The 57,671-nt window shown below is 58.6% G+C and carries 49 protein-coding genes, 2 tRNA genes and 1 riboswitch (1 of these 52 running past the window's edge); of the genes, 29 read left to right on the forward strand and 22 right to left on the reverse strand.

The annotated features are described in order from the left end of the window. The first annotated feature begins 42 nt into the window (after positions 1–42). Both OXR61_RS21410 and OXR61_RS21415 read left to right on the forward strand, forming a co-directional pair. A tRNA-Asp gene (locus OXR61_RS21410) sits at positions 43–119 on the forward strand. A gap of 8 nt (positions 120–127) precedes the next feature. Then, a tRNA-Trp gene (locus OXR61_RS21415) sits at positions 128–203 on the forward strand. Positions 204–306: 103 nt separating this feature from the next. Here OXR61_RS21415 and hdfR read toward each other — a convergent pair. Further along, a complete protein-coding gene (gene hdfR / locus OXR61_RS21420) occupies positions 307–1,128 on the reverse strand; it encodes an HTH-type transcriptional regulator HdfR (protein ID WP_031279770.1) in 822 nt (273 codons plus the stop codon). Positions 1,129–1,249: 121 nt separating this feature from the next. Here hdfR and OXR61_RS21425 point away from each other — a divergent pair, with 121 nt between their 5' ends. Next, the gene (locus OXR61_RS21425; protein ID WP_021507919.1) at positions 1,250–1,588 is read left to right on the forward strand and encodes a DUF413 domain-containing protein; all 339 of its coding nucleotides are present in this window, start codon (positions 1,250–1,252) and stop codon (positions 1,586–1,588) included. Between the two features lie 28 nt (positions 1,589–1,616). Here the strand turns inward: OXR61_RS21425 and OXR61_RS21430 are convergent, their stop codons facing one another. Then, the gene (locus OXR61_RS21430; protein WP_021507918.1) at positions 1,617–3,137 is read right to left on the reverse strand and encodes a YifB family Mg chelatase-like AAA ATPase; all 1,521 of its coding nucleotides are present in this window, start codon (positions 3,135–3,137) and stop codon (positions 1,617–1,619) included. Positions 3,138–3,465: 328 nt separating this feature from the next. Between OXR61_RS21430 and ilvL the strand changes: the two genes are divergently transcribed. The 6 genes from ilvL to ilvA all read left to right on the forward strand — a co-directional run bounded on the left by ilvL (position 3,466) and on the right by ilvA (position 10,025). Then, complete coding sequence (gene ilvL / locus OXR61_RS21435) at positions 3,466–3,564, forward strand: ilv operon leader peptide (protein ID WP_071813600.1); 99 nt, start codon at positions 3,466–3,468, stop codon at positions 3,562–3,564. Between the two features lie 149 nt (positions 3,565–3,713). Continuing rightward, positions 3,714–5,360, forward strand: a complete 1,647-nt coding sequence (gene ilvG / locus OXR61_RS21440; RefSeq protein ID WP_021507917.1) for an acetolactate synthase 2 catalytic subunit — start codon at positions 3,714–3,716, stop codon at positions 5,358–5,360. After that, positions 5,357–5,614, forward strand: a complete 258-nt coding sequence (gene ilvM, locus OXR61_RS21445; RefSeq protein ID WP_008106624.1) for an acetolactate synthase 2 small subunit — start codon at positions 5,357–5,359, stop codon at positions 5,612–5,614. The genes ilvG and ilvM overlap by 4 nt, the downstream gene beginning before the upstream one ends. Before the next feature lie 18 nt (positions 5,615–5,632). Next, positions 5,633–6,562, forward strand: a complete 930-nt coding sequence (locus tag OXR61_RS21450) for a branched-chain amino acid transaminase (protein ID WP_021507916.1) — start codon at positions 5,633–5,635, stop codon at positions 6,560–6,562. Positions 6,563–6,623: 61 nt separating this feature from the next. Beyond that, positions 6,624–8,474: a dihydroxy-acid dehydratase gene (gene ilvD / locus OXR61_RS21455; RefSeq protein ID WP_021507915.1), complete on the forward strand. Its 1,851-nt coding sequence runs from the start codon at positions 6,624–6,626 to the stop codon at positions 8,472–8,474. Positions 8,475–8,480: 6 nt separating this feature from the next. Continuing rightward, positions 8,481–10,025, forward strand: a complete 1,545-nt coding sequence (ilvA, locus tag OXR61_RS21460) for a threonine ammonia-lyase, biosynthetic (RefSeq protein WP_021507914.1) — start codon at positions 8,481–8,483, stop codon at positions 10,023–10,025. A gap of 1 nt (position 10,026) precedes the next feature. On the opposite strand, the gene ilvY is transcribed toward ilvA, so the two are convergent. Next, positions 10,027–10,908, reverse strand: a complete 882-nt coding sequence (gene ilvY / locus OXR61_RS21465; protein WP_021507913.1) for an HTH-type transcriptional activator IlvY — start codon at positions 10,906–10,908, stop codon at positions 10,027–10,029. 162 nt (positions 10,909–11,070) lie between these two features. Between ilvY and ilvC the strand changes: the two genes are divergently transcribed. Further along, entirely contained in the window at positions 11,071–12,546 is a 1,476-nt protein-coding gene (ilvC, locus tag OXR61_RS21470) for a ketol-acid reductoisomerase (protein ID WP_021507912.1), read from the forward strand. Positions 12,547–12,861: 315 nt separating this feature from the next. Here ilvC and OXR61_RS21475 read toward each other — a convergent pair whose 3' ends face one another. The 3 genes from OXR61_RS21475 to OXR61_RS21485 form a co-directional block, all read right to left on the reverse strand. After that, on the reverse strand, positions 12,862–14,196 hold the full coding sequence (locus OXR61_RS21475) for an MFS transporter (RefSeq protein ID WP_021507911.1): 1,335 nt from the start codon (positions 14,194–14,196) through the stop codon (positions 12,862–12,864). A 289-nt stretch (positions 14,197–14,485) separates the two neighbouring features. After that, on the reverse strand, positions 14,486–15,487 hold the full coding sequence (yhjD, locus tag OXR61_RS21480; RefSeq protein WP_021507910.1) for an inner membrane protein YhjD: 1,002 nt from the start codon (positions 15,485–15,487) through the stop codon (positions 14,486–14,488). Between the two features lie 50 nt (positions 15,488–15,537). After that, on the reverse strand, positions 15,538–16,437 hold the full coding sequence (locus OXR61_RS21485; protein WP_031279769.1) for a LysR family transcriptional regulator: 900 nt from the start codon (positions 16,435–16,437) through the stop codon (positions 15,538–15,540). Positions 16,438–16,552: 115 nt separating this feature from the next. On the opposite strand from OXR61_RS21485, the gene OXR61_RS21490 reads away from it, so the two are divergent. Further along, the gene (locus OXR61_RS21490; protein WP_021507908.1) at positions 16,553–17,311 is read left to right on the forward strand and encodes an SDR family oxidoreductase; all 759 of its coding nucleotides are present in this window, start codon (positions 16,553–16,555) and stop codon (positions 17,309–17,311) included. Positions 17,312–17,361: 50 nt separating this feature from the next. Here OXR61_RS21490 and OXR61_RS21495 read toward each other — a convergent pair whose 3' ends face one another. Continuing rightward, entirely contained in the window at positions 17,362–18,210 is an 849-nt protein-coding gene (locus OXR61_RS21495; RefSeq protein ID WP_021507907.1) for a PhzF family phenazine biosynthesis protein, read from the reverse strand. A 114-nt stretch (positions 18,211–18,324) separates the two neighbouring features. On the opposite strand from OXR61_RS21495, the gene OXR61_RS21500 reads away from it, so the two are divergent. Next, positions 18,325–18,948 (forward strand): glutathione S-transferase, encoded by a 624-nt coding sequence (locus tag OXR61_RS21500; protein ID WP_021507906.1) that lies wholly within the window; start codon positions 18,325–18,327, stop codon positions 18,946–18,948. On the opposite strand, the gene OXR61_RS21505 is transcribed toward OXR61_RS21500, so the two are convergent. Continuing rightward, positions 18,915–20,405, reverse strand: a complete 1,491-nt coding sequence (locus tag OXR61_RS21505; RefSeq protein WP_031279768.1) for a PLP-dependent aminotransferase family protein — start codon at positions 20,403–20,405, stop codon at positions 18,915–18,917. The genes OXR61_RS21500 and OXR61_RS21505 overlap by 34 nt on opposite strands. A gap of 135 nt (positions 20,406–20,540) precedes the next feature. Here OXR61_RS21505 and OXR61_RS21510 point away from each other — a divergent pair, with 135 nt between their 5' ends. Beyond that, complete coding sequence (locus tag OXR61_RS21510) at positions 20,541–21,128, forward strand: LysE family translocator (protein WP_021507904.1); 588 nt, start codon at positions 20,541–20,543, stop codon at positions 21,126–21,128. Positions 21,129–21,407: 279 nt separating this feature from the next. On the opposite strand, the gene mqo is transcribed toward OXR61_RS21510, so the two are convergent. Next, positions 21,408–23,018: a malate dehydrogenase (quinone) gene (mqo, locus tag OXR61_RS21515; protein WP_021507903.1), complete on the reverse strand. Its 1,611-nt coding sequence runs from the start codon at positions 23,016–23,018 to the stop codon at positions 21,408–21,410. A gap of 526 nt (positions 23,019–23,544) precedes the next feature. After that, a complete protein-coding gene (locus OXR61_RS21520) occupies positions 23,545–23,790 on the reverse strand; it encodes a DUF1158 domain-containing protein (RefSeq protein WP_010615729.1) in 246 nt (81 codons plus the stop codon). A 285-nt stretch (positions 23,791–24,075) separates the two neighbouring features. Between OXR61_RS21520 and mntP the strand changes: the two genes are divergently transcribed. The 4 genes from mntP (at position 24,076) to treC (ending at position 29,233) form a co-directional block, all read left to right on the forward strand. Then, the gene (mntP, locus tag OXR61_RS21525; protein WP_021507902.1) at positions 24,076–24,648 is read left to right on the forward strand and encodes a manganese efflux pump MntP; all 573 of its coding nucleotides are present in this window, start codon (positions 24,076–24,078) and stop codon (positions 24,646–24,648) included. 387 nt (positions 24,649–25,035) lie between these two features. Further along, the gene (locus OXR61_RS21530; RefSeq protein WP_021507901.1) at positions 25,036–25,872 is read left to right on the forward strand and encodes a fumarylacetoacetate hydrolase family protein; all 837 of its coding nucleotides are present in this window, start codon (positions 25,036–25,038) and stop codon (positions 25,870–25,872) included. 270 nt (positions 25,873–26,142) lie between these two features. Then, positions 26,143–27,585: a PTS trehalose transporter subunit IIBC gene (treB, locus tag OXR61_RS21535; RefSeq protein ID WP_021507900.1), complete on the forward strand. Its 1,443-nt coding sequence runs from the start codon at positions 26,143–26,145 to the stop codon at positions 27,583–27,585. Next, positions 27,569–29,233: an alpha,alpha-phosphotrehalase gene (treC, locus tag OXR61_RS21540; protein WP_021507899.1), complete on the forward strand. Its 1,665-nt coding sequence runs from the start codon at positions 27,569–27,571 to the stop codon at positions 29,231–29,233. Before treB ends, treC begins: the two co-directional genes overlap by 17 nt. 52 nt (positions 29,234–29,285) lie before the next feature. On the opposite strand, the gene OXR61_RS21545 is transcribed toward treC, so the two are convergent. The 6 genes from OXR61_RS21545 to OXR61_RS21570 form a co-directional block, all read right to left on the reverse strand. Next, positions 29,286–30,071, reverse strand: a complete 786-nt coding sequence (locus tag OXR61_RS21545; RefSeq protein WP_021507898.1) for a hypothetical protein — start codon at positions 30,069–30,071, stop codon at positions 29,286–29,288. Between the two features lie 48 nt (positions 30,072–30,119). After that, positions 30,120–31,526: a radical SAM protein gene (locus OXR61_RS21550; RefSeq protein ID WP_021507897.1), complete on the reverse strand. Its 1,407-nt coding sequence runs from the start codon at positions 31,524–31,526 to the stop codon at positions 30,120–30,122. Beyond that, positions 31,526–32,800, reverse strand: coding sequence for a glycosyltransferase (locus OXR61_RS21555; RefSeq protein ID WP_021507896.1), 1,275 nt, complete (start codon positions 32,798–32,800; stop codon positions 31,526–31,528). The genes OXR61_RS21550 and OXR61_RS21555 overlap by 1 nt, the downstream gene beginning before the upstream one ends. A gap of 13 nt (positions 32,801–32,813) precedes the next feature. After that, entirely contained in the window at positions 32,814–34,187 is a 1,374-nt protein-coding gene (locus tag OXR61_RS21560) for a hypothetical protein (RefSeq protein ID WP_021507895.1), read from the reverse strand. Positions 34,188–34,587: 400 nt separating this feature from the next. Continuing rightward, positions 34,588–35,940, reverse strand: coding sequence for an MFS transporter (locus tag OXR61_RS21565; protein ID WP_021507894.1), 1,353 nt, complete (start codon positions 35,938–35,940; stop codon positions 34,588–34,590). A 171-nt stretch (positions 35,941–36,111) separates the two neighbouring features. Further along, complete coding sequence (locus OXR61_RS21570; RefSeq protein ID WP_021507893.1) at positions 36,112–37,014, reverse strand: GntR family transcriptional regulator; 903 nt, start codon at positions 37,012–37,014, stop codon at positions 36,112–36,114. Positions 37,015–37,149: 135 nt separating this feature from the next. On the opposite strand from OXR61_RS21570, the gene OXR61_RS21575 reads away from it, so the two are divergent. Next, positions 37,150–38,178: a zinc-binding alcohol dehydrogenase family protein gene (locus tag OXR61_RS21575; protein WP_021507892.1), complete on the forward strand. Its 1,029-nt coding sequence runs from the start codon at positions 37,150–37,152 to the stop codon at positions 38,176–38,178. Between the two features lie 8 nt (positions 38,179–38,186). Here OXR61_RS21575 and OXR61_RS21580 read toward each other — a convergent pair whose 3' ends face one another. Continuing rightward, positions 38,187–39,104: a nucleoside hydrolase gene (locus tag OXR61_RS21580; RefSeq protein ID WP_021507891.1), complete on the reverse strand. Its 918-nt coding sequence runs from the start codon at positions 39,102–39,104 to the stop codon at positions 38,187–38,189. Between the two features lie 107 nt (positions 39,105–39,211). Then, positions 39,212–39,286: riboswitch (Fluoride riboswitch) on the forward strand. Between the two features lie 91 nt (positions 39,287–39,377). Between OXR61_RS21580 and crcB the strand changes: the two genes are divergently transcribed. Next, entirely contained in the window at positions 39,378–39,755 is a 378-nt protein-coding gene (gene crcB, locus OXR61_RS21585; RefSeq protein WP_021507890.1) for a fluoride efflux transporter CrcB, read from the forward strand. Between the two features lie 106 nt (positions 39,756–39,861). Then, positions 39,862–40,659, forward strand: coding sequence for a sugar phosphate isomerase/epimerase family protein (locus tag OXR61_RS21590; RefSeq protein WP_159378003.1), 798 nt, complete (start codon positions 39,862–39,864; stop codon positions 40,657–40,659). Here OXR61_RS21590 and OXR61_RS21595 read toward each other — a convergent pair. From OXR61_RS21595 to OXR61_RS21605, 3 genes are all read right to left on the reverse strand, one after another. Beyond that, positions 40,656–41,261 carry a prolyl oligopeptidase family serine peptidase gene (locus OXR61_RS21595; protein WP_021507888.1) on the reverse strand — a complete coding sequence of 202 codons (606 nt, stop codon included), beginning with the start codon at positions 41,259–41,261 and terminating at the stop codon, positions 40,656–40,658. The two genes, OXR61_RS21590 and OXR61_RS21595, sit on opposite strands and share 4 nt — an antisense overlap. An 11-nt stretch (positions 41,262–41,272) precedes the next feature. Beyond that, complete coding sequence (locus OXR61_RS21600; RefSeq protein WP_021507887.1) at positions 41,273–42,214, reverse strand: glutathione S-transferase family protein; 942 nt, start codon at positions 42,212–42,214, stop codon at positions 41,273–41,275. 98 nt (positions 42,215–42,312) lie between these two features. Then, positions 42,313–43,212 carry a LysR family transcriptional regulator gene (locus tag OXR61_RS21605; protein ID WP_021507886.1) on the reverse strand — a complete coding sequence of 300 codons (900 nt, stop codon included), beginning with the start codon at positions 43,210–43,212 and terminating at the stop codon, positions 42,313–42,315. Positions 43,213–43,397: 185 nt separating this feature from the next. Here OXR61_RS21605 and OXR61_RS21610 point away from each other — a divergent pair, with 185 nt between their 5' ends. Further along, a complete protein-coding gene (locus OXR61_RS21610) occupies positions 43,398–44,522 on the forward strand; it encodes a GNAT family N-acetyltransferase (RefSeq protein ID WP_021507885.1) in 1,125 nt (374 codons plus the stop codon). Here the strand turns inward: OXR61_RS21610 and OXR61_RS21615 are convergent. Then, positions 44,519–46,351: an ABC transporter ATP-binding protein gene (locus tag OXR61_RS21615; RefSeq protein WP_021507884.1), complete on the reverse strand. Its 1,833-nt coding sequence runs from the start codon at positions 46,349–46,351 to the stop codon at positions 44,519–44,521. The two genes, OXR61_RS21610 and OXR61_RS21615, sit on opposite strands and share 4 nt — an antisense overlap. Before the next feature lie 63 nt (positions 46,352–46,414). On the opposite strand from OXR61_RS21615, the gene OXR61_RS21620 reads away from it, so the two are divergent. Then, positions 46,415–46,909, forward strand: coding sequence for a GNAT family N-acetyltransferase (locus tag OXR61_RS21620; RefSeq protein WP_021507883.1), 495 nt, complete (start codon positions 46,415–46,417; stop codon positions 46,907–46,909). A 300-nt stretch (positions 46,910–47,209) separates the two neighbouring features. On the opposite strand, the gene OXR61_RS21625 is transcribed toward OXR61_RS21620, so the two are convergent. Then, complete coding sequence (locus OXR61_RS21625) at positions 47,210–48,124, reverse strand: sugar ABC transporter substrate-binding protein (protein ID WP_021507882.1); 915 nt, start codon at positions 48,122–48,124, stop codon at positions 47,210–47,212. Between the two features lie 435 nt (positions 48,125–48,559). Here OXR61_RS21625 and OXR61_RS21630 point away from each other — a divergent pair, with 435 nt between their 5' ends. From OXR61_RS21630 to kdpD, 7 genes are all read left to right on the forward strand, one after another. Next, the gene (locus OXR61_RS21630; RefSeq protein ID WP_021507881.1) at positions 48,560–49,954 is read left to right on the forward strand and encodes an MFS transporter; all 1,395 of its coding nucleotides are present in this window, start codon (positions 48,560–48,562) and stop codon (positions 49,952–49,954) included. 141 nt (positions 49,955–50,095) lie between these two features. Then, complete coding sequence (locus OXR61_RS21635) at positions 50,096–51,259, forward strand: HD-GYP domain-containing protein (protein WP_021507880.1); 1,164 nt, start codon at positions 50,096–50,098, stop codon at positions 51,257–51,259. A 108-nt stretch (positions 51,260–51,367) separates the two neighbouring features. Further along, on the forward strand, positions 51,368–51,457 hold the full coding sequence (gene kdpF, locus OXR61_RS21640; RefSeq protein ID WP_021507879.1) for a K(+)-transporting ATPase subunit F: 90 nt from the start codon (positions 51,368–51,370) through the stop codon (positions 51,455–51,457). Then, positions 51,457–53,136, forward strand: coding sequence for a potassium-transporting ATPase subunit KdpA (gene kdpA / locus OXR61_RS21645; RefSeq protein ID WP_104094188.1), 1,680 nt, complete (start codon positions 51,457–51,459; stop codon positions 53,134–53,136). The genes kdpF and kdpA overlap by 1 nt, the downstream gene beginning before the upstream one ends. Before the next feature lie 7 nt (positions 53,137–53,143). Then, positions 53,144–55,192 (forward strand): potassium-transporting ATPase subunit KdpB, encoded by a 2,049-nt coding sequence (gene kdpB / locus OXR61_RS21650; protein WP_021507877.1) that lies wholly within the window; start codon positions 53,144–53,146, stop codon positions 55,190–55,192. An 11-nt stretch (positions 55,193–55,203) separates the two neighbouring features. After that, positions 55,204–55,776, forward strand: a complete 573-nt coding sequence (kdpC, locus tag OXR61_RS21655) for a potassium-transporting ATPase subunit KdpC (RefSeq protein ID WP_021507876.1) — start codon at positions 55,204–55,206, stop codon at positions 55,774–55,776. A gap of 108 nt (positions 55,777–55,884) precedes the next feature. Beyond that, on the forward strand, positions 55,885–57,671 hold the 5' portion of the coding sequence (gene kdpD / locus OXR61_RS21660; protein WP_021507875.1) for a two-component system sensor histidine kinase KdpD. Its footprint extends 889 nt past the window's final position; 1,787 of the gene's 2,676 nt are visible here — the first part of the coding sequence; the start codon lies at positions 55,885–55,887; its stop codon lies beyond the right edge, outside the window.

A 57,671-nucleotide genomic window follows, 5' to 3' on the forward strand; every position in this document is an offset into this window, starting at 1 on the left:
CACCTGAAATCAGCGACGGTCTGATATCAGTACAGAATCGGTGGAGCGGTAGTTCAGTTGGTTAGAATACCTGCCTGTCACGCAGGGGGTCGCGGGTTCGAGCCCCGTCCGTTCCGCCACCCTAATTAGGGGCGTAGTTCAATTGGTAGAGCACCGGTCTCCAAAACCGGGTGTTGGGGGTTCGAGTCCCTCCGCCCCTGCCAGAAAATAATCCTTTGCTTCGGCAAAGGATTTTTTTGCCTGAAATTCGGCACAGGCAAGAGCCTGAGTTTCATTTCTTCCACTCAAACTCCCTCAATTATTGCTTCAGTGAGTCAGGACCGGATATTTAAGCAGCTGCCGAATGTGTGCCTGTTGATCGCTATTCTGCAGCCATACCGCATATAACGGTCGCACTGCGACAGGTGTGTCTGGAATAACCATCAAATCGCTGTAAATGCCGTGCCAGAAATCAGGTAAAAAAGCGCAGGCTCCCGTGGTATGCAGCAATTCGCGGGTCACATGTGCTGAAGTGGTAGTTAATACCGGTACGTCATCACTGGAAAGATAACTTTCATGCTGATGGAAATCCGCGCCCCACTCGAGTTTGATGTAATCATATTTTTCACGCTTTTCAGTTTTGCGTGCGCGAAAGAGCGCGAGTGAAATATGACCGATCTGCTGACTGGTGAGTTCATCCATTTTTGGCGCTTCGGTGGTGATCAGCAAATCGAGCTGACGCTCATGTAACTGCTTGACCAGCAAATGGCGCTGAGCAATACGTGCTTCCAGATGCAGGCTCTCCCGGTTCTCGTATAGCGTCTGCAGCCAGGGCGTAAGATACGCTTCCCAGAGCGATGCACTGGCACCGATTGATAGCTCATGGTGCTGCTGGGTATGCGAAACCTCCTTTTTTGCCATCAGCCAGGTACTCATCAGGCTCTCAGCGTAGGGCAATAAGCGCTCGCCTGCTGAAGTCAGCCGGATATTATTGCGGTGACGGGTAAAAAGATTAACGCCCAGCTGATTTTCCAGCTGACGGATGCGAAAACTAACGGCAGATTGCGTGAGGTAAAGCGCTTCAGCAGCACGCCCGAAATGACGCGTTCTGCTCACTTCGAGGAAAGTTTTCAGTAATTCCGTATCCACAGCATTCTCCCAAAAAATGTTTGTCGTACTGATTTAAATGTTTTGTTTTACACTCTGTCAAGCCTATCTAATACTCCGCGCCATAAATAGCACGGCCATATGAGAATCAGGAGCGTGTAAGATGGCGGACAGCTTCGCAACAACTAATCGTTTCTTTGATAACAAACATTACCCTCGTGGTTTTTCGCGTCATGGTGACTTCACCATTAAAGAAGCTCAGCTTCTGGAACGCCACGGATACGCTTTCAACGAACTGGATCTCGCTAAGCGCGATCCGGAGACCGAAGAAGAGCGTCTGTTTATTGAAGTCTGTCGTGGTCTGCGTGAGCCGCAGACTGAGGCTGAACGTGTCTGGTCAAAATACACTGCACGTATCAAGCGTCCGAAACGTTTTCATACCTTGTCCGGCGGTAAACCGCAGATGGACACGGTGGAAGACTTCAGCGATAGCGACGATTAACATGACGGGGCTGATTTCAGCCCCGTTGTCATTCCAGGCTTTTATGCAGGTAAATCAGTAAACGATCGATACTGCGATATCCCACCGCCTCCTGCAGATGCTGACGCGTAATCTGCCGTTCACCCGCTAAATCTGCGATGGTTCTCGCCACCTTTAAGATGCGCTGCCATGCACGCACCGATAATCCCAGTGCATTCAGGATCTCCTCCAGCCATTCCGCGTCCTGCTGCTGTAACACACAATCACGGGCGATCTCCGGATTCGACAGCTGCGCATTCACTTTGCCCGCGCGTGCCATCTGTATCGCCCGGGCGGCCAGTACGCGGGCGCGCACCTGCGCGCTGGTTTCGCTGTGCTGCTGCTTCTGGCTAAGCGAGCCGCCCGGTAGCAGCGGAATCTCCAGCGACAGGTCGAAGCGATCCAGAAACGGGCCAGACAGCCGGCTGAGATAGCGCAGCACCTGCTGCGGCGTGCAGCGATTATGATTCCCCTGATAATGACCCGTCGGGCTGGGATTCATTGCACCAATCAGCTGAAAGCGCGCAGGGAAAGTGACTTTGGCGCGGGAACGGGAAATGGCGATTTCACCGGACTCAATCGGTTCGCGTAACGCATCCAGCGCTTTGCGCTCAAACTCGGGCAGTTCATCAAGAAACAGCACCCCATTGTGCGCCAGCGAAATTTCGCCCGGCCGCGGCAGGGATCCTCCGCCGACCAGCGCATACAGCGATGCGCTGTGATGAGGCGCTCTGAACGGCCGTCTACGCCACTGATGATGTAGCGTACCGCTGCTGACCAGGCTGGCAATTGCGGCGCACTCCAGCGCTTCCTGGTCATCCAGCGGCGGCATAATGCCGGGCAATCGGGTTGCCAGCATGGTCTTACCGGTGCCGGGCGGGCCCAGCAGCAACAGGTTATGGCCACCGGCGGCGGTAATTTCCAGCGCGCGCCGTCCCTGCTGCTGGCCAATAATATCGCTCAGGTCCTGCTGCTCGTGCGGCACCGTTTCAGGCTGGTAATGGGCGACCGTCAGCGCCGTCTGGTTATGCAGGAAAGCGCAGATCTCCACCAGATGCTTGCCCACCAGCGTTTCACCCTGTTGTATCAGGCCGACATCCTGTTGATTCTGCTCCGCTAAGACCATCTGACGTCCGGCCTGCAGCGCCGCCATGGCAGCAGGAATCGCGGCCTGAACGCCACACAGCGCGCCGTTTAGCGCCAGCTCACCCAGGAACTCATAATGGGCCAGCTTATCGCCTGGCAGCTGCTCTGAGGCCGCGAGAATGGCGATAGCGATCGGCAGGTCGTAGCGCCCACCCTCTTTAGGTAAATCAGCTGGTGCGAGATTAATGGTGACGCGCTTCGCCGGAAAGGTGAAACCGCTATTGATAATGGCGCTGCGCACGCGTTCGCGGGCTTCTTTGACGGTGGTTTCCGGCAGACCTACCAGTGTCAATGCTGGCAGACCGTTGCTGATATGCACTTCAATCGTCACCAGTGGAGCCTGCACTCCGAGCGCCGCGCGTGTTAATACTTTCGATAAAGACATAACCGCTCCTTGTTGCCTTTATCCTTGCTGAAAAAAATCCACACGGCGACCGCTGAAACTATCATCCTGAAGCGGTATTCAGGAAAATCGCTGTGCTTTTCATCCTGTTCATTAATTTTCGCAGCCAGATCGCAAAAGCAAAATAACGGTTGCGTCGCGGGCGTAATGAATAATTATCACAAATGCGAATAACCTTTTACTTACAAAGCGATAACGCACGTCAACTGCGCGCGTCATAAAATTTTCCGATGAAAATTATTGTAAATCCCCTGCTAACTATGGTAACTCTGTAGGTATTACTTCGAACTAACGAAAAAACAGACGACACATGAAAGCCCTTCTACAAGTGATTAGCCTAGTCGTGATTAGCGTGGTGGTGATTATTAACCCACCGTGCGGGGCTACGCTTGGAGAAAGAAAGGCTTAAAAATCAAGCCTGGAATTCGAAAAACCCCCGCACCGTAAGGTCCGGGGGTTTTTTTTCGACCAGACGAAATATCAGCGAATCAGCGAGGAACAGATTATGAGCAGTAGCATAAAATTCTGTTGTTCCAGCAGGAATACAGGAGAATAACCATGACAGGTGCACAGTGGGTAGTTCAGGCTTTACGCGCGCAGGGTGTCGACACAGTGTTTGGTTATCCTGGCGGAGCAATCATGCCAGTGTACGATGCGCTCTACGATGGCGGCGTGGAACATCTACTGTGTCGTCATGAACAAGGTGCGGTGATGGCAGCGATCGGTTATGCGCGTGCGACCGGCAAAACCGGGGTTTGCATCGCGACTTCCGGACCGGGCGCCACCAACCTGATCACCGGGCTGGCCGATGCGATGATGGATTCCGTTCCGGTTGTCGCCATCACCGGGCAGGTCTCTTCAGCGTTTATCGGTACCGACGCCTTTCAGGAGATCGACGTTCTTGGCCTGTCATTAGCCTGCACTAAACACAGCTTCCTCGTTGAATCGCTGGATGATTTACCCTCGGTGATGGCGGAAGCTTTCGCCATCGCGCAGTCCGGCCGTCCGGGACCGGTGCTGGTCGACATTCCCAAAGATATTCAGATTGCCAGCGGTGACCTGACGCCGCACCTGCTGCCGGTTGAAGAGGCACTGAGCCATTCACCGCAGCACATTGCCGAAGCGCGCGCGCTGATGGCGCAAGCGCAAAAACCGATGCTGTATATCGGCGGCGGTGTCGGCATGGCGCAGGCCGTCCCGGCGCTGCGGGCTATGGCGCAGGAGACCGGCATCCCGATGGTTTCTACCCTGAAAGGGCTGGGCAGCGCCGAAGCCAGCAGCGATCTCTATCTCGGTATGCTCGGCATGCACGGCACCAAAGCGGCCAACCTGGCGGTGCAATCCTGTGATTTGCTGATTGCCGTCGGCGCACGCTTCGACGACCGCGTCACTGGTAAGCTGGATACCTTCGCGCCGCACGCCAGCGTCATCCATATTGATATCGATCCGGCGGAATTGAACAAACTGCGTCGCGCTCACGTTTCGCTGCAGGGCGATCTCAACCAGGTGTTGCCGGCGCTGAGCATGCCGCTGCAGATCGACGGCTGGCGTACCGAAGTTAAAGCGATGAACGCGGAGTTCGCGTGGCGTTACGACCATCCCGGCGAGGCGATCTACGCGCCGCTGCTGCTGAAGCAGTTGTCAGATCGTAAACCTGACAGCGCGGTGGTAACCACCGACGTTGGCCAGCATCAGATGTGGGCGGCACAGCACATGCGCTTCAGCGCGCCGGAAAACTTCATCACCTCCAGCGGTCTGGGCACCATGGGCTTTGGGCTGCCGGCTGCGGTGGGCGCGCAGGTTGCCCGTCCGGATGACACCGTTATCTGCGTGTCCGGTGACGGCTCAATCATGATGAATATTCAGGAGCTGGGCACCATCAAGCGTAAGCAGCTGCCGGTAAAAATCCTGCTGCTGGATAACCAGCGTCTTGGCATGGTTCGCCAGTGGCAGCAGCTGTTCTTTGATGGCCGCTACAGCGAAACCATCCTCACCGATAACCCCGATTTCCTCACGCTGGCCAGCGCCTTTGATATTCCGGGCCAGCGCATTAGCCGTAAAGATCAGGTCGACGCCGCGATTGATGCTCTGCTGAACAGTGAAGGTCCTTACTTCCTGCATGTTGCGATTGATGAGCATGAAAACGTCTGGCCACTGGTACCGCCGGGTGCCAGCAACGCAAACATGATGGAGAAAACCGTATGAACCAGCATCAATTGTCTATCGAAGCCCGCTTTCGCCCTGAAATATTGGAGCGCATTTTGCGCGTCGTGCGTCACCGTGGCTTCCAGGTCTGCGCGATGAATATGGCGTCCGCCGTCAATGCGGAGAACATTAATATCGAAATGACCGTTGCCAGCCAGCGCTCAGTCGATTTACTGTCTTCGCAGTTAAGCAAACTTATGGATGTCGCCTGTGTCGAGATCCAGCAACAGACAACACAACAAATCCGCGCCTAGTCGCCAAAGGAAATAACAATGAGTACGAAGAAAGCAGACTTTATCTGGTTCAATGGAGAGATGGTTAAGTGGGAAGACGCTAAGGTTAGCGTTATGTCTCACGCACTGCATTACGGCACCTCTGTGTTCGAAGGCGTTCGCTGCTACGACTCACACAAAGGTCCGGTGGTGTTCCGTCACCGTGAACACATGCAGCGTCTGCACGACTCCGCCAAAATTTACCGTTTCCCGATCAAAGCCAGCGTGGATGAGTTGATGGAAGCGTGCCGCGAAGTCATCCGCGTCAATAAACTGAAGAGTGCCTACATTCGTCCGCTGGCCTTTGTCGGCGACGTGGGCCTCGGCGTTAACCCGCCAGACGGCTTCACCACCGATGTGATCATCGCTGCGTTCCCGTGGGGGGCTTACCTGGGCGCCGAAGCGCTGGAGCAGGGCATTAACGCCATGGTTTCTTCCTGGAATCGCGTGGCGCCAAATACCCTGCCAACCGCGGCGAAAGCAGGCGGTAACTATCTCTCTTCCCTGCTGGTTGGCAGCGAAGCGCGCCGCCACGGCTATCAGGAAGGTATCGCGCTGGATACCCAGGGTTATATCTCCGAAGGTGCTGGCGAAAACCTGTTTGAAGTGAAAGACGGCATCCTGTTCACCCCGCCGTTCACCTCTTCAGCGCTGCCGGGCATCACCCGCGACGCCATCATCAAGCTGGCGAAGGATCTCGGTATCGAAGTGCGCGAGCAGGTGCTGTCTCGCGAATCACTGTACCTGGCGGATGAAGTGTTCATGTCCGGTACTGCCGCAGAAATCACGCCGGTACGCAGCGTGGACGGCATCCAGGTGGGTGAGGGCAAACGTGGCCCGGTGACCACCAAAATCCAGCAGGCGTTCTTTGGCCTGTTCACCGGCGAAACCGAAGACAAGTACGGCTGGCTGGATCAGGTGAATCCATAACAAGACAGTAACGCGGGTGCAGCAGCGCCCGCGTCATTTTTCAGACTGGAGTAAATAGAGCATGCCTAAGTACCGTTCCGCCACCACCACCCATGGTCGTAACATGGCGGGTGCCCGTGCCCTGTGGCGCGCCACCGGAATGACCGACGACGATTTCGGTAAGCCGATTATCGCCGTGGTCAACTCCTTCACCCAATTCGTACCGGGCCACGTGCACCTGCGCGATCTTGGCAAACTGGTCGCTGAGCAAATCGAAGCCGCGGGTGGTGTAGCCAAAGAGTTCAACACCATCGCGGTGGATGACGGTATCGCCATGGGTCATGGCGGCATGCTGTATTCACTGCCTTCACGTGAGCTGATTGCCGACTCCGTGGAATATATGGTGAATGCCCACTGCGCCGACGCCATGGTGTGTATCTCCAACTGCGACAAAATCACCCCCGGCATGCTGATGGCCTCGCTGCGCCTCAACATTCCGGTGATCTTTGTCTCCGGCGGTCCGATGGAAGCCGGTAAAACCAAGCTGTCAGACAAAATCATCAAGCTGGATCTGGTGGACGCGATGATTCAGGGGGCGAACCCGAACGTCAGCGATGCCGACAGCGAGCAGATTGAGCGTTCCGCCTGCCCGACCTGCGGCTCGTGCTCCGGCATGTTCACCGCCAACTCCATGAACTGCCTGACCGAAGCGCTGGGCCTGTCGCAGCCGGGCAACGGCTCGCTGCTGGCAACCCACGCCGATCGTAAAGACCTGTTCATCAACGCCGGCAAGCGCATCGTTAACCTGACCAAACAGTACTACGAGCAGGATGATGCGCGCGTGCTGCCGCGTAACATCGCCAGCAAAGCCGCGTTCGAAAACGCCATGACGCTGGATATCGCCATGGGCGGTTCCACCAATACCGTGCTGCATCTGCTGGCCGCCGCGCAGGAAGGCGAGATCGATTTCAACATTTCCGACATCGATCGCCTGTCACGCAAAGTGCCGCACCTGTGCAAAGTGGCGCCGAGCACACAGAAATATCATATGGAAGATGTGCACCGCGCGGGCGGGGTAATCGGTATTCTTGGCGAGCTGGATCGTGCCGGCCTGCTGCACACCGACGTACGCAACGTGCTGGGCCTCAACCTGCGCGAAACCCTCGATCAGTACGACATCATGCTGACCAAAGACGAAGCGGTGAAGAAGATGTTCCGCGCCGGCCCGGCGGGCATCCGTACTACCCAGGCGTTCTCACAGGATTGCCGCTGGGATACGCTGGATGACGATCGTCAGGAAGGCTGTATCCGCACACGCGAACACGCGTTCTCTCAGGATGGCGGTCTGGCAGTGCTGTACGGCAACATGGCGGAAGATGGCTGCATCGTGAAAACTGCCGGCGTCGACAAAGAGATCCTCACCTTTAAAGGTCCGGCAAAAGTGTATGAAAGCCAGGACGATGCGGTAGAAGCGATTCTCGGCGGCAAAGTGGTCGCCGGTGATGTGGTGGTGATCCGCTACGAAGGGCCAAAAGGCGGTCCGGGCATGCAGGAAATGCTCTATCCGACCACTTATCTGAAATCGATGGGCCTTGGCAAAAGCTGTGCGCTGATCACTGACGGACGCTTCTCGGGCGGCACCTCGGGTCTCTCCATTGGCCACGCATCGCCGGAAGCGGCGAACGGCGGCACCATCGCGCTGGTTAAAGATGGCGACATCATTGAAATCGATATCCCGAATCGCGGCATTAAGCTGGCGGTACCGGATAACGAACTGCATGCCCGCCGTGAAGAAGAGGAAGCGCGTGGCGAAGCGGCTTATACGCCGCACGGTCGTGTGCGTCAGGTCTCCTTCGCACTGCGTGCTTATGCATCGCTCGCCACCAGCGCTGACAAGGGCGCGGTGCGCGATAAGTCTAAGCTGGGAGGCTAATCTCTGATGGCTGCGTCTCAACCGCTTTCCGCGTCGCCCAATGGCGCGGAGTATCTGCGCGCGGTGCTGCGTGCGCCTGTGTACGAAATTGCCCAGGTGACGCCGCTGCAAAAAATGGAAAAAATTTCGTCGCGTCTTGGCAACACCATTCTGGTGAAGCGCGAAGATCGCCAGCCGGTGCACAGCTTCAAGCTGCGCGGTGCCTACGCCATGATTGCCGGGCTGACGGAAGAGCAGAAAGCGCGCGGCGTGGTTACTGCTTCGGCGGGCAACCACGCGCAGGGCGTGGCGCTCTCGGCCAGCACGCTCGGCATCAGGTCACTGATTGTGATGCCAGTGGCAACGGCGGACATCAAGGTTGATGCAGTGCGCGCGTTTGGCGGTGAGGCTTACCTGTTCGGAGCCAACTTTGACGAGGCAAAAGCCAAAGCGATTGAGCTGGCGGAGCAGCAGGGTTACACCTTCGTGCCGCCGTTTGATCATCCGGCGGTGATTGCCGGTCAGGGCACGCTGGCGATGGAGCTGTTGCAGCAGGATGCGCATCTCGATCGCGTGTTTGTGCCGGTAGGCGGCGGCGGCTTAGCGGCGGGTGTGGCGGTACTGATTAAACAGCTGATGCCGCAAATCAAGGTTATCGCGGTCGAGTCGCAGGACTCTGCCTGCCTGAAGGCGGCGCTTGATGCCGGCGAGCCGGTGGATTTGCCGCGCGTCGGGCTGTTTGCCGAAGGCGTGGCGGTCAAGCGTATCGGCAGCGAAACCTTCCGCCTGTGCAAAGAATACCTCGACGACATTATCACCGTGGACAGCGATGCCATCTGCGCGGCGATGAAGGATCTGTTCGAGGATGTGCGTGCGGTGGCGGAGCCTTCCGGCGCGCTGGCGCTGGCGGGCATGAAGAAGTACATCCAGCAGCACGACATCAAAGGCGAGCGGCTGGCGCACGTGCTGTCGGGCGCCAACGTTAACTTCCACGGTCTGCGCTACGTCTCTGAGCGCTGTGAACTGGGTGAACAGCGTGAAGCACTGCTGGCGGTCACCATCCCTGAGCAGCAGGGCAGCTTCCTGCGTTTCTGCCAGACGCTGGGCGGCCGTGCGGTAACCGAGTTCAACTACCGTTATGCCGATGCCGACAACGCCTGCATCTTTGTTGGCGTGCGTTTAACGCGCGGCCTTGAGGAGCGCAGCGAGATCATCAGCCAGCTGGCTGAAGGCGGCTATCAGGTGGTGGATTTGTCGGATGATGAGATGGCGAAGCTGCACGTGCGCTACATGGTGGGCGGACGCCCGTCAAAACCGCTGCGTGAACGGCTGTTCAGCTTCGAATTCCCGGAAGCGCCGGGCGCGCTGCTGAAGTTTCTGCAGACGCTGGGTGCGCACTGGAATATTTCGCTGTTCCACTATCGTAGCCACGGCACCGATTTTGGTCGCGTGCTGGCGGCGTTCGAGATCAACGACAAAGAGCCGGATTTCGACACTCACCTCAACGCGCTCGGCTATGAGTGGCACGACGAGGCCAGCAATCCGGCGTTTCGCTTCTTCCTCGCCGGCTAAACTACAGCAGGTGCCAGAAAGCATTAATCAGCGGCTCCCCGAGCCGCTTTTTTTGTACGCATACGCCAAGCTCCAGCGGCGCCACCGACTCGACATTCTCCAGCGTCAGCACGCGATTGCGCACCGGTTCCGGACTGTTTTCCAGCACCACATCCGGCAGCAGCGCGATGCCGCAACCGAGCGCCACCATCGACACAATCGCCTCATGGCCTGACACCGTGGCGTAAATCTGCGGGTTGGCAATGCGGTGGCGGCGAAACCATAAATCAATACCGCGCCGCGCCGGCCCCTGATCCGGCAGGATAAAGGGAATCTGCGACCAGTCCGGCTGTTCCTGCGTCGCCTGGCTGCGCACCGGGCAGGGCAGCGCCGGGGCGATCAGCACCAGCGGGATCAAACCCAGCGGTGTAAAATCGATACTGGCGGGCAGCGACTCCGGCCGGCCGGCGATGGCCAGATCCGCTTCGCCGGACTGCACCATTTCAATGGCATCGGCGGCGTCGCCAGTGGTGAGTTTAATTTCCACCTGCGGATGCTCCGCGCGAAAGCGGTCGAGAATCGGCGGCAGATGGCTGTAGGCGGCGGTTACTGAGCAGAACAGGCGCAGCTCGCCGCTCAGCGACGGACCGTTGAGGTCCATGACATGGCGCAACTGCTGATACTGCAGCAGGGTCTGCTGAGCGAACTGACGCAGCCGCTCGCCGGCTTCGGTCAGCGTCACGGTGCGGTTGTCGCGCAGGAACAGCGCGTGTCCGACATCCTCTTCCAGCCGCTGAATCTGGCGTGATAATGTCGACGGGCTGACGTGCATGGCGCGCGCGGTGCGGCCAAAGTGGCAGCTTTCCGCCAGGTGAAGAAACAGTTTCAGGTCTCGTAAATCCATGCGCGTTTTGCCCTCAGCGTGATGTTGCAAATTCTGCAATGTGACGTTGTTAATATATCAATTTAAGCAACAGATTTCCTGTCATATGATGGGGTCATTCGCGGCGCTAAATCCGGCACCGTTACTGAACAAAAGCAAACACAACATCTGAGCGGAGTACCCATGGCTAACTACTTCAACACATTGAATCTGCGCAATCAGTTAGCGCAGTTAGGCAAATGTCGCTTCATGTCGCGCGATGAATTCGCGGATGGCGCTAGCTTCCTGAAAGGTAAGAAAGTGGTCATCGTCGGCTGCGGCGCGCAGGGCCTGAACCAGGGTCTGAACATGCGTGACTCTGGCCTCGATGTGTCTTACGCACTGCGCGCTGAAGCCATTGCTGAGAAGCGTGCGTCGTTCCGTAAAGCCACCGAAAACGGTTTTAAAGTGGGTACTTACGAAGAGCTGATCCCGCAGGCGGATCTGGTGGTTAACCTGACACCAGACAAGCAGCACTCTGCCGTTGTGCAGGCCGTTCAGCCGCTGATGAAAGACGGTGCCGCGCTGGGTTACTCTCACGGTTTCAACATCGTCGAAGTGGGCGAGACCATCCGTAAAGACATCACCGTGGTGATGGTGGCACCGAAGTGCCCGGGTACCGAAGTGCGTGAAGAGTACAAACGTGGCTTCGGCGTTCCAACGCTGATCGCTGTTCACCCGGAAAACGATCCAAAAGGCGAAGGCATGGCGATTGCCAAAGCCTGGGCTGCAGCCACCGGCGGCGACCGTGCAGGCGTGCTGGAATCGTCCTTCGTGGCAGAAGTCAAATCAGACCTGATGGGCGAGCAGACCATTCTGTGCGGTATGCTGCAGGCCGGTTCACTGCTGTGCTTCGACAAGCTGGTGGCTGAAGGTCACGACGCGGCGTACACCGAGAAACTGATTCAGTTCGGCTGGGAAACCATCACCGAATCGCTGAAGTTTGGCGGCATCACGCTGATGATGGATCGTCTGTCTAATCCGGCAAAAATCCGTGCTTACGCGCTGTCTGAGCAGCTGAAAACCATCATGGCACCGCTGTTCCAGAAGCACATGGATGACATCATCTCGGGTGAATTCTCTTCCGGTATGATGGCTGACTGGGCGAACGACGACAAAAACCTGCTGACCTGGCGTGAAGAGACCGGCAAAACCGCGTTCGAAAATGCCCCGCAGTTCGAAGGCAAAATCGACGAGCAGGAGTATTACGACAAAGGCGTGGTCATGGTCGCGATGGTGAAAGCGGGCGTTGAGCTGGCATTCGAAACCATGGTTGACGCGGGCATCATCGAAGAGTCGGCTTACTATGAATCGCTGCACGAGCTGCCGCTGATTGCCAACACCATCGCCCGTAAGCGTCTGTATGAAATGAACGTGGTAATTTCCGATACCGCAGAATACGGTAACTACCTGTTCTCCTTCGCGGCCGTTCCGCTGCTGAAAGAGTTCATGACCACGCTGCAGCCTGGCGATCTGGGCAAAGCGGTGGAAGGCACGCAGGTGGATAACGCGCAGCTGCGCGACGTGAACGAAGCGATCCGCCAGCATCCAATCGAAGCCGTTGGCCGCAAACTGCGTGGCTATATGACCGACATGAAACGCATCGCCGTCGCGGGCTAAGGCACGCGAGACACAGTTTTCAGCCCAATCAAACCCCGGCCTGCCGGGGTTTTTTTATGTCTTATGTCTGGGTGCAGAAGGGTTTTTCTCACCCTCGCCCTCGCCCTCGCCCTCGCCCTCACCCCGGCCCTCTCCCGTAAACGGGAGAGGGAGCGTCCGCGCGGTGTTGATGGATAAGTGCAGAAACATCAGCCCGCACCAAACGGTTCCCTCTCCCGCCAGCGGGAGAGGGCCAGGGTGAGGGACACACCGCACGATCCCCACACCGCCAATAAAAAACCCGGCCGGAGCCGGGTTCTGTCAACACGCAATCAATCACACCGCTTCATACAGCGTCTGGTGGCGCGTCTCTTTACAGGCGATCAGCGCGATCAGCGTCAGCACCGCCATGGAGGCCAGATAGAAGCCCACCGCCTGCAAGCCATAGTTCGCATTCAGCCAGGTCGCAATATAAGGCGCTACCGAGGCACCAAGAATCGACGACAGGTTGTAAGAGAACGACGCGCCGGTATAGCGTACTTCGGTCGGGAACAGTTCTGGCAGCAGCGCGCCCATCGGGCCGAATGTCAGACCCATAATACTCAGGCCGAGCAGCAGGAAGCCCATCACCAGAATCTGCGAGCCGGAGCCGAGCAGCAGCGGGAACATCAGCGCAAAGGCGATGATCATCAGCGTAATGGTGATCATCGTTTTGCGACGGCCAAAACGGTCCGCCAGCAGGCCGGCAATCGGCACCATCACGCCAAAACCGATGACCGCCACCATCAGCATCCACAGGAAGCTGTTACGCGAATAGCCGAGACCAACCGGCGCCGGCGCGGTGCCGTAGCTCATCGAATACACCGTCATAATGTAGAAAAGTGTATAGGTCGCCAGCATGATAAACGTGCCAAGAATGGTCGCGGTCATATGCTTGCTCAGCAGCGTACCGATGGGGATCCGCACCTGTTTCTTCTCTTTCTGCACTTTGGCAAACACCGGGCTCTCATGCAGCGATACGCGCACATACAGACCGATAATCACCAGCACCGCAGAAAGCACAAACGGCACGCGCCAGCCCCAGTTCATGAACTGCTCATCGGTCAGCAGCCACGAGAGCAGCAGGAACGTGCCATTGGCAAAGAAGAAGCCAATCGGTGCGCCCAGCTGCGGGAACGAGCCGTACAGCGCACGTTTCTTCGCCGGGGCGTTCTCGGTGGCCAGCAGCGCCGCGCCGCCCCATTCGCCGCCCAGTCCCAGGCCCTGACCAAAACGCGCCAGCGCCAGCAGCAGCGGTGCCGCCACGCCAATGGTCTGATAACCCGGCAGCAGGCCGATCAGTACGGTAGAAACGCCCATGGTCAGCAGCGAGGCAACCAGCGTCGCTTTACGGCCCACGCGGTCGCCAAAGTGACCAAACAGCGCGGAGCCAATAGGGCGCGCAACAAAGGCAATAGCGAAGGTCGCCAGCGATTGCAGTGTGGCAACCGTAGCATCACCCTGCGGGAAGAAGATATGCGGAAAAACGATTACCGCGGCGGTGGCATAGATATAGAAATCGAAGAATTCGATCGCAGTGCCGACCAGCGAGGCAACTACCACTTTACTGCGTGAGTTAACCGGTGTGCCGTCGTGTGGTTGGTCGGGTGTTTCGGAGATGGAGGCTTGCATAACTGTTTCTTAATTGTAAATGTAAACAAAGAATCTTACGCACCTGTTTTGCCGCATTCAATGACGAAAAACCGCGTCACACCGGGCTTTGGCGGCGAAAAAGAGGATAATTTCTGAGTTACGGCAATCGGCGGCGGATGGGAAGGGGAAGCGCGGCTTTTCTGGCGTGATTCTCTGCAAAAGGGCCAAATAAAAGTGACCCTCCAGCGTTTCCTGCTGGTTTTTGCTGCTTTAGTAGCCAGCAGGAAACATTTTTTGCTGTTGCGGCAAATGTAACTGAATTGTCGCGTTACGCCGGGTGATGCGGCTGCGACATCTCGGGATCATCCTTGTATTTTGCGGTGGCGATCCACGCGGCGCAGAACAGCGTCAGACGCGCGAAAAAGTAGAAGAAGGCCATCAGCCCCAGCACCGATCCAAAGGCGGCGCCGGAGGGCGACGTCGCCAGCTTCGGCAGCGTCAGCGTCATGACAAACTTGATCACTTCAAACCCAATCGCCGCCAGCAGCGTACCGCGCAGCAGCGCTTTTTTGCGTGGCTTGTGGCGCGGCAGGATCCAGAAAATCCACAGGAATAGCAGATAGTTGGCGAAGATGGAGATCGACAGCGCGATGATGGTCATCGCCGGCCGCAGCCACTCGATATCGCCCAGCCCCAGCGCATTCACGATCGCCGCCTGCGCTGCGCCGGCAATCGAGGTCAGCGACAGCGTAATCACCAGCGCCAGCATCAGACCCAGCAGCGAAACCAGGTCGCGCAGGTATTTCTTCCACCACTTCTCCTGGTCATCCGGCGTGCGTTCCCATACGTCACGCGACTGGGCGCGTACCGCTTCGCGCAGGTTACCCATCCAGTTGATGCCGGAGTAGAGTGCCAGCAGCAAACCGGTCAGGCCCACGGTCGCGCGCTGCTGAATCGCGGTATTGACGGTATTTTTCAGCGTGGTGGCCAGCGTCGGGTCGCTGATGCTGTTAACGATTTTGTTGATCAACTCAGAAAGCAGGTCCTGATTGGACGCCAGCACAAAGCCGACCGCCGCAAAGGAGACCATCAAAATCGGTATCAGCGAAAGAAATGAAAAATAGGTGATCGCCGCACCAAACTGACTGCCGAGGCGATCGTTAAAGCGCTCCAGCGCGCGCAAAAAGTGCGCCACTGCCGGGATCGCCTGAAACCAGGCGGCAAAGCGTGAGACGCGCCTGATCGAGCCATCCACCGTTTTGTTCCCGGTTTTGATATCAATCAGCGGCTTAGCTTCAGCCGCTGAGGCTTTTGTGGTTTTGTCCGTCATAGACCTTCTGCATCCTGTTCACAGCGAAAATAAAATTATAGCCTGCCCGTTCAGGTCACGTATTCCTGCAGCACCTGACTCAGCCACTCCATAAACACCCGCACGCGGCGCGCCACGTTGCGACGGTGAGGATAGAGCAGGGAAATCGGCATCGGTTTGGCCGGGAAATGGTGCAGCACTTCGACCAGCTGGCCGGATTCCAGCAGCGGCTGCACGCCAATCGCCGGTACCTGAATAATGCCCAGCCCGGCAATACAGGCGGCGCGATAGGTTTCGGTGCTGTTTACCGTCACCACGCCGCCGGTCTGCACGTAGTGGCACTGTTTGCCATCAAAGTACTCAAAGCCCGGCGAGGGCTGCCCCAGCTGTTGGGTATAGTGCACCATGGCGTGCTGGCCGAGATCGTCCAGCCGCACCGGCATGCCGAAGCGGGAAAGGTAGCCAGGGCTGGCGCAGTTGATCAAGGCGTGCGAGCCAATTTTTCGCGCAATCAGACCGGAATCTTTCAGTTCGCCAACGCGCAACACGCAGTCAAAGCCCTCGCGAATCACATCAACCTGGCGATCGCTGCTGCTCAGTTCAATCTCTACGCCCGGATAGTGCTGCAAAAACTCCGGCAGACGCGGCAGGATAAAACCGGTCGCCATCGCCACCGACATATCGACGCGCAGCTTGCCGCTCAGCGTGGCAGGATCGTGCTGGAACAGGCTGTCCATATCATCCAGCATCGACAGCAAATCCAGGCAGCGATCGTAATACACCAGCCCATCCTGGGTGAGATGCACACGGCGCGTGGTACGGTGCAGCAGGCGTGTGCCCATCTGGTTTTCCAGCGCCTGCAGCTGGCGGGACACGCTGCCCTTGGGTAAACCCAGACTCTCAGCCGCGCGGGTAAAACTGCCCATTTCTGCCACCCGCACAAACACCTGCATAGCGTGAATTTTATCCATGTTGTTCACCGATTGTTGTTGTTAGTGAAACAGTGCTGTGTATTCCCTTGCGTTTATAGATCAATTATTCGCGAATATCCTTAATCCGTGTTCAATTTTCCAACCGGAGCGAAACATGTCTCATAAAATTGCATTGATTACCGGCGGTAACCGCGGTCTGGGCAAGAATGGCGCGCTGAAACTGGCCGCTAAGGGCGTCGATATTCTGTTTACCTGGCGCGGTCATGCTGAAGAAGCGCAGGCGGTCGTGAAGGAGATTGAGGCGCTGGGCGCGCGTGCGGTGGCGCTGCAGCTGGATGTGGGCGACAGTAAGCAGTTCGATGACTTTGCGGCGCGGGTCAAAGCAACGCTGAACGAGACCTGGCAGCGCGATAGCTTTGATTATTTAGTGAACAACGCTGGCCACGGTCATTACAAGCTGCTGGCCGAAACCAGTGAAGAGGAGTTTGATGCGCTGGTGAATGTGCATTTTAAAGGGCCGTATTTCCTGACGCAGAAACTGCTGCCGCTGATCGCCGATGGTGGACGCATCCTGAACATTTCCAGCGGTCTGACGCGTATGACGCTGCCGGGTTCAGGTACTTATGCCGCGATGAAAGGGGCGATGGAAGTGCTGACGCGCTATCAGGCAAAAGAGCTGGGCGAGCGCCGCATTCGCGTCAACATTCTGGCACCGGGGGCGATTGAAACCGACTTTGGCGGCGGTCGCGTGCGCGACACCAAAGATCTGAACGCGCATATTGCTTCAGTGACCGCGCTGGGCCGCGTTGGTCTGCCGGATGACATCGGTGATGCCATCAGCGCGATCCTGAGCGACGAAACCGGCTGGATTACCGCCCAGCGCATCGAGGCCTCTGGCGGTCAGGCACTGTAAAAACATCGCGCTGCGACCGAATCGTGTTAACGAACGGAGCAGCGCCCGTTTTACACCTCAATCGTGCCATCAATCAGGGTGAGGGTTTGCCCGCCGATCCAGATTGTCTCATCGGCAAAACGCACCACAATGCGACCGGCACGCTGGATGGCGCTGCCCTGACGCGCACAGTAATCCTGCCGCTGGCCCTGCGCCGCCAGATAGCGTGCCAGACAGGCGTTGGCGCTGCCGGTGATCGGATCTTCGACCAGGCTACCGTTCTCGACCAGCAGCGCGCGCAGCTCGTACTGCGCCTCTGCATCCTGGGGCAGCGGGCCAAACAGGGCGATGCCGTTCACACCCGCATGCTGCTGCAGCCGCAGTAAATCGTCCGCCTGGGTGACCACCTCCAGTACCGCCTGCGCGCTGCTCATCGGAATCAACAGCCAGCGAATCCCCATATCCGCCACGGCTGGCGTCTGGCTGAGATCGAACGCGTCACTGTGCAGTGCGCTGCTCATCAGCGCATCGCTGAACGGCGTCAGGCTGGCGTCCGGCGCGGCAAAGGCCAGCGTACCGTCAGCGCCAATCTGCACCTCCACCAGGCCCACGCCGCACTCCTGCACAATCTTACCCGCTGTTTTCAGGGGCCAGCCGGCTTCCAGCAAGGCATGCGCGGTGCCAAGCGTGGGGTGTCCGGCAAACGGCAGTTCGCCGCCAGGCGTAAAGATGCGCACACGATAGTCGGCTGTGGCATCCTGTGGTGGCAGCACGAAGGTGGTTTCCGACAGATTGGTCCAGCGCGCGATGGCCGCCAGCTGTGCGTCGCTCAGACCCCGGGCATCCATGATCACCGCCAGCGGATTGCCGCTGAACGCACCTGTGGAGAACACATCCACTTGTTTAAACGCCACCTGCATGTTCGCTCCTTTCCTCATTGAGGTTGTCTGAAATCCGGATTTACATCCTGCTGATTGCTTAAGGCGTCTAACAGGACTATGAATAGATTAACAATTCTGCCAGCGGAGTCCGCTATGTTAAAAATTCTGGGCCGTAACTCGTCAATCAACGTTCGTAAAGTGCTGTGGCTCTGTTCAGAGCTGGATATTGCCTGGGAGCACGAGCCGTGGGGCGAAGACCCGCAGTCGTTGCACTCACCGCAGTTTATGGCGCTCAATCCCAACGCCATGGTGCCGGTGATCATCGAAGATGACTTCGTGATGTGGGAGTCCAACGCGATTCTGCGCTACCTCGCCAACAGCAACGGCGGTGAGTGGCTCTACCCGGATAATCCGCGCGCGCGTGCGCCGGTCGATCAGTGGATGGACTGGCAGGCGACCGAACTCAACACCTCATGGCGCTATGCTTTTATGTCGCTGGTGCGCAATTCGCCGGCCCATCAGGATCCGCGCCTGCTGGCTGCCGCCATCAAAGGCTGGAGCCACACCATGGGTATTCTTAATCAGCAGCTGGAAAAAACCGGGCGCTACGTCGCGGGCCGTAATTTTACCCTGGCGGATATTCCGGTTGGCCTGGCGGTGAACCGCTGGTTTGAAACCCCGCTCGACCATCCGGACTTTCCTGCCGTGCAAACCTATTACGAGCGCCTGACCGAACGCGAGGGTTACACCACCTGGGGTCGCAACGGTAAGCCCTGATCCTGACCCGGCGCGATACCGGTGATTTCACAGGCCAGCGCGCCGGTGCGTTTCAGTGCCCAGGTGTAACGCTCATCAAACGGATAGCAGCAGGAGAGACGCAGCGCATGGCGATAGCGATCGCTCAGTGAATAGAGCGCGCCCGGCGTGACGCAAATCTGCTCCTGCAACAGGCGATGGAACATCTCCACCGTGTCAACCTTGCCCGGCAGCTCGACCCAAAACACAAAGCCGCCGCGCGGCAGGGTAGCGCGCGTGCCCTGCGGGAAATGACGGGCAATGATGCCGCGCGCCGCATCCAGATTGGCGGCATAGCGACGCCGCAGCGAACGCAGATGGTGATCATAACCGCCGCTGGCGAGAAATTCGGCCAGCGTTTCGCTCAGCAGTTTTGATTCGGTCATCGACGATACCGCTTTCAGCCGCGCAATCGCCGGATGGAAGCGGCCGGCAGCCGTCCAGCCCACGCGAAAATCGGGCGCGACGGTTTTGGTGAAGCTGGTGCAGTAAATCACCCAGCCGTCGCGGTCAAAGGCTTTGACCGGTGGCGACAGCGGCCAGTCAAACTGCAATTCGTCATACAGCCCATCTTCCAGCAGCGGAACGTGGTAAGTATTCACTAACTTCGCGAGACGCTTTTTATTCTCCAGCGGCATCACGTAGCCCAGCGGATTCTGCGCGCCCGGCATGGCGATCAGCGCCTGAATGCGCTGCTCCTGTAGCAGCATCTCCAGCGCATCCAGCGACAGGCCGTTTTGCGGATCGGTGGGGATTTCCAGCGCCTTCAGCCCGAGTGAGGCCAGCAGCGGGAACAAAAAGAAGTAGGTCGGCGATTCCAGCCCGACACAGTCGCCCGGCTTCGTCACCGCACGCAGCGCCAGCTGCAGCGCCTCCATGCAGCCGTGGGTCAGGGTGATGTCCGCGACAGTGAGATTCAGGCCGGTGTGCAGGCTACGGCGCGCAATCTCCTCCCGTAAGCGCTCACTACCCGGCGGAAGCGCATAACGACCAATGATGTCGTTATCGCGGCGAATAATGGAGGCGGTAATGCGTCCCAGTTTCGCCGCCGGAAACAGCTCGCTATCCTGCGGGCAGGCCAGCGAAATATTGGTGTAGTCGGGGTGATTCTGCGCGGCGAACACCTGCTCGATCAGTTCCAGTTTTTGCGTGCTGGGGTCATTAACGCTGGCGCTCATTGGCCTGAGCGGTCGCGTCACCGCGGGCAGCACGCCACGCACGTAGTAGCCCGACTGCGGACGGGCTTCTATCAGGCCGCGATCTTCAAGAATATGCCAGGCACTTAGCACGGTATTGATGCTGACCTGGTGCGACTGTGCCACGCGCCGGATGGCCGGCAGGCGCTTACCCGGCTTCAGCGTGCCCTGATGGATAGATTCGGCAAAGCTGTCAGCCAGCTGCTGGTACAGCGTCTGGCCGGATGAGAGAGGAAGGGACACAAAAGCCTCCGCGCGCGATAGGTACAATTTAAAATTGCCTTAACTGTATCCATCACAATAGTGATTTTGTGTCTCTGTTGCCATCGTAATTTGCGCATTAGCATGGTGCTTCGTTGATTCTCAGGGAAACGCACCATGCTCGATCCATCCTTCTTTAGCTACGTTACGGTGATGTCGATTACACCGGGTCCGAACAACTTGTTACTGGCCACCTCCGGCGTTAATTTTGGCTTCCGGCGCACGCTACCGATGCTGTTTGGCATCCTGCTCGGCTGTGCGTTACAGATGCTGCTGGCGAGCGTGGCGCTGGAGCTGCTGTTGCACTGGATGGCGTCTGTGCGGTTGCCGCTGACGGTGGTGGGATGCAGCTATCTGCTGTGGCTGTCGTGGAAAATCTTCCGCGCCGGTGCGCCGCAGTTGCGCGAACGTCCGCGTCCGATGACCCTGCTGGGCGGCGTGTGTTTCCAGGCGGTGAATCCCAAAGCCTGGCTGATGGTCACCAACGTGGCGCTGATGTACGCCAACAGCAACGGTGTGCTGGCGGTGCTGCTCGGCTTCGCCGCCCTCAACCTGCCGTGCATTTTAATCTGGGCAGCGCTGGGCGACCGGCTGCGCCATCACCTGCAGATTGCGTGGAAACGTCAGGCGTTCAATACGCTGATGGCGCTGTCGCTGGTGGCGACCACCGGCTGGATGCTGTATGACGCGCTGCTAATGAGCTGATGCGACGGCGTTTGATGGCGCGATAAGCATGAGCACAATATGTGGGGCTGGTCAGTTAACGAAGCCGTACGACGCACCCTGATGTAGCGGCGCGATTTATCGCGCAATGTGCAATGTATTGTGCCGCTAACAAACGCGCGCTTCCTGGTGAATAAATCCCTGGCTGAACCGTCAGGGATTGCGTCATCCAAAAGGCGACACCGTAATCAAAAAAAAAGAGGCCGCTATTGCGGCCTCAGGCAGGTCTGTATTTACCGGTGAAGGAACAGGCGTCGCCGCTTACTTGCCCACCACATGGGCGGTTTCACGGCCTTCGTCGTTGGCGGCTTCCGGCGTGATGACCGGTGCGTAATCCAGCTGCAGCACGCGACTGGTTTCGGCCAGCACCTTCTCGGTCAGCGCCACGTCGCCGTTCAGCTTGCGGCCCCACGACGGGATTACCGCGCGGATTTTTGTTTGCCACTCTGGCGAGCGCATTTGCTCCGGGAATACTTTCGCCATCAGCTCCAGCATAATTGGTGCTGCGGTGGAGGCACCCGGTGACGCGCCCAGCAGCGCAGAGATCGAGCCGTCGGCCGAGGTGACCACTTCGGTACCGAGACGCAGCACGCCGCCCTCTTTTTCATCATTTTTGATGATTTGTACGCGCTGACCGGCCGTGACCAGCTTCCAGTCTTCCTGTTTTGCCTGCGGCACATAAGCGCGCAGCGCTTCCATACGATCGTCATCGCTCTGCAGCACCTGATCGACCAGATATTTCACCAGATCGAAGCTTTTCAGCCCAACCTGCATCATCGGCAGCAGGTTACTGCTGTTCATCGCGCCGAACATATCCAGCAGCGAGCCCTGCTTGAGGAATTTGGTGGAGAAGGTCGCAAACGGGCCAAACAGCAGCACCTGCTTGCCATCCAGCACACGGGTATCAACGTGCGGTACCGACATCGGTGGTGCGCCCACGCTGGCTTTGCCGTACACCTTCGCCATGTGCTGCGCCACCACGTCCGGGTTTTCCGTGACGAGGAACGAGCCGCCCACCGGGAAACCGGCGTAGCCTTTTACTTCCGGGATGCCGGTTTTTTGCAGCAGCGGCAGCGCCGCACCGCCGGCACCGATAAACAGCTGGCGCGCGGTCAGCACCCGCGACTCACCGCTGGCGAGGTTGTGCAGGCTTACCTGCCAGCGCCCATCGCTCAGGCGCTTGATATCGCGCACTTCCTGACGCAGACGCAGGCGGAAATTCTCTTTCTTCTCCAGCGCGGCAATCAGCTGGCGCGTCACTTCACCGAAGTTAACGTCGGTGCCCATGTCGGTCCAGGTGGCCGCCACTTTCTGCTTGCGGTCACGCCCGTTCATCACCAGCGGAATCCACTCAGCGATCTGGTCACGATCTTCGGAATAGTTCATGCCGCGGAACAGGGTGCTTTTCTGCAGCGCCTGGAAGCGCTTGCGCAGGAAAGCGACGTTGGCCTCGCCCCAGACAAAACTCATGTGCGGCGTGCTGTGAATAAAGCTTTGTGGATTACTCAGGTTGCCTTTCTGTACGTGATACGCCCAGAACTGGCGGGAAATCTGGAAGGATTCGTTAATCGCCACCGCTTTGGCAATGTCGATGCTGCCATCCGCTCTTTCGGGCGTATAGTTCAGCTCGGCCAGCGCCGCGTGGCCGGTGCCGGCATTGTTCCAGCCGTTAGAGGATTCGACCGCGACATCATCCAGCCGCTCGACCATCTCAATCGACCAGTCTGGCTCGAGATCTTGCAGCCAGGTGCCTAAGGTAGCACTCATCACGCCTGCGCCGATCAGCAGGACATCTACGTCTTTTCGTTCCTGAAGGTGTGTGCTTTCCATGCCAGCGGCGGCTAGCGCCAGATTTACCGCAGTGTTGCTCATGAGGCGACATCTCCTCTCTGTTGCCCTGAAGCTCAACAGGTTCGCAGGCGAAACAGCCACGCTTTTTGCAAGCGCGTTGCGCTATTTCTCAAAGGTTAAGACTCAGGTTTAAGCCATAGGTGTGATAACGGTTAACTGCACGTTATGCATATGCATTCGAATATAACATTCTCGTATCGGAATTAAACGTTTGTTTATTTTTTAAATGCAGAAATGATTCAGCATAAGAATTAATCAGCCCGACGGCGCTGTCATAAGGGATTTTTATCCCCTAATCAGGCAGTTATAGTAACGTAGTTGTTGCGGCAGTGTGAGGGAAATGGAGGGGGTTGATTTCACACGGTGAGCTGGATCACAAATTAACGCATTGAAAAAGATAGGTTTTAGCGAAATTGATTTTTTATGCGGATTTTATGTTGCCTGATGTTTCGCCAGATCGTGTAAAAATAATGTTACATTTGTGTGACTTTTAATTTGGGCACCGTGTCAGGCGCCCGTCAGAAGAAAAATGCATCACGTGCACCGTTCAGCGCAGCTGGAACCAGCGGCGCCAGACGAAGCGGATAATGAAAAACTCAACGGTACCCAGCAGCAAAAACCAGACGCAGAACACCATGGTGTACAGCTGATTCACATCCTGCAGATGCAGAGCCTGCTGCAGCTGTTTTGCCAGCGCCACGCCAAACGAAGGGGCGGGCAGTAGTAGCGCCGAAAGAAAGCCCAGCAGCAGAATGCCGCCCGGGATGATCAGCGTTTCAAACGGGTTTTTCATCGCATCATTCCAAATCAGTTAGCGCGGGCATTAGCGCATAAAACCGCGGCGCGGTGCAATCCCCGCCGCAGCGCGCGCTAGGAAATTTCTTCAATTCCATCCACTTAGCTGCAGAAATAGCGGCAGTTAAGAGTTATAGCCTTTGCTATACTTAAACCCATGATTTTGTTGTCTTTTTTTTAGCGGGTTAGCGTGCTAGACTGCGCGCACTTTTTCATTACTGAACCCGATATGCGGACAAAGTGCAGGCTTAATCGTCTTATTTCACCGCATTGACTGAAAACCATGACATTTATCGCAACCCTGATTCTGGCCTTTGGTATGTCGATGGACGCTTTCGCTGCAGCACTGGGCAAAGGCGCGTCGCTGTATCGTCCGGGCTTCAAAGAAGCATTACGCACAGGGCTGATTTTTGGCGTCATTGAAATGCTGACGCCGCTGGTGGGCTGGGCCATCGGGCTGGCCGCCAGCCACTACATTATGGCGTGGGATCACTGGGTGGCATTTGGTCTGCTGGGCATTCTTGGTGGCCGCATGATCATGGAAGGTTTCCGTCAGACGGCCGACGAGCCGTGTGAAGCGCCGCAGCGCCACGGCTTTATGGTACTGGCGCTGACGGCGGTAGCGACCAGCCTTGATGCGCTGGCGGTGGGGGTTGGCCTCGCGTTCCTGCAGGTTAACATTGTGCTCACCGCGCTCACCATCGGTGCGGCTACCACTATCATGGCGACCACCGGTGTGCTGGTCGGCCGCTTTATCGGTCCGGTAATGGGCAAATGGGCGGAAGTGCTGGGCGGCGTGGTACTGATCAGTATTGGCTGCACCATCCTGATTGAGCACTTAGGGCTGTTCCGTTAACGTCTGGCACCCTGAGGTGGGCGCGTTTTTGTGATCTGGTTCAAAAATAATTGCGTGAAAAATGCGCGGGCGTTATAATTTTCGCGTAATTCTTCAACAATTTTTGTATCAGGTGCACCATGAAACGTTTTTTCCGCTCCGTGTTTCGCTCTTATGTTGAGACCTTCAAACACGTACCGCCGGGCGCCTTAAACTAAGCGCTCCGCCAGAAACCCTCGATAATCGCGGTCAGGGATCGACCTGTGGTTATCACCTGGCGCCGTTCCCCTCTGCGCATCTCTGTCACCAAAACTCACAAACATTAATTACTTTACCCTCAGGTCATACCGCTTTTCCGTCTGGCTTTTGATAACCTGCGCGCAAATTCTCTGTAACATTGAGGCCATCATGCAGCTGTGCAGTTTTTCTCTTAGTGACCAGGCAAGAAAAAGTTATGGCATCGTGCAACCCGACGGCGTGATCGATCTCGGTGCGCGGCTGGGCGACAGCTGTCCGGATTTGAAAACTCTGCTGCAGCGCGGTGGCCTGAGTGACCTGCAGGGGTACCTGAGCGAGCCGGTGGACTATGCCTTCAGCGCGATTCGCTTCCTGCCGGTGGTGGAAAACCCAGGCAAAGTCTTCTGCGTTGGCATGAACTATGCCGACAAGCGCCAGGAGTTTGCCGCCACGCTCGACGCGCCGACGCTGTTCGTGCGCTTTGCCGATTCGCTGGCTGCGCACGAGCAGCCCCTGCTGAAACCGGCGACCACGGCTGAATTTGATTACGAAGGCGAGCTGGCGGTGATCATCGGCAAAGCGGCTTATCAGGTAAAAGCCGCCGATGCGCTACAGCATGTAGCGGGCTACAGCTGCTTTATGGATGCCACGGTGCGCGACATGCAGTTCACCTGGTTTACCGCAGGCAAAAACTGGCAGCAAACCGGCGGCTTTGGCCCGTGGATGACCACCGCCGACGATATCCCGGACCCGCAGCAGCTGGCGATCAAAACCTGGCTGAATCAGCGCGAAGTGCAGAACGATACCACGGCCAGCATGGTGCATCCGGTGGCGAAGATCATTGAATACATCTCGGCGTTTAGTCCGCTGTCACCGGGCGATGTCATCATCACTGGCTCACCGGGCGGCGTGGGGAAAAAGCGTACGCCACCGCTGTTTATGTTCCCTGGCGATGAGATCGAAGTGGAAATTGAGAAGATTGGTCGTCTGCGCCACCGCATCGTCTGACGTTTTGCTGCGCGGTGGCGAACGTTGCACAGCCACCGCGCTACCGCTTAAATAAATATTCAACAATACGAAATGTCCCGAATTTATATTTAAATGGCGCAGATTTAGTTATCAGGTTAAATAATTATTGTTAAGTTAATTTTCCTGCGATGTATTGCGTAAATATTTTTGTGATCGCCAACTAATTCCCTCGCTTTGCTATAGTTAAAATTAAAAGCAGCGGCGTATTATCGTCCACTGCCGATTCCGGCATGGAAATAAGGGATGATAATGAAAACCATCAGTCGCGAGATCATTAACGATCTCATTGACCGCGTGGGCGGTCGGGAAAATATTCTGTCACTTTCGCACTGTATTACCCGCCTGCGCTTTGTGCTGCAGGATGTCGACAAGGCCGATCCAGAGGCCATCCGCGCCACGCCCGGCGTTAAAGGATGCTTTAATTCTGCCGGACAGTTTCAGGTAATTATTGGAACCGAAGTTGACACTTATTATAAAGCGTTAGTTGAAGCACTAAATATTAGTGAGACCTCTAAGGAGCAGATTAAATCTGCAGCGCGCAGCCAGATGAAATGGCACGAGGCATTATTATCCCATTTTGCTGAGATATTTTTCCCGTTATTACCGGCGTTAATTAGCGGCGGTTTAATTCTCGGTTTCCGTAACGTGCTCGGCGATATTGCCGTGGCGGATGATAAAACCCTGGTGCAGCTCTATCCCGGTGTGAAAGGGCTGTACGATTTCCTCTGGCTGATTGGCGAAGCGATCTTCTTCTATTTGCCGGTGGGGATTTGCTGGTCGGTGGTGCGCAAGCTGGGCGGTACGCCAATCCTGGGGATTGTGCTGGGCATTACGCTGGTTTCACCGCAGCTGATGAATGCGTATCTGATTGGCAGCCAGGTGCCGGAAGTGTGGAACTTCGGCTGGTTCAGCATTGATCGGGTCGGCTACCAGGCGCAGGTGATTCCGGCGCTGCTGGCCGGGCTGGCGCTGGCGAAAATCGAACTGGCGCTAAAACGTATCGTGCCCGCCTATCTGACGCTGGTGGTGGTGCCGGTTTGTGCGCTGCTGCTGTCGGTTTTCCTCGCCCACAGCCTGATTGGCCCGTTTGGCCGTCTGATCGGCGACGGCATTGCCTTTGCGGTGCGTCACCTGATGACCGGCAGCTTCGCGCCGATTGGTGCCGCGCTGTTTGGCTTCCTGTATGCGCCGATGGTGATCACCGGCGTGCATCAGACCACGCTGGCGGTTGATCTGCAGATGATTCAGAGCATGGGCGGCACGCCGGTGTGGCCGCTGATTGCGCTGTCCAATATTGCTCAGGGTGCAGCGGTGGTCGGCATCATTATCGCTAACAAAGATCGTGCTGAACGCGACCTCACCGTGCCGGCCGCTATTTCAGCGTGGCTCGGCGTAACGGAGCCGGCGATGTACGGCGTCAACCTCAAGTACCGCTACCCTATGCTGTGCGCCATGATTGGCTCTGCGCTGGCGGCGCTGCTGTGCGGCCTCAACGGCGTGATGGCCAACGGCATCGGCGTGGGCGGCTTGCCGGGCATCCTCTCGATTCAGCCACAGTACTGGACGGTTTACTCGCTGGCGATTCTGGTGGCGATTCTGGTTCCGCTGCTGCTGACCATCATCATCACCAAACGTAAATCGGCAACCGCCATCATCAGCCAGGCCGAGGTGCAACATGAACAGGCACGCTGAATATCCCTGGTGGCGCCAGGCGGTGATCTACCAAATCTATCCCAAAAGTTTTCAGGACAGCGGGGCGCGCGGCACCGGCGATATCAACGGTGTGATCCAGCGGCTGGATTATCTGCAGCAGCTGGGCGTCGATGCGCTGTGGCTGACGCCGATCTATGTGTCGCCGCAGATCGATAACGGTTACGACGTGGCGGATTACACCGCCATCGATCCCGCCTACGGCACCATGGCCGACTTTGACCACCTGCTGGCGGAGACGCACCGGCGCGGTATGCGCATGGTGCTGGATATGGTGTTCAACCACACCTCGACCGAGCATGCCTGGTTTAAGCGTGCCGAAGCCGATGAGCAGCCGTACGTCGATTTCTATATCTGGCGCGACGGGGTGCCCGGCACGCCGCCCAATAACTGGCAGTCTAAGTTTGGCGGCAGCGCCTGGGCGTGGAACGAACGGCGTCAGCAATACTATCTGCACCTGTACGCGCCGGAGCAGGCCGATCTCAACTGGGAAAATCCGGCGGTGCGCGAGGCGTTAAAGCAGGTGTGCCACTTCTGGGCGGATCGAGGCGTCGATGGATTGCGGCTTGATGTGATCAACCTGGTGTCGAAGCACCAGGATTTTAGCGACGATCTGCCCGGCCATGACGGGCGGCGCTTCTACACCGATGGCCCGCGCATCCATGACTACCTGCAGGAGTTCAACCGCGATGTGTTCACGCCGCGCGGACTAATGACGGTGGGGGAAATGTCCTCGACCACGCTGGCCAACTGCCAGCGCTATGCTTCGCTGGCGCAAAACGAGCTGTCGATGACCTTTAACTTCCACCATCTCAAGGTGGATTATCCCCAGGGCGACAAATGGACGCTGGCGGCCCCGGACTTCGTTCAGCTCAAGGCGATTTTTGCGGAGTGGCAGCGCGGGATGCACGACGTGGCGTGGAATGCGCTGTTCTGGTGTAACCACGATCAGCCGCGTATCGTCACGCGCTTTGGTGATGAAGGTGCGCTGCGCATCGCCTCGGCAAAATGCTTTGCGATGCTGCTGCACGGCATGCAGGGCACGCCCTATATCTATCAGGGCGAAGAGCTGGGGATGACCAACCCTCATTTTACCTGCATTGAGCAGTATCAGGACATCGAGAGCCACAACATCCACGCTGCGTGGCTGGCGCAGGGCAAGCCGGAGGCGGCAATCCTGGCGATTCTGGCCAGCAAATCGCGCGACAACAGCCGCTCGCCGATGTTGTGGGACAGCAGCGCCAATGCCGGCTTCACGCGGGGTGAGCCGTGGATAGGCGTGGCGGATAACTATACGCTGATCAACGCGGCTAATGCGCTGCTCGACAGCAACTCGGTGTTCTATGGCTACCAAACGCTGATTCGGCTGCGTAAGCGTTACGCTATCTTCACCGAGGGCGATTATCAGGATCTGGCACCGGAAGCGTCACACATCTGGTGTTATCGTCGCAATTCGTCGCGTGAAAGCCTGCTGGTGGTGGCGAACCTGAGTCACAGCGCGCAGCCACTGCTGCTGCCGGAAGTTGAAGGCAACTGGCAGGTGCTGATGAGTAATTACAGTGAGGCATCGCCGCCTGGGGCATTGACGCACCTGCGGCCTTTTGAAGCGGTGTATTACTACCAGTCGTAACGGAGAAAACCGGCGGCGCGTTACAGCCGTAAGCAGAACGCGCCGCCAGCACTCACTTCAGCATGCCACATTCCGCCACGGCGAGATAATCGGTATACAGCTGCGGCGAACCGGAAAAGGACGCCAGCTGCTTCCACTCTTCATACATCTGTTTGGTATCCCGGTGCGTGCGCGCAAAGTCAGCCGCGCTGGCGGTGGCGATATCAGGCTGCGGATAAAACACATTCAGCGCCGCTTCACTCTCAATCTCCATCATCACCACATAGCCGTCCAGCCGGTTGCCGCTGTGGCCTTTCAGCAGATGAAACTTCCAGCCGGGATAATCAACGATACGCGCGGCATTCTGCGCGATGAATTGCTCAAATTCCTGCGGCTGCACGCCCGGTCGCAGCGCCAGATAGTGCGTACCGAGAATGCGCGCGGTGCCGCTGCGGGCATCAAAGCGCGGGCCACCCGGCAGCGTACTGTGAGGATTCTCTGCCAGCAGATCGAAATGGGTGAAAATTGTCGGGCGCCGCGCGAAGGTTGCCAGCTGGCGCCACTCGCTGAGCAGCGCGTCCGCGTCGGGATGCAGATGCCAGAAGTGCTCTGCCTCGGCGGTAAGTTCACCGTCATCCTGCATAAAGCGCGCGCGCTGTGCCGCATCTTTCATTTCAAACAGCATCAGGTATTGATCGACGCGCTCGCCGCGCAGACCGCGAAACAGCGTCCAGCGCCAGCCGGGATAGCACGGCAGATGCACGCCTTTTTCGCGCACGAAGGTTTCAAACTGTTCAGCGGTGACGCCCGCTTCGGTGTCGATGGCGATATAAAAAAAGCTATAAACAGACTGGGACATAACAGGCTCCAGGCACGCCGTCGCGTGCCGTTGAGAGGTAAGGGCGGTTTAGTCGAACTGGGTATTGATGATGGCTTCTACCAGCACGCGGCCGGCGGGGGTGAGCGTGACGTAGCGGCCATCGCTGTGCACTAACTCGCGCTGCTGCAACTCACGCAGCGCACGGGCGATGGTCGGCTGGGCAAACAGGCTGACGCCAAACTTCTGCTGAAACAGCACGTCGTCGAGCGGAATCAGCGTTGACAGCGCCATCTTGCAGCCGTTGATGGCCTGCTGATCCGGCGACATACCGCGCACCGAGGCGATCGGCAGCTCACCGTTATCCAGTGCGCGCTGATAATCGGCGTAGTCGGTCAGGTTAATCAGCTCCGCACCGGCACATTTGGAGCTGCCGCCAAGGCCAATCGCCACTTCCGGCGCCTGCTGGTCAAGATCGGTAATGATCGCTTTCCACTTCTCCGGCGGTGCGCTGCGATGGTGGAAATACATGGTGGGATGTTCAAGGTAATCGCCATCCAGCCACTGCTCGGCCAGCGCGCGCATCTGATACTGCTGACCCAGACTGGGCATCGCCGCATTCTTACGCTGCCAGGCATTTTCTCCCTCCGCCGACACGCCGGTGCGGCTCTCGGCGAACGGCTTCATGTGCAGCTTGGTGAAGACCAGATGCGACAGGTCAAGCGCGCGCGCCTGCTGCAGATCGTCACGCACGTCGTCCACCGTTTGTCCCAGCAGGCCATACATCAGGTCGACGCTGACCAGGGCGAAGCCCAGCTCGCGCGCATCACGAATCACCTTGTAGCAGGCATCCGCGCTGTGCAGGCGACCACAGCCTTTGATCAGGCGGTCCGAGAATGACTGCGCGCCAAACGACAGTTTGCTGAAGCCCAGTTCGCGCAGCTGCGCGAGGAATTCGCGCGTCAGCGTGCCGGGCTCGCCTTCGAAGCGCAGCGTGGCCTCGCGGAAGTTGAAATGGTTGCGGTAAAAATCCATTAAGCGCCGCAGCTCATCCGGTGGCAGCAGCGATGGCGTGCCGCCGAACAGGTTGAACTCACCCACCGGCACTTCACCCAGTGCCGGCAGCTGCGCCAGCCACAGTTTCGCCTCCTGAATATTGCGATCGACGATATCGCGGAACAGCTCAGGCGCGCGCGGCGACTGCGGATTTACAATCACCGTAGGAAACTGGCAAAAGTGGCACTTGTAGCGGCAGGTAGGGATATACGCCCACAGATGAATTTGCGGCGCATGGCTCAGGCTGTGCTGCATGGCGCGGAAAAAATTCGGCAGCGGAAAATCGTCGATATCACCGGGAAACACATGGCAGCCAAAAGGATCATGCACCACGTATTCCAGCAAATCGGCGTTTTCCGGCCGGCTAAGCACCTCGCATATGGCCGGGCGAGGATAGTGACGATCGATATCCTGCAGGGATTGCAGCCAGGCAGCACGCATCAGAACACCCCGCCGTTTGCAAAGTAGTTATGCGCCTCACCGGATTCGCGATCTTCGCAGTAATACCAGACAAAGCGGGCGAAATCATTTTCCGTCACCTGAGCAAAGCAGGCCGGCAGCGGCGGTGGCTCGCCAATCTCTGCGCCGACGGCACGACGCAGCGCGGCAAACAGCTCATGGCGGAATTCAAAATAGAGGCGAAACGCCGGGGTTTTGTAGCTGTGAATCGGCAGGAAATCGGTCACGCTCATCTCCAGCATTATGCTGTGAATGCGGTCGAACAGGCGTTCAGCCACCTCTGGCGTGAAGAAATCAATCACCGCGGCATCGTCGCGCAGCAGCGACGGATTCAGCAACACCGGCAGCACCAGATTTTTTGGCACGTAATCTTTAATCGAGTAGTGCCACGCCTGCTGCGCCTGCTCTGCGCTGACATCGGTGAACGGCGTCAGTGCGGTGAGCGTGGGTCGCACATCTTTCATGATGATGGTGCCGTTATGGCCGTAGGCCACACCTTCAATCACTTCGTGCAGCAGGTTATCCACCCGGCGGCTGTTGATCTGCACGCGGGAGTTGGGCGCATACACCGGTTTGCCGCCGGCGGCGATCACCTTGATGCCAAAATCCCAGTCGTCTGACAGATGTTCAACAAACTCACCGTTTTTCAGCTGGTAAAAAATCTCGATGCCGCCCACTTCGTCGTACAGCTGCTTTTCGACGCCAAAGCCTTTGCCGTCCGGAAAGCCGCCAAACAGGGAGAAGGAAGCGTGGCGGCAGCGCAGCGTTTTATCAATCTCCGCATACAGCCGCGGGCGCTCGTGGAAATCCGCAGTTTCGTAGTAGTAGTTACAGGTGCCCAGATCGCCGTTTTGCGCAATCATGGTGCCGACCAGTTCGTCGATCCACAGTGCATCAACGGTACAGTCCGCATCGGCCGAAAGAATGTAGTGCTTGCGCTGAAAACCGCTGGCCTCGTCGCGCAGACCGGCGCGCCGTGAGGCGAAATCCATGCCTTTTTTCCGCGCCGAAGAGACGCCCTGCACCGTCTCCTGCAGCTGATGAATCGTCAGCTGCGGATGCTGCGCGGCAAAGGCTTCAATCAGCGCGACCGAATTATCGGTGGAGTTATTATCCACCATGATCACTTCCAGATTATCAAAATTAAACAATCCGCCGGGTGAACGCTGCTGCAATATTGATTCCAGCACCGCGTTAATACGTGCTGCCTCGTTATAAACCGGCAGCACGACAGAAATAAAACAACGGTTATCCATAGTCACTCCTTAACTACACATTAAATATCTGCCGGAAGATGTGATCCGACAGCAGGGATTTTCCTTTCTGATAATTGCGCGTGGCGATGGCGTCGCGGCGTGCGTCATCCCGTAATAAAGCACTGACGCGCTGAATAAAATCGGCATCCGGCAGGCCATCATGGCTGGCGGAAATCGCCATCAGTTCGCCTTCAAAACCGTACTGGCCATACACCTCGTGATAATATTCATAGCGGGTGGCGATATAACAACGCTGATGGCTGATCGCCTCGCCAATCGGATTACCGTAGCTGTCGTAATCCCATGCGGTTAAAAACGACACCACATCGCAGGCGTGATAAAGATCCTGAATGGTGGTGGCCTGTGGATTACGCTCCATAAAGTCGTGATTTAACGCGCCAAAAAAGATGACGTAACGCTCCAGCTGGAATCGGCTAATTAACTGCTTCAATGCGTGATAATGCACGCTGTCTTCCAGCGGATCGCCGGCGACCATTAAATAAACGCGCTGTGGCTGATGCTGCGCGATAAGTTCACTGTTCAGCGCATGCAACAGGTGAATATCGCGATCGAGTCGCTTAGCCGGAATAATTCGCGTGGTGCGGGCAATCACCTTGTCCTGCGCCAGCAACCCAAACTGGCGGCGTAAATCTTTGCGCGGATGGCTCGGGTCAAAAGGATAGGTATTACGCATCACCTCGATTTCGACCTGATGTTCGCACCAGGCCGCCAGCTGTGAGGCCAGTGCCTGGTTCAGCGTGACGTAGGTGATATGCGGCGAGGGCTGCGGCCTGACGGCATGTGGCCAGGGCGCGCTGCCGTAACGCGATGAGGTGGATTCGCTGTTCCACATCAGGTCATGGTCGCGCCACAACACAAACCGGCCGAGCTGTTTTGCGGCGCCGTATTGCGCAATCGCCAGATAGAGCGCGCGGGTAAAAATAATATTATCCGGCAGCGTCCCGTTCTCAATGATTAAATAATTGATATCCAGCGCCTGCCATTTTGCGCACAGCGCGTTTGCCACCGCCTGTGCCATCTTTTCCGTCTGCTGCACCAGGATTTTTTCTGCGGCGGCATCCAGCGTCTGGCTATGATTAATCAGTACGTCATGAATATATTGCAGAAAGGCCGGGTTATAACCTTCCACCTGACGAATTTCATCGTGCCGGACTAATGTAAAATGATGCTTCAGCGAATTAATTTCACTTTCGGAATAGGGGCGTCCGAAGTTTCCCTTATCAATTTTTATGTCGTAGCCGATATCAAGAAAGGAAATGATTCCCTGCTCGCGTAACCGAACGGCAATTTTAGTGGCTTCTACCGTAATACCCGATAATGCCACAGCATCAAAAGAGATAAAAAGGGCCTTGCGTTGTAAATCCATTTGGTCACCACGCTCATACCTGAACATTAATAGTGACTGAACGGTAAGTTAAATTATCCGGTCAAACTTTGATCTAATCCACAAAAGTTTACTGTGGCTAATTAATTCATCTTCGTTAATGCATTAATGGATAATAATACATTGAGGGTGGTGATTTATAATATTCGTCTTTGAGTTTTGTCTTAAAATAATAACTATTACCGGCGTGTTTAGCGGTATATTTTCCTTATTTTGGGCTTAATAGTGCTGGATAGTAATTGCCATCATTCAGTTTAATTTATCTGATCAGACCCAGAATCAGGCGATAACGCGGCGGCTGGAATAGGTATGGCGGGGGGATAAAGAAAGGGTGCGCATAACCTGCGCACCCGGCGAAAAGCATTAAGCAGAAACCCTGGTGTTACACCCCATCGGTGATCGGTTTTCTGACCAGCAGCAGGTAAGCCAGCGCGCCGACCACCGTGACGCCCGCACATATCATCAGCGCGAGGCTGAACGATTTGGTGGTATCCAGTACCCAGCCGGTAATTACTGGCGCAAAAGAGGCGAAAACGAAGCTGGCAAAGTTCTGGATACTGCCCACTGACGCCGTCATGCGCGCCGTGACGTTAGCGTGGATCAGGCCCCAGCATGAGGTACCGGCAAAGTGAATGCAGAACAGCGCCATACCAATCAGCGTTACCGCGCTGGTGGTGTCGGTGGCGCGCGTCACGAAGGTGGTAAAGGCCGCGGAGAGCAGCATGCCGCTGACAATCGACACTTTACGCACTTTCACCGCGTCAAAACCGCGACGCACCAGCGCATCCACCACGTAACCGTTGAGCAGCATGCCTGCCGCGCCGAACAGGAAAGGAATGGCGGCCAGCAGGCCGGTGCTTTTCAGGTCCAGATGATAGGTCGACTGCAGATAGCCCGGCAGCCAGGCGATGTACAGCCACGCGGTATAGTTGATGCCGCTGAAGCCAATCATCATGCCCCACATGGTGCGCTGCTTAAACAGTCCCCGCCACTCGGCGAAACTCAGCGGCTCTTTGCGTGATGCCACGCTGCCCGCCTGCAGATAGTGGATCTCTTCACCGCTCAGTTTGTTGTTATCCCGGTCGCGATAGGTGAGATACCAGCCAATGGCGAGAAACATGCCCAGCACGCCGATGGTGACAAACATGCCGCGCCAGCCCATCACCAGCATCATCGCCGCCAGAATTGGCGGTGCCACCGAGAGACCAATCATCGACGCCGCGTTAAACATCCCCATCGGCATACCGCGATCTTTGATGTTGAACCAGTCGTTGATTACCTTCACGCCGCACGGGTTCATCGGTGCTTCGCCAATGCCCAGCCCGATGCGCACCAGCACAAACTGCGTGAAGTTATGCACCAGCCCGGCCGCCGCCTGGAACAGTGACCAGAAGAACATGCCGATGGCCAGCATAATGCGCGGGCCTTTGCGATCGAGCAGCGCGCCGCACGGCAGCTGGGCTAAACCGTAGGCCAGCGAAAACGCTGACAGCAGCACGCCAATCTCGGTGGCCGATAAGCCCAGCTCCTCGCGGATGGTCATGTTGGCCACCGACAGCGAGCTGCGGTCAAGGTAGTTGATGATGGCGGCGAACAGCAGCAACAGCATGGCGGTGATTTGAATCTTACGGATGCGCGGAGAGCGCACCACATCGGCGCGCGCCGGCACATAATCCTGCCCGGCGTGCTCGGGTGCTGGCGCGGTGGTGCCGCCGCGCGTTGATGTATTTTCCATTGCAACCTCCCAGGTTCGGGTACTTATCGTTATCAGTCTTGGGGTTCCTGCGGCAGCGAAACGGGCTGCCCTAAGGGGCTGCCTTCGAGACTAGAAGTAAACCGCGGGAGATGTTGCAAACATGTTTCTGATTCGTGCGGGCGCTTATGCTTTGTGGTTTTTAATCGGTTTTTAATTGTACTGCCGGATAGAGCGGATCATTGAGTGTTTGGCAGTTCTGAGATGCGCATGCAGCGCGCACAGCGCGTCCACATCCTGGCGGCTGATGAGCGCGGTAAGAATCGCCATATGCTCCTCCAGCGCGACGATGTTGCGTTGTTTCAGGTCGCTTTCATCCCACTGATAATGCGAGTGAAAAATCACAGAGATAATTTCCAGTGACTGGTTGAAAAACGGGTTGTTGGCGGCGGAGAGAATCAGCGTATGCATCTCTTTATCCAGCGCGGCAAACTGGCGGTAGTTGCTGGCGATGGTGTCGCGCAGCGCGCGATGACGATCCAGCAGATCGCGCGCCTGCACCCAGCGCTCATCACCGGCGGCGAGGTTAAGAAAGCGGGTCAGCGCGTGCGTTTCCAGCATCTCGCGCAGTTCAAACAGCTTTTCGGCGTACTCCTGATCGAATTTCTTCATCCGCCAGTGGCCGCGCTTAACCGGTTCCAGCAGGTTATAACGCATAAAACGCAGCAGGAACTCGCGCACCACCACCGGGCTGACCCGCACCTGCTGCGCCAGCTGCAGTTCGGTGAAACTGTCGCCTGGCATCAGCAAGCGCTGGTTAATCAGGTTAAAAAACGCCTGCTCAAACTGCACCGCCTGTTGGTCGATCGGTGGGCTGAGTACGCTAAACCCATCCTCCTCGCAGGGATCGCGCACAATCACGTAGGTCTCAGCCACTTTTTCCAGCACGCCGCGCTGATGCAGATGCTGTAGCGTGTGGCGCACCGTGGTGCGGCTGATATTAAACATCTCGGCCAGCGCTGCCTGCGGGGGCAGCGGCGAGCGCACATGGCGGCGGGCAATAGCTTCCAGCATTTGATTGATGACGTTCTGGCGCAGATTCTGGCTTCGGCTCATACGGCCCTCCGGTTTTTTATGCATTAAAAACCACACAAAGCCCAAAAAAATCGCGCTGACTCACACTTCGTACAGCGCAACCTCCCGCCGCGGTCGATTTTCGCCATAACTGCGTGAACAGCCCAGGAGGAAACGATGAAGAACATGAAAACGCTGGTGGTCGCCGAACCGCGCAGCATGGTGTGGCAGCAGCGCAGCGTACCGACGCCTGCCGCGCACGAAGTCCTGATTAAACCGATTGCCGCCGGCATTTGCGGCACCGATATTCACGCCTGGGCCGGCAATCAGCCGTTTTTCTCCTATCCGCGCGTGCTCGGTCATGAGCTGTGCGGTGAAGTGGTGGCGCTGGGCGCGGCGGCACAGGGGTTTCAGCCAGGTCAGCGCGTGGCGCTGATTCCTTACGTGGCCTGTCAGCGTTGCGATGCCTGCTTAAGCGGCAAAACCAACTGCTGTGAACAGATTTCAGTGATTGGCGTGCATCAGGACGGGGGTTTTTGCGAGTTTCTCAGCGTGCCGGACACTAATTTGCTGGCGGTTGACGATGTGGCGCCCGAAGCAGCGGCGCTGATCGAGCCCTTTGCCATCAGCGCCCATGCGGTGCGACGCGCGGCGCTGGTCGCCGATGAGCAGGTGCTGGTGGTCGGGGCCGGACCGATTGGCCTGGGCGTCGCGGCGATTGCCGCCGCAGCCGGTGCACAGGTGGTGGTGGCCGATACCAGCGCTCAGCGGCGCGCGCACGTTGCGCAGCAGTTGCAGCTGGCGACGATCGATCCGCTGGCGGCGGATTTTATCGCCGCGCTGCGCGCAGAGTTTGGCGGGCGGCTGGCCGCTAAAGTGATTGACGCCACCGGCAGTCCGGCGGCGATGAACAGCGCCGTGCAGCTGATTCGTCACGGCGGCACCATCGTGTTTGTTGGCCTGCACAAAGGCGATCTGGTGATCCCCGACACCGAGTTTCACAAAAAGGAGACCACGCTGCTGGGCAGCCGCAACGCCACGCGAGAAGACTTCGACAAGGTGCGCGCCCTGATGGCCAGCGGTCAGCTGCGGGCCGATATGATGCTCAACCGCCATTACGACTTCTCGACGCTGGCCGAGACTTTTGAGCCCGGGGTAATCAACAACCCTGAGCTGATCAAAGGCGTCATCCATTTCGCCCGCTAGAGAGAGTGTCAGGCGCGCAGCGTGGCAAAAAAATGTTGCCGTACCGCCTCGGCGTCGACGCCCAGACACAGCCGCTGGGCGCGCAGGCCGGCGAATGGATCGTCGCGCGAGGCGAGGGTGCTCACGCGCTGCAGCGTCTGGCCGCGGCTGATGCCTTCGGTCACCACGCGCACCGGCGCTGTCGTCACGCTGAACGCCTGCGGCAGCGCCAGCCATGACAGCGTCAGGGTATCGTGCAGCGCCATGCCATCAAATCCTTCTTTTTGCAGGCTGTAAGCCAGATAAGGCCGGCAGATGGCACTCAACACCGGCTGATTCAGCTGGCGCACTTCCTCTCCGCTGATCAGCACCTTGTGCGTCACATCCAGCGGCAGCATCACCACCGGCAGCGACGAGGCCAGCACCTGATCGGCGGCATGCGGATCTTTCCAGATATTGAACTCGGCGAACGGCGTCACGTTACCGGCGTGGCCGTCGGTGCCAAACGCACCGCCCATGATCACCAGCTCTTTCACCAGCGGAATGATGTCTGGCGCCTGGTTGATGGCGCAGGCGATGTTGGTCAGCGGCCCGATTGCCACCAGGGTAATCGCATGCGGCTGCGCGCGTACGCTGTCGATGATGAACTGCACCGCGCTTTCGGCGACATCGCTATACGGGTTATCGAAGGCATCGCCGAGACCGTCTGCGCCGTGCAGGGTAGCCGGTGCGGAAGGGGCCAGCGCCAGCGGACGCGAACAGCCGCGATACACCGGCGCGCTGATGTTCATCTTTGCACAGAACAGCCGGGCGTTTTTTACCGCCTGGCCAACCGCGACATTACCAAACACCGTGGTGATGCCCAGTAGCCGCTGCGTGCGCGCCGCATACGCCAGCGCAAAGGCGTCATCCACGCCGATATCAGTATCAAAAATCAGGGTACGCATCGGAATCTCCTCGCTGATGATGTCTGCCACGGTAAAACATAATCGTCCCCGACGATACGGAGACGGCAGGTGAATATTGTCACCTCCGGCGCGCCAGCGTATTATCGTGCCTCTGAGGTGATGGCGTGCCACCTTACCCAACCGCCCTCTGGTTACAGACGGCTGATGACGCCTGACAACTTGCTTATCCCTGCGCGGGAGACGGCGGTGTGTCAGGTGTAGTTTCTGTCCTGCCGCGGCCCTGCGCGTATCTCAATTCAGGAGCTCCAGACTATGCTGAAGTCGCTGTTCGCGGTCATGATCGGTGGTGCCATCGGTTGCACGCTGCGCTGGCTTATCTCTTTGCGTTTCAATACGTTATTCCCCAACCTGCCGCCAGGGACGCTGATCGTTAATCTGGTCGGTGGCTTTATTATTGGCGCGGCGATGGCGTGGTTTGTGCGCAATCCGCACATCGATCCCGTATGGAAACTGCTGATCGTCACCGGCCTGTGCGGCGGGCTGACGACGTTTTCGACCTTCTCGGCCGAGATCGTGGTGTTGCTACAATCAGGAAAATACCTGTGGGCAATGTCGAGCGTGATGGTGCATGTCATCGGTTCATTGCTGATGACCTTTGCCGGTTTCGCCGTGGTGAATCTGCTGGGCTAAACGACACGCTTGAAATCACCCTTAAGAGGGGGATACTGATCAGGATGCTGTGCGGGTGGCGCACAGCCTCTGTCACCGCTTTATCCGGATGATTAAGGAGCTGTTGATGTCTGCAAACCCGAAATTCCTTAACCTGGTGCTGTTAAACGGTGAATCGGCGCAAAAGCTGCAGGCGGCGCGTGCCGCCGGGTTCGATCAGGTTGAAATGTGGCGGGAAGAGGTTACTGAGCACACGGCGGCGCTGGCCGCGCAGCTAAACCTGGGCTTTACCAATCTGCAGGTGCTGCGTGACTTTACCGGCGCGCCGGACAGCGAACGGCTGCAAAAGCGCGCCGAACTGCGTGATTTCATTCGCGTCGCGCAATCGCTGGGCTGCGATACCATTCAGGCGCCGGCGACCACGCGCGAAGACTGCGTTGCGGAGCGCATTGATGAGGATCTGCGCTGGCTGGCCTCGGAAGCCGCGCGCTATAACATGCGCATCATGTATGAACCGATGGCGTGGTGCAGCGTCGATAATACGCTGCCGCTGGCGTGGCAGCGTTTGCAGCGGCTGGATCAGCCCAATATCGGGCTGGTGGTCGATCTGTTCCACATCTGCGCACGCGGTGGCGATGCCTCTCAGCTCGACGGCATTCCGGCCGACCGCATTTATGAAGTGCAGCTGTGCGATATGGCGCAGATGCCACCGCAGGAGAAGCAGGCGCTGAGCGACTATGCGCGCCATCAGCGCTTGCTGCCCGGCGACGGCATCATTGAAGTGGAACGCTTTGTCGATAAGCTGAAAAGTGCAGGCTATCGCGGTCCGGTGGGCATCGAAGTGTTTAACGATCGCCTCAAAGCACAGCCGCCGGAAGCGGCCGCGCGTCAGGCGTGGCAGGCGCTGCAGCGCTACTGGCCTTAATCCTGCAGACACTGGGCGATGTAGGCCGCTGCCTGCATTGCGCCGTGGCTGGAAATGGTGTGACCGGTGGCGGGTTCATACTGTGCGGTGACCGCGACGCCCGCGCTCTGCAGGCGCTGCGCGGCGGAGACGGTTTCGCTGAACGGGATGACCTCATCGGCTTTGCCGTGAATCAGCAGCGCGGAGGCATGCGGCGGCGGCGTGAGCGCCTCGTCAAAGGCCAGGCGACCGGAGAAGGCCACCACACCAGCCAGCGGATAGCGTCCGGAGGCCAGCGCATCCAGCGCCATGATTGAACCCTGCGAGAACCCTACCAGAATCACCTTTTGCCACGCGCCAGTCATCGCGTGCTGCGCCATCAGCTGCTGCAGCGTCGCGTCAAAGGCGTCGCGCGCAGCCCGTACCCGCGCCGGACGGTTTTCCGGCGTGATGCCGGTCAGGCTGAACCACTGATAGCCCATGGCGTGCTCAAAGGGAAAGGGCGCATCGGGCGCGGCAAATGCCACGTCGGGCAGCAGCGCTGACCAGTGTTGCCCCAGCACCGCCAAATCCGCGCCATTGCTGCCGACGCCATGTAAAAACACCACTAACGCTTTTGCCATTGCCCTGCTCCTTAAAAACCGTAGTCCGCCATATCCGGTCCCGCCGGCACGATGCCGTTGGGATTCAGCGCTTTAATCGAATAATAGCCCTGTTTGATGTGATCGATGTTCACCGTTTGCCGCACGCCGGAGACCGCCAGCACACTCTTCAGATAACGATCGAGCAGCGGGTAATCGCGCAGGCGGCGCAGGTTGCATTTGAACAGGCCGTGATAGGCGACGTCAAAGCGTATCAGGGTCACGAACAGGCGGATATCGGCTTCGGTCAGTCGTTCACCCAGCAGAAAAGTGCGGCCATCTTTCAGCCGTTGCTCCAGCTCATCCAGCTGCTCGAATACCTCATTAAACGCCTGCTGATAGCTCACCTGGGTAGTAGCGAAACCGGTGCGATAAACGCCGTTATTAAGTCGCGGATAGATCGTTGCGTTCAGCGCGTCGATCTCCGGGCGCAGATCCTCAGGGTAGAGATCGAGCCGGTTGTCAGCCAGATCGCCAAAGCCGCTGTTGAACATGCGCAGAATATCCGCCGACTCATTGTTAACAATGGTCTGGGTTTTTTTATCCCACAGCACCGGCACGGTGGCGCGCCCGGTGAAGTCGGCGTCGGCGCGCGTATACAGCTGGTGGAGATACTCAGCGTTGTTCAGCGGGTCGCGATCGGCACCGGGATAATCGCCGAAGCGCCAGCCCTGCGCGCCAAGCTGCGGCTCAACCACCGACACGCTGACAATCTGTTCCAGCCCTTTCAGGCTGCGAGCAATGAGCGTGCGCGAGGCCCATGGGCAGATCAGCGCGACGTACAGATGATAGCGATCCTGCTCGGCGGCAAATTCGCTGCTGCCATCGGCGCTAATCCAGTGACGAAAGCTGGAAGTCTGGCGTACAAAGCCACCCTGTTTATCGGTGGCCTGAACCGGATGCCACTCTGCGCTCCACTTACCGTTTACCAACATCGCTCTGCTCCTCTGAAGTGATGTCAGCAGCTTACCGTGCTGCCGTTATGCTGATAATCCGGGCAAAACGGCTTTGATTGTTTCCAGAATGGAAGGAATCAGCCGGGCGGATGCAGGCGGAAGTGCTCGGCCAGAAAGTCGATCAGCAGGCGTGTTTTCTGCGCCAGGTGGCGCGCGGGCGGATACAGAGCAAACAGGCCCATGGCTGGCGGCGCAAAGTCCTCCAGCAGCGTGACGATTTCGCCTCGCTGCAGCGCCGGTGCAGCGATAAAACCGGGCAGACGCGCAATGCCGAGGCCGGCCAGCGCCGCCTGCAGGCAGGCTTCGGTGTTGGAGAAGCACAGGCGGCCGCGAATCGGCATGCTGACGCTGTCGCCGCACGGCGTGACGAACGGCCAGTGCCACGGATCGCGAAAGTTGGTGTCGCTGATGCACTGATGCGTCGCCAGGTCGCGCCAGTGCTGCGGCGTGCCGTGTTGCAGCAGATAGCCGGGCGCGGCGGCGAGGCGAATTGGCACCTCGCCCAGACGGCGCGCAATCAGGCTGCTGTCGTCCAGCTTGCCGATGCGGATCGCCATATCGAAGCCTTCATCGACGATATTCACGGCGCGGTCGGAGAAGTTGACGTCCAGCTCAATCAGCGGATAGTGACGTGCGAACGCCACCAGCACGCTGGCCAGCACCGCGGTGCCGAAGGTGCCGGGTGCGCTAATCTTCAGGCGACCGGTGGGTGAGCGGGCATTTTCCTGCACCGTGGCATCCAGCGCGTCGAACGCCTCCAGCAGGGTTTTCACCCGCTCATAATAGGCGCGGCCGATCTCGGTGGGCGACAGCGCCCGTGTGCTGCGCTTGAACAGCTGCACGCCAAGCTGCTGCTCCAGACGCGACACCAGCTTTGACGCCTGGCCGCTGCTGGTGCCCAGCCGGGCGGCGGCAGCGGCAAAGCTGCCGACTTCGAGTACGGCGACAAACATGCGATCACAATCAAGACGATCCATGGCATTTCCTGCAAGGGAAAAGGATGAGTATACACAGGCGAAGTGAAAAATCGTGGCACGGGCCGCGACAGCAATGTACGCAGCATGGCGCAACGACCCGCTTTACATTCAGTGCGCCGCACCTTTCGCACGGCGGCAAAACCTGCTGAACTAGGCGTTCGCCTTAAGCTGGCCGGGAGCCACCAATGCCTTTGCTTCACCTGTCATCGCTGGCGGAGATCACCGCTGCCGAATGGGATGCGCTGTTACCTGACAATAAACCTTTTTTGCGTCACGCCTTCCTGCTCGCGCTGGAAGAGAGTGGCAGCGTGCGCGCGGAAAACGGCTGGCAGCCGGATCATCTGCTGTGGCGCGAAGACGGCAGGCTGCGTGCGGCGCTGCCGGGCTACCGTAAAAACAACTCGTGGGGCGAATATGTGTTCGATCACGCGTGGGCCGATGCCTGCCAGCGTGCCGGCATCGCCTATTACCCCAAATGGCTCGGCGCCATTCCGTTCAGCCCGGTGACCGGTGCGCGGCTGCTGGGCGACGAGACGGCCATCATCCCGATGCTGGAAGCGCTGCCCGATGCGTTGCAGCGGCACGGCTTAAGCGGGGCGCATATCAACTTCACCACGCCGCACGCCAACGCGCTGCTGGCAACCCAGCCGGACTGGCTGGCGCGCCTCGGCGTGCAGTATCACTGGCACAATCGCGGTTACCGCGATTTTCACGACTTTCTCGATACGCTAATGTCGCGCAAACGCAAGCAGCTGCGCAAAGAGCGCGAACAGGTGGCCAGCAGCGGCTTTGCATTTAACTGGTATCGCGGCGATGAGCTGCGTGAAGATCAGTGGGATTTTGTGTATAACTGCTACGCCAACACCTACGCGGTGCGCGGCCAGCGTCCCTATCTGACGCGCTCCTTCTTCAGCCTGCTGGCGGAGCGGATGCCGCAGGCGATTCGCGTGGTGATCGCCACGCTACAGCAGCAGCCCGCCGCCATGGCCTTCTGTCTGGTGGATGACGACACGCTGTATGGCCGCTACTGGGGCTGTCTGGCGGAGTTTGACCGGCTGCACTTCGAGACCTGTTTCTACCAGGGCATGGATTTCGCCATCGCCGAAGGGCTGCAGCGCTTTGATGCCGGTGCGCAGGGCGAGCACAAGCTGGTGCGCGGCTTTGAACCGCAACTCACCCACTCCTGGCACTATCTGTGCCATCCGGGGCTGCGTGACGCGGTCGGGGATTTTCTGCAGCAGGAGCGGGCAGGGGTACGCGCCTGGGCACAGGAAGCGCGCAACGCCCTGCCTTACCGGCGCGGCGATTAATCGACGCCGACAAATCCGCCGGTCTGATGCTGCCACAGGCGCGCGTACAGCCCGCCGTGCGCCAGCAGTTCGCGATGGTTACCCATCTCAACAATGCCGCCGTTCTCCAGCACCACCAGCCGGTCCATTTTCGCGATGGTCGACAGGCGATGGGCGATGGCGATCACCGTTTTGCCCTGCATCAGCGTCTCCAGGCTCTCCTGAATCGCCGCTTCCACTTCCGAGTCGAGCGCCGACGTGGCTTCATCCATGATCAGAACCGGCGCATCTTTCAGCAGCACGCGGGCGATGGCAATACGCTGGCGCTGGCCGCCAGAGAGTTTGACGCCGCGCTCGCCGACGTGCGCATCCAGCCCGGTACGGCCCTGCGGATCGGAGAGCAGCGGGATAAACTCGTCGGCGCGGGCGCGCACAATCGCCGCCTGCAGTTCGGCTTCGCTGGCATCCGGGCGACCGTACAGCAGGTTTTCGCGAATCGAGCGGTGCAGCAGCGACGTATCCTGGGTGATCATGCCAATCTGACTGCGCAGGCTCGCCTGTGTGACCTGCGCGATGTCCTGATCGTCAATCAGGATGCGCCCGCCGTTGATGTCATACAGCCGCAGCAGCAGGTTCACGAGGGTCGATTTACCGGCGCCGGACGGGCCAATCAGACCGATTTTCTCGCCAGGCTTGATATTGAGATTCAGGCGGTTAATCACCTGGCGGCCGCCGCCGTAGTCAAAACGCACATCCTCAAAGCGGATCTGGCCACGCATCACCTGCAGCTTTTTCGCCTGCGGCGCATCCTGCACGCTGAGCGGTTGCGCAATGGTGTTCAGGCCATCCTGCACCATGCCGATGTTTTCGAAGATGCCGTTCACCACCCACATGATCCAGCCGGACATGTTCACCAGGCGAATCACCAGCCCGGTGGCCAGCGCGATGGCGCCTACGCTGATCAGCGACTGGCTCCACAGCCACAGCGCGAGGCCGGAGGTGCTGACAATCAGCAGGCCATTGAGCGTCGACAGCGTGATATCCATGCTGGTCACCATGCGGCTGGCGTCCTGGGTTTTGTCGGTCTGCTCCTGAATGGCGTCGCGCGCGTAGCGTTTTTCCAGATCGTTATGGGCAAACAGTTTCAGGGTAGCGATGTTGGTGTAACCGTCAACAATGGTGCCCATCAGCTTCGAGCGCGCCTCGGATGACACCACCGAGCGCTGCTTGACGCGCGGCACAAAGAAGCGCAGCGACAGGCTGTACGCCACAATCCAGACGATCAGCGGAATCATCAGGCGCCAGTCGGCTTCCGCGAACAGCACCAGTGAGGTCACGGCGTAAATCACCACGTGCCAGATGGCATCCACCAGCTGAACCGCCGAGTCACGCAGCGAGTTACCGGTTTGCATGATGCGCTGGGCGATACGGCCGGCAAAATCGTTCTGGAAGAAATTGAGGCTCTGCCGCAGCACATAGTTGTGATGCTGCCAGCGAATCATGCTGGTCATGCTGGGGTTAATGCTTTGATGCACCAGCATATCGTGCAGTGCGATCACCACCGGCCGCAGCACCAGCGCCACCGCCGCCATCCACAGCAGAATCGGCCAGTTATCGCTGAACAGCGTTGCGGGCGTGGTGTGATTGACCAGATCGATAATACGGCTGAGATAGCTAAACAGCGCCACTTCGATCAGCGCCTGCGCCAGCCCGACAATCAGCAGCGCGACAAAACTTGGCCACACCTGACGCAGATAATAGAGGTAAAACGGCCACACGCTGGCGGGTGGGGAATCGGTGGGGGCATCCTGAAAAATATTGATAAAACGTTCAAAACGACGATACAACATAAGGCCACTCTTTCCGATCGGTGAGAGTTAACAGCTTAGTGCAACTGAACAGGGATTATCGACATGGATTTGCAGATTCGCGGACGCGAACCGGGCGATGCCGCCGCCTATCAACGTTTATACAGTCATCCCGAGGTGTATCGCTGGACCACGCAGCTGCCGTTTCCCAGCGTCGCCACCTGGCAGAAAAAATTCGAGCGTATGGACAGCGAAGGCTATATCGGTTTTGTGGCGGAAATCGACGGGCAGATGGTGGGCGAACTGACGCTGTTTACCGAACAGCGGCCGCGTACGCGCCACAGCATCAGCTTTGGTATTGGCGTCGATCCGGCGTTTAGCGGTCGTGGTATCGGTGAGCGGCTGATCCGCACCGGTATCGACTATGCCTTTAACTGGCTGGGCGTGATCCGCGTTGAGCTGGAAGTGTTTCACGACAACCAGCGCGCGCTGCGTCTGTATCAGCGCCTGGGCTTTGAGCAGGAAGGCGTGAAGCGCAAAGCCTGCCTGCGCGAGGGCGAGTACCACGACATTATCGTCATGGCGATACTGCGCGAGTGATGGTTGCGTCGGCCTGCACTAGGGCGCCCGGTAACCAGGTCGCCATAAATGGCGCCCCTACAGTGTTCACAGAATATCTGTAGGGTGCGCATTCATGCGCACCAGGCAATCCAGGTCGCCATAAATGACGCCCCTACAGTGCTCACAGAATATCTGTAGGGTGCGCATTGATGCGCACCAGGCAACCCAGGTCGCCATAAATGGCGCCCCTACAGTGTTCACAGAATATCTGTAGGGTGCGCATTCATGCGCACCAGGCAACCCAGCTCGCCACAATCGCGCCCCCGCAGTGTCCGTCGGCTACTGGCTGCGCTCGACGTATTTTTGCATATTCTCTTTGGTCACCAGCTCGAACGGAATCCACACGTGTGAAGCCACTTTCTCGCCTTTAATCAGCTTCTGCGCCACGTCTACCGAGGTTTTGCCCTGACCGATGGCGTCCTGAAACACCGTCACCTGCATCTTATCCTGCGCCAGAGCCTTCAGGCCGTCCGGCGTGGCGTCGATGCCGCCCACCAGAATCTTTTTATTGCTCTTTGCCAGCGCCATTGCCGCACCAATCGCCATCTCATCGTTATTGGCCGCGACGATATCGATCGCTTCCCCGTTGCCAATCCAGTTGAGCATCAGGTCCATGCCTTCGTTGCGCGCATAGTTTGCTGGCTGCTTCTGTACCACTTTCATGCCCGGGTATTTCGCCACCACCTGCTCGACATCTTTGGTGCGCTGCAGCGCGCCGGCATCGGTCAGGTTGCCGATCATGATCGCCACGTTACCTTTATAGTTCGCCAGTTTAGCCAGCGCCTCCATTTGCAGCGTGCCGGATTCGCGTTCGTCCGAACCGACAAACACTACGCCGGGCGGCAGGGTTTTATCGCCCGGCGTGCGGTTGACGTACACCAGCGGAATTTTCGCCTGCTGCGCCAGTCTGGTCAGCTGCGGTGTGCTGGCGGAATCCACTGGATCGACGATGATGGCATCCACGCCGGCGCTGATAAAACTCTGCACCTGGTCGGTCTGGCGGCCGACGTCGCCGCGCGCATCTTCAAACTGGGCATCCAGCCCGCGCGCTTTAGCTTCTTTATCAATGGCATGACGAATAATGGTAAGGAAGTTCTGGTCAAAATAGGCCATCGACACGCCGATCTTCTCCGCCAGCGCGGAGGCCGAACTGGTCAGCAGGCCAAGTAACAGTATCGCCTTGAGGGTTTTCATCGCAGACTCCAGAGTAAGCTGTTTATTAGAATAAATTTTTCATTGGTGTTAAAAATGGCTCAATGAAATCATTTTCAGCCTACGAGCCGGCAGCAGAGCTGGCAATCTGCTGCGTGGTAATTTGCTGTGTAGCGCACAATTTGCCCGACGCGCATGGATGCTTTGCCTGCTCATAGTGATCGCGCAAACTCTTTTCTCAGCGCTGGCGCACATTCCGCGGCGAAAGCCAGCACGGATTGAAGATTTTGTGCGCTACCGCACCCGGCTTTGTGTCAGCGACCAAAACCCGCGCCGTTTCGCCGCGCGGATTCCTTCATTCGCACAATGACCAGAGCAACACTGGCTTCCTATAGTTGCTGAACAGGGAAATCTGCGCGGTATTCCTGACCATCATCGCTTCGGGGCAGGATGCTCCTCCATCAAGGAATTCAGCCTATGTTGCAACGCAAAAACCGCAGCCAGAACAGCCATGTGCGTATCTGGATCCTTTGCCTGATTCTGTTCCTATCAGTGGTCGCTTATGCCGATCGCTCGATCCTGTCGATCTCCGGCTCAGCGATCAAACAGGAGTTTGGCCTGTCGGCGATCCAGCTCGGCCTGATCCTTTCGGCCTTTAGTTGGGCGTATGTTATCGGTCAGATCCCCGGCGGATTGATTCTCGATCGCTTCGGCACCAAAAAGGTCTACGGCGTGACGCTGGCGCTGTGGTCGGTTTCGACCCTGCTGATGGGATTTGTCGGTGAGTTTTCCAGTGGCATGACCATGGCGCTGACGCTGATGTTTGCGCTGCGCTTCGCGCTGGGCCTGATTGAGGCGCCGAGCTTTCCCGCCAACGCCCGCGCAGTCATCATGTGGTTCCCGGGCGCAGAGCGCGGACGCGCATCGTCGCTGTTTGCCTCGGCACAATACTTTGCCGTGGCGATATTCTCACCGCTCTCCGGCTGGCTGGTGTCGCGTTATGGCTGGGAATGGCCATTCTTTGTGCTCGGCGGCATCGGCGTGCTGGCAGTGTTTGTCTGGGCGGGCTATATGCGCAGCCCGCGTCAGCATCCGCACGTTTCCGCCAGCGAGTTACATTACATTGAACAGGGCGGCGCGCTGGTGGATATCGACGCCGCGCAAACGCTGCGCGCACGGCCGCCGGTCAGCAAAGCGATGTTCAAAACATTGCTCACCAACCGCATGCTGTGGTGCGCCTACCTCGGCCAGTATTGCACCATCGCGCTTAGCTACTTCTTCATTACCTGGTTCCCGATCTATCTGGTGCAGGCGCGCGGCATGAACATTCTGGATGCCGGTTTCGCCACCATTGCACCGGCGCTGTTTGGCTTTCTGGGCGGCATCAGCGGTGGCTACATCTCAGATAAGCTGCTGGCGCGCGGCTGGAGCCTGTCGTGGGCGCGCAAAACGCCGTACATCGTTGGCATGCTGATGGCCGCCTCGCTGATTCTGGCGGCGGTGATCCCTTCCAACGCCGGCATTATCGCCATCATGTCGTTTGCCTTCTTCGGCAAAGGCGTGGCGGCGGGCGCGGGCACCTGGACCGTGGTCAGCGATACGGCACCCAAAGAGGCGGTTGGCCTCGCCGGCGCGATCTTCAACGGCATCGGCAACATGGCGGGCTTTATCACGCCGCTGTTGTTTGGCGTGATCGTTGGCCTGACCGGCAGCTACAGCATTGGCCTGGTGTTCGTCGGTGCGCACTGTGTCGTCGCGGCACTGCTGTTCCTGCTGGTGATGGGCCCGATTGAACGCGTAGGCGATCGGCACAACGCTGCCGCTGCAACAGAAGAGAAAACGGCGCAAAAGGCTGGCATTAAAGTGGCTTAATGCACTGCGCGGTAGCGGCGCAATTTATTGCGCTATGCATAAACGTTCCTGCCTGACCCGACCAGTCACGCCGCCCTGAAGATTTTTTGCTCAGCTGCCGATATCACTCCTTACCATCCACTGATATTAAGGAGCGATATCGTGATAAAGCTGATTACCGTTGACGAGCTGCGGCCAGGCATGTTTATCCACAAGCTTGAGGTCTGGTGGATCAAGGACAAACGCATTCGCAACCAGATGCTGATCACCGATAAGCGTCAGATCGCCCTGATCCGTAACGAGGGGATCCAGCAGGTATGGATCGATCCCGAGCGGTCGGTGCGCGCGCCTGCCACGCCGCAGCCGAAGAAAGACATTCCGCAGACGCCGTTTTTCCGCGAGATGGATCAGGCGCAGTGCATCTTCAACCAGGGCAAGCCGCAGGTGCTGGCGATGTTCAACGAAGCGCGCATGGGGCAGGGCCTCGATCTTGCCTTTACCCTTGAGCTGGTCGATGAAATTGCCGGATCGATTACCCGCGAGCCGACCGCACTGCTCAGCGTGGCGCGGCTGAAAAACCATGATGATTACACTTACCTGCACTCCATGGCGGTGTGCGGTCTGATGATTTCGCTGGGCAAGAAAATGGGGCTGGATGAGCAGCAGCTGCGTCGCGTGGGCATGGGCGGATTGCTGCATGACGTCGGTAAAGCCGCGGTGCCGCTGACCATCCTCAACAAGCCGGATAAGCTCACCGACGAAGAGTTTACGATTATGCGCCAGCATCCGATCGTCGGTGCGCAAATGCTGATGGAAGCCCATGCGGATGAAGATTTGCTGGATATTGCGCTGCATCACCATGAAAAATTCGATGGCAGCGGCTATCCGCATCGGCTGCAGGGCGAAGAGATTTCGCTCTACGCACGCATGGCGGCGGTGTGTGACGTCTACGACGCGGTGACCTCCGATCGCCCGTATCGCAAAGGCTGGACGCCGGCGGAGGCGATGCACAATATGCTGAGCTGGCGCGGCCACTTTGACAGTGCGCTGCTGCACGCGTTTGTGCGCACCATCGGTATTTATCCGGTGGGCTCGCTGGTACGGCTGGCCTCCGGGCGCGTGGCGCTGGTGGTGCAGGCCGGGGAAAAATCGCTGCTGAAGCCCAAAGTGCATGTGTTCTGGTCGCTGCATTCGCAGCGCGAGGTCAAACCGGAAGCGCTGGACCTCGGCGACAGCTTCTGCACCGATACCATCACCGGCGCTGAGGACAGCGGCTTGTGGCACAACGTTGACCTGAATCGCATCTGGGCGCTGGAAAGCGCCTGATCCGCCCGCGTTTTTATACTTTCTTTACGCCCGCTCTGCGCCTTTTTACCCCTTCTTTATGCCGCGCCGCGCATGCTTGCTGCACTACCAAATCCTCTGGAGGTTGCTGTGAGTGTGGGCGTGATAGCCGGCATCGTGCTGGTATTTTTATTACTGGGCTACCTGATTTATGCCCTGCTTAATGCGGAGGCATTCTGATGGCGGCGAATGCGTTTTTACTGATTGCGTGCTATCTGCTGGTGCTGATGGCGCTGGCGCAGCCGCTGGGCCGCTTGCTGGCGCTGATGGTGGCGGATAAACCCCTGCTGGCGCGCAGCGAACGCGTGCTGTGGCGTCTGGCTGGCGTTGATGGCGCGGCGATGCGCTGGCCGCACTATCTGCTGGCCATCCTGCTGTTTAACGCGCTCGGCTTTGTGCTGCTGCTGGCGATGCTGATGGGGCAGGGCGCGCTGCCGCTCAATCCTCAGCATCTGCCTGGCCTGAGCTGGGATCTGGCGCTCAATACGGCGATCAGTTTTGTCACCAACACCAACTGGCAGGCGTACGCGGGCGAGAGCACGCTGAGTTACTTCAGCCAGATGGCGGGCTTAACGGTGCAAAACTTCCTTTCGGCGGCAACCGGTATTGCGGTGGCGTTTGCGCTGATGCGCGGTTTTGCCAACCGTTCGCTGGAAACGCTCGGCAACGCCTGGCGCGACCTGACGCGCATCACCGTCTACGTGCTGCTGCCGATTAGCCTGCTGATGGCACTGTTTTTTGTCAGCCAGGGCAGCATTCAGAACTTTGAACCCTATCATGCCTTCACCACGCTGGAAGGCGCGCAGCAAACGCTGCCGCTCGGGCCGGTGGCCTCGCAGGAAGCGATCAAAATGCTCGGCACCAACGGCGGCGGTTTCTTCAACGCCAACTCGGCGCATCCGTTTGAAAACCCGACGGCACTGACCAACTTTGTGCAGATGCTGAGCATCTTCCTGATCCCGGCCGCGCTGTGTTTTGCCTTTGGTCAGCAGCTGGGCGATCGCCGTCAGGGCCATATGCTGCTGTGGGCCATGAGCATCATGTTTGTGCTGGCGGTGGTCGCGGTGATGTGGGCTGAGCTGCGCGGCAATCCGCACTTTCTGACCCTGGGTGCCGATAGCGCGATCAACATGGAAGGCAAGGAGACACGCTTCGGCATTCTCAACTCCAGCCTGTTTGCGGTGATCACCACCGCGGCGTCGTGCGGCGCGGTAAACGCCATGCATGACTCCTTCACTGCGCTGGGCGGCATGGTGCCGATGTGGCTGATGCAGCTGGGTGAAGTGGTGTTCGGCGGCGTCGGTGCCGGCTTGTACGGCATGCTGCTGTTTGTGCTGCTCGGGGTGTTTATCGCCGGTCTGATGATTGGCCGTACGCCGGAGTACATGGGCAAAAAGATCGACGTGTGGGAGATGAAAATGACCGCGCTGGCGATTCTGGTGACGCCGACGCTGGTGCTGCTGGGTACTGCGCTGGCGATGATGACCGAAGCCGGACGCGCCGGTATGGCTAACCCTGGCATTCACGGCTTCAGCGAGGTGCTGTATGCGGTGTCGTCGGCGGCCAACAACAACGGTAGCGCCTTCGCCGGTCTCAGCGCCAACACCCCGTTCTGGAACCTGCTGCTGGGCTTCTGCATGCTGGTCGGCCGCTTCGGCATCATCATTCCGGTGCTGGCCATTGCCGGTTCGCTGGCGGCGAAGAAAATTCAGCCGGTGGGCAACGGCACGCTGCCGACTCACGGCCCGCTGTTTATCGCACTGCTGGTGGGCACCGTGCTGCTGGTGGGTGCGCTGACCTTCGTTCCCGCGCTGGCGCTTGGCCCGGTAGCGGAACATCTGCAACTTATTCAGGGATAACGGAATCATGAGTCGTCAACAACTGGCGCTGTTTGATGCGGCGCTGACGCGCACCGCGATGCTGGATGCGGTGAAAAAACTCGATCCGCGCGTACAGTTTCGCAACCCGGTGATGTTTCTGGTGTGGATCGGCAGCGTGCTCACCTCGCTGCTGGCCATCGGCATGGCGGCGGGGCAGCTGAACGGCAGCGCCGGCTTTACCGCGGCGGTCGCCATCTGGCTGTGGTTTACCGTGCTGTTCGCTAACTTCGCCGAAGCGCTGGCGGAAGGGCGCAGCAAGGCGCAGGCCAACAGCCTGAAAGGGGTGAACAAGCACAGCGATGCGAAGAAACTGGCGGAACCGTTTCACGGTGCGCAGTGGCGGCCGGTGGCGGCCGATACGCTGCGCAAAGGCGATGTGGTGCTGGTGGAAGCCGGGGACATCATCCCGTGCGACGGTGAAGTGCTGGAGGGCGGCGCATCGGTCGATGAGAGCGCCATTACCGGCGAATCGGCACCGGTGATTCGTGAATCCGGCGGGGATTTTGCCTCGGTAACCGGCGGGACGCGCATCCTGTCGGACTGGCTGGTGATTCAGTGCAGCGTCAATCCGGGCGAGACTTTCCTCGACCGCATGATCGCCATGGTGGAAGGCGCGAAACGCCGCAAAACGCCCAACGAAATCGCCCTGACCATTCTGCTGGTGTCGCTGACCATTGTGTTCCTGCTGGCGACCGCCACGCTGTGGCCGTTTTCCGCCTGGGGCGGCACGCCGGTTAGCGTGACGGTGCTGGTGGCGCTGCTGGTGTGCCTGATTCCCACCACCATCGGCGGACTGCTGTCGGCGATTGGCGTGGCGGGCATGAGCCGCATGCTGGGAGCCAATGTGATTGCCACCAGCGGGCGCGCCGTGGAGGCTGCCGGTGACGTGGATGTGCTGATGCTGGACAAAACCGGCACCATCACGCTCGGTAACCGCCAGGCAACGCAGTTCCTGCCCGCGCCGGGCGTCAGCGAGCAGCAGTTGGCCGACGCGGCGCAGCTGGCATCGCTGGCCGATGAGACGCCGGAAGGGCGCAGCATTGTGGTGCTGGCGAAGCAGAAATTTAACCTGCGCGAACGCGATCTCAGCAGCATGGGCGCCAGCTTTATCCCGTTCTCCGCGCAGACGCGCATGAGCGGCGTCAACGTGCAGGATCGCCTGATCCGCAAAGGCGCGGTGGACGCGGTACGTCGTCATATTGAAGCCAGCCACGGCAGCTTCCCGGCTGAGGTCAATGCCCGGGTGGAAGAGGTGGCACGCGCCGGCGGTACGCCGCTGGTGGTGGCCGAAGGCGCGCAGGTGCTGGGCGTAGTGGCGTTAAAGGACATCGTTAAAGGCGGCATCAAGGAGCGTTTCGCCGAGCTGCGCAAGATGGGCATCAAAACGGTGATGATCACCGGTGATAACCCGTTAACCGCCGCGGCGATTGCGGCGGAAGCCGGTGTCGATGACTTCCTGTCGGAAGCGACGCCGGAAGCCAAGCTGGCGCTGATTCGCCAGTATCAGGCGGAAGGGCGCCTGGTGGCGATGACCGGCGATGGCACCAACGATGCGCCCGCGCTGGCGCAGGCTGACGTGGCGGTGGCGATGAACTCCGGTACCCAGGCGGCGAAAGAGGCGGGCAACATGGTCGATCTTGACTCCAACCCGACCAAACTGCTGGAAGTGGTGCACATCGGCAAACAGATGCTGATGACGCGCGGTTCGCTTACCACCTTCAGTATCGCCAACGATGTGGCGAAATACTTCGCCATCATCCCGGCGGCGTTTGCCGTGACCTATCCGCAGCTCAATATGCTGAACGTGATGGCGCTGCATTCACCGGCCTCGGCGATCCTGTCGGCGGTGATCTTCAACGCGCTGGTGATTGTGTTTTTGATTCCGCTGGCGCTGAAAGGCGTGAGCTATCGGCCGATGAGCGCGGCAGCGCTGCTGCGGCGCAATCTGTGGATTTATGGCGTAGGCGGTTTAGTGGTGCCGTTTATTGGCATTAAAGCGATCGACCTGCTGCTGACGCTGTCGGGCCTGGTGTAAGGAGAAGAGAAATGAGTCAGTTACGTCCGGCTATAGTATTGTTAGTGCTGCTTACCCTGCTGACCGGCGCGGTCTATCCGCTGCTGACCACCGGCCTGGCGCAGTGGTGGTTTCCGTCGCAGGCCAACGGTTCGCTGATTGAGCGCGACGGCGCGGTGCGTGGCTCAGAGCAGATCGGTCAGGCGTTCAGCCAGCCAGGCCACTTCTGGGGCCGTCCATCGGCCACCAGCGACGTGCCGTACAACGCGCAGGCGTCAGGCGGCAGCAACCTTGCCGCCAGTAATCCGGCGCTGGATAAAGCGGTGGCGGAGCGGGTGGCTGCGCTGCGCGCTGCCAATCCGCAGGCGCCGGCAGCGGTGCCGGTGGAGCTGGTAACCGCTTCAGGCAGCGGCCTGGATCCGGACATCTCCCCTGAAGCCGCGCTGTGGCAGGCACCGCGCGTCGCGGCAGCGCGCAACATGACGCTGAAAGACGTCGAGGCGCTGATTGCGCGCAACACCGAGCGTCCGCTGCTGCCGTTTATCGGCGAAGAAACGGTGAACGTGCTGCGGCTGAATATGGCGCTGGATGATTTGCAGGGATAGTTTCAAACCGCGCGAAGAATCGCGCCGCTACAAAAATGTGCACATACCGTAGCGGCGCAATTTATTGCGCAATGCCACATTGGTGCACGCGATAAAAATGGACCTCGCATGAACGACGAATTACCGCGCCCCGATCCCGATGCCCTGCTGCTCAATCACAGCGACAGCCATCGCGGTAAACTGAAAATCTACTTCGGCGCCTGTGCGGGCGTAGGGAAAACCTACGCCATGCTGCAGGAGGCGCAGCGCCTGCGTGCGCAGGGGCTGGACGTGCTGGCTGGCGTGGTCGAAACCCATGGCCGTGAAGAGACCGCCGCGCTGCTGCAGGGGCTGGCGGTGCTGGCGCGGCGCGCCACCGGTCGGTCGCGCCATGCGGAATTCGACCTCGACGCCGCGCTGGCGCGCCATCCGGCGGTGATCCTGATGGATGAACTGGCGCACACCAACGTGCAGGGCTCGCGCCATCCCAAGCGCTGGCAGGACATTGAAGAGCTGCTGGATGCCGGTATCGACGTGATTACCACCGTCAACGTGCAGCATCTGGAGAGCCTGAATGATGTGGTGGGCGGCGTCACCGGCATTCAGGTGCGCGAAACCGTACCCGATCCCTTTTTCGACAGCGCCGATGAAGTGGTGCTGGTGGATCTGCCGCCGGACGATCTGCGTCAGCGGCTGAAAGAGGGCAAAGTGTACGTCGGCGACCGCGCCGAGCGCGCCATCGAAAATTTCTTCCGCAAAGGCAACCTGTTCGCGCTGCGTGAGCTGGCGCTGCGACGCACGGCCGACCGGGTAGACGATCAGATGCGCGCCTGGCGCGATCAGCAGGGGCGCGACAAAGTGTGGCACACGCGCGACGCGATTCTGCTGTGCATCGGTGACGACACCGGCAGTGAAAAGCTGGTACGCACCGCCGCCCGTCTTGCTGCCCGGCTCGGCAGCGAGTGGCATGCGGTATACGTAGAAACGCCGCGCCTCAACCGACTGCCGGAAGCGCAGAGGCGCGCCATTCTGCGCACGCTGCAGCTGGCGCAGGAGCTGGGCGCGGAGACCGCCACGCTGTCCGATCCAGACGAGGCGCGCGCGGTGCTGCGCTATGCGCGCGAGCACAATCTCGGCAAAATTGTTACCGGCCGGCAGCCGCAGCGGCGCTGGCGACGCGACAGCTTTGCCCAGCGTCTCGGCGAGCTGGGGCCGGAGCTTGACCTGCTGGTAGTGGCGCTGGATGAGCCGGTGCGCGATGTGCCAGCGGCCCTGAGCGGCCAGCGTGCCAGCGGCGAGAAATGGCGGCTGCACTTGCGCGGGTGTCTGATGGCGATCGCGCTGTGCGTGCTGGTGACGCTGATTGGCCGCTGGTGGCTGGTGGAGTTTGATACCGCCAACGCGGTGATGATCTATCTGCTGGCGGTGGTGCTGGTGGCGCTGCGCTTTGGCCGCTGGCCGTCGGTGTTCGCCACGGTAATCAATATTCTGGCCTTCGACCTGGTGTTTGTGGCCCCCACCGGCACGGTGGCGGTATCGGATCTGCAATATCTGGTGACCTTTGCGGTGATGCTGGCGGTCGGGGTGATTGTCGGCAATCTCACCGCCGGCGTGCGCTATCAGGCGCGGGTGGCGCGCTACCGTGAACAGCGCGCGCGTCATCTGTATGAGATGGCGAAATCGCTCGGCAGCGCGCTGACGCCGCAGGATATCGCCGCCACCAGCCAGCGCGTTATTGAGGTGACGCTGCAGGCGCGCAGCCAGCTGCTGCTGCCCGACGAACAGGGTGAGCTGCAGTCGGCGGGTGAAAGCACCATCGGGACGCCGCCCGACCTCGGCATCGCCAAATGGAGCTACAGCAAAGGGCAACCGGCCGGTGCCGGCACCGATACGTTACCAGCGGTGCCGTACCAGAT

The sequence above is a fragment of the Pantoea sp. GM_Pan_4 genome, from assembly GCF_026541005.1.
Lineage (GTDB): Bacteria > Pseudomonadota > Gammaproteobacteria > Enterobacterales > Enterobacteriaceae > Pantoea > Pantoea dispersa.

Coding starts and splice junctions, on each gene's coding strand:
- OXR61_RS21425 (WP_021507919.1), top strand. CDS start 1,250: ATGGCGGACAGCTTCGCAACAACTAATCGTTTCTTTGATAACAAACAT.
- OXR61_RS21430 (WP_021507918.1), bottom strand. CDS start 3,137: ATGTCTTTATCGAAAGTATTAACACGCGCGGCGCTCGGAGTGCAGGCT.
- ilvL (WP_071813600.1), top strand. CDS start 3,466: ATGAAAGCCCTTCTACAAGTGATTAGCCTAGTCGTGATTAGCGTGGTG.
- ilvG (WP_021507917.1), top strand. CDS start 3,714: ATGACAGGTGCACAGTGGGTAGTTCAGGCTTTACGCGCGCAGGGTGTC.
- ilvM (WP_008106624.1), top strand. CDS start 5,357: ATGAACCAGCATCAATTGTCTATCGAAGCCCGCTTTCGCCCTGAAATA.
- OXR61_RS21450 (WP_021507916.1), top strand. CDS start 5,633: ATGAGTACGAAGAAAGCAGACTTTATCTGGTTCAATGGAGAGATGGTT.
- ilvD (WP_021507915.1), top strand. CDS start 6,624: ATGCCTAAGTACCGTTCCGCCACCACCACCCATGGTCGTAACATGGCG.
- ilvA (WP_021507914.1), top strand. CDS start 8,481: ATGGCTGCGTCTCAACCGCTTTCCGCGTCGCCCAATGGCGCGGAGTAT.
- ilvY (WP_021507913.1), bottom strand. CDS start 10,908: ATGGATTTACGAGACCTGAAACTGTTTCTTCACCTGGCGGAAAGCTGC.
- ilvC (WP_021507912.1), top strand. CDS start 11,071: ATGGCTAACTACTTCAACACATTGAATCTGCGCAATCAGTTAGCGCAG.
- OXR61_RS21475 (WP_021507911.1), bottom strand. CDS start 14,196: ATGCAAGCCTCCATCTCCGAAACACCCGACCAACCACACGACGGCACA.
- yhjD (WP_021507910.1), bottom strand. CDS start 15,487: ATGACGGACAAAACCACAAAAGCCTCAGCGGCTGAAGCTAAGCCGCTG.
- OXR61_RS21485 (WP_031279769.1), bottom strand. CDS start 16,437: ATGGATAAAATTCACGCTATGCAGGTGTTTGTGCGGGTGGCAGAAATG.
- OXR61_RS21490 (WP_021507908.1), top strand. CDS start 16,553: ATGTCTCATAAAATTGCATTGATTACCGGCGGTAACCGCGGTCTGGGC.
- OXR61_RS21495 (WP_021507907.1), bottom strand. CDS start 18,210: ATGCAGGTGGCGTTTAAACAAGTGGATGTGTTCTCCACAGGTGCGTTC.
- OXR61_RS21500 (WP_021507906.1), top strand. CDS start 18,325: ATGTTAAAAATTCTGGGCCGTAACTCGTCAATCAACGTTCGTAAAGTG.
- OXR61_RS21510 (WP_021507904.1), top strand. CDS start 20,541: ATGCTCGATCCATCCTTCTTTAGCTACGTTACGGTGATGTCGATTACA.
- mqo (WP_021507903.1), bottom strand. CDS start 23,018: ATGAGCAACACTGCGGTAAATCTGGCGCTAGCCGCCGCTGGCATGGAA.
- OXR61_RS21520 (WP_010615729.1), bottom strand. CDS start 23,790: ATGAAAAACCCGTTTGAAACGCTGATCATCCCGGGCGGCATTCTGCTG.
- mntP (WP_021507902.1), top strand. CDS start 24,076: ATGACATTTATCGCAACCCTGATTCTGGCCTTTGGTATGTCGATGGAC.
- OXR61_RS21530 (WP_021507901.1), top strand. CDS start 25,036: ATGCAGCTGTGCAGTTTTTCTCTTAGTGACCAGGCAAGAAAAAGTTAT.
- treB (WP_021507900.1), top strand. CDS start 26,143: ATGAAAACCATCAGTCGCGAGATCATTAACGATCTCATTGACCGCGTG.
- treC (WP_021507899.1), top strand. CDS start 27,569: ATGAACAGGCACGCTGAATATCCCTGGTGGCGCCAGGCGGTGATCTAC.
- OXR61_RS21545 (WP_021507898.1), bottom strand. CDS start 30,071: ATGTCCCAGTCTGTTTATAGCTTTTTTTATATCGCCATCGACACCGAA.
- OXR61_RS21550 (WP_021507897.1), bottom strand. CDS start 31,526: ATGCGTGCTGCCTGGCTGCAATCCCTGCAGGATATCGATCGTCACTAT.
- OXR61_RS21555 (WP_021507896.1), bottom strand. CDS start 32,800: ATGGATAACCGTTGTTTTATTTCTGTCGTGCTGCCGGTTTATAACGAG.
- OXR61_RS21560 (WP_021507895.1), bottom strand. CDS start 34,187: ATGGATTTACAACGCAAGGCCCTTTTTATCTCTTTTGATGCTGTGGCA.
- OXR61_RS21565 (WP_021507894.1), bottom strand. CDS start 35,940: ATGGAAAATACATCAACGCGCGGCGGCACCACCGCGCCAGCACCCGAG.
- OXR61_RS21570 (WP_021507893.1), bottom strand. CDS start 37,014: ATGAGCCGAAGCCAGAATCTGCGCCAGAACGTCATCAATCAAATGCTG.
- OXR61_RS21575 (WP_021507892.1), top strand. CDS start 37,150: ATGAAGAACATGAAAACGCTGGTGGTCGCCGAACCGCGCAGCATGGTG.
- OXR61_RS21580 (WP_021507891.1), bottom strand. CDS start 39,104: ATGCGTACCCTGATTTTTGATACTGATATCGGCGTGGATGACGCCTTT.
- crcB (WP_021507890.1), top strand. CDS start 39,378: ATGCTGAAGTCGCTGTTCGCGGTCATGATCGGTGGTGCCATCGGTTGC.
- OXR61_RS21590 (WP_159378003.1), top strand. CDS start 39,862: ATGTCTGCAAACCCGAAATTCCTTAACCTGGTGCTGTTAAACGGTGAA.
- OXR61_RS21595 (WP_021507888.1), bottom strand. CDS start 41,261: ATGGCAAAAGCGTTAGTGGTGTTTTTACATGGCGTCGGCAGCAATGGC.
- OXR61_RS21600 (WP_021507887.1), bottom strand. CDS start 42,214: ATGTTGGTAAACGGTAAGTGGAGCGCAGAGTGGCATCCGGTTCAGGCC.
- OXR61_RS21605 (WP_021507886.1), bottom strand. CDS start 43,212: ATGGATCGTCTTGATTGTGATCGCATGTTTGTCGCCGTACTCGAAGTC.
- OXR61_RS21610 (WP_021507885.1), top strand. CDS start 43,398: ATGCCTTTGCTTCACCTGTCATCGCTGGCGGAGATCACCGCTGCCGAA.
- OXR61_RS21615 (WP_021507884.1), bottom strand. CDS start 46,351: ATGTTGTATCGTCGTTTTGAACGTTTTATCAATATTTTTCAGGATGCC.
- OXR61_RS21620 (WP_021507883.1), top strand. CDS start 46,415: ATGGATTTGCAGATTCGCGGACGCGAACCGGGCGATGCCGCCGCCTAT.
- OXR61_RS21625 (WP_021507882.1), bottom strand. CDS start 48,124: ATGAAAACCCTCAAGGCGATACTGTTACTTGGCCTGCTGACCAGTTCG.
- OXR61_RS21630 (WP_021507881.1), top strand. CDS start 48,560: ATGTTGCAACGCAAAAACCGCAGCCAGAACAGCCATGTGCGTATCTGG.
- kdpA (WP_104094188.1), top strand. CDS start 51,457: ATGGCGGCGAATGCGTTTTTACTGATTGCGTGCTATCTGCTGGTGCTG.
- kdpB (WP_021507877.1), top strand. CDS start 53,144: ATGAGTCGTCAACAACTGGCGCTGTTTGATGCGGCGCTGACGCGCACC.
- kdpC (WP_021507876.1), top strand. CDS start 55,204: ATGAGTCAGTTACGTCCGGCTATAGTATTGTTAGTGCTGCTTACCCTG.